Raw genomic sequence first — 53,992 nt, 5'->3', positions numbered from 1 at the left:
GGATGATGTCGCTTGCCGCGCCGATTTCATCGCGCAACGTCTCGTGCGCGCCGGAGATCGAGGCGCGGACGCGTTCGGCATGGGTGACCACCGCTTCGCGTTCGCTGCCCAGTCCGTCGACCAGCGACCTGATCCGGGTTTCGTTTTCCGAATAGGAGCGCTCGATCTGGTTGACCTCGCTGTGGACCAGCGTTTCCAGTTCGACGGCACGGGCAAGGGTGCGTTCGATGCCTTCGCCCATTGCGGCCACCTCGCGGCGGACGGCCTGGCCGATCATCATGACGCGATCCTGAGCCATGTTTTCCGGCTCCGTCAGGCGGAAAGCCACTTCCGTCATCGATTGCGCGGCGATGCGCATGTCCTGGGCGCGGCGAATCATCGCCGCGAAGGCCCAGAACAGAATGACGGGCACGATTGCCGCGACGGCGAGGCCGATCAGTTCGGGGCGGGCAAAGAACTGGTCCAGCGTGCGTATCCGCCAGATGCTCGGTCCAAAAAGCAGGTTGGCCAATCCGCCGGCGCCGGCGATCCAGGCGAGCGAGACAAAGGCGATGACCCAGTAGATGGTATTGGAGGCGCGCCTGTTCAGGCTGTGCAGAAGGGTCTTGTAATCTTTCTGGCGATCATCGTTGGCTGGCGCGAAGCCGGCGGGCTGGCCACCGTTGCGCGTCTCCACCGGGCGAAGCTCGGCCGGCTTGGCCATTGGCGCGGGTTTGGCGGCCTGAGCTTGATTGACGACGGGCGCCGTCGGCGGCTGATTGCGTCCCTCGCGTGCCAGCTCGTCTGCGGCCTGGGATATCTGCGCTTCCAGATCTTCCATCGAAGCCGCGATATCGAGGTCGCCGCTGTCGGCATCGCCGCTCAAGTCGAGATCGAGTGCTTTTTCGAGTTCCCTGGCTACGTCGCTGTCGAGATTTCTGGTCGTCGTTGGTTTCTTCGCCATGCCTTCGCTACCCTGTACTAGCTGCCGCGGGGGCTTATAATTCTGTTTGTCTTACCCCCGCGCAGGAGGCTGAAAATGGACCCTCGTATCGTAATGACACAGGGGGGTAAAGAAAACATGCATTCCGCGGGATACGTAAAACTTTAAATATAAGGTTAACGCAACCGTGATTTGGGCGCCGCTTTCGCAACATTTTTCCCGGCCATTCATTAACCCGTTGTCCACTGGAATCGCCTAGTTTTCTGGCGGCCGAAGAAAATGGAGTTCGAGTTCATGCGTGGCGAAAGCGGCATTGCCTTCTCAATGCCGGGGGGCGACGTATCGGGAACGAGGCAGTCCCGGCCGGTCGATTTGGCACACCTTGCCCGGCAAACGATGGGCGACCGCGCCCTCGAGCAAGAGGTGCTGGCGCTATTTGTACAGCAGGCATTATCGGTGCGCGACAAAATAGTCGATGCCGACATCAAGGACCGGCTTCTGCTGGCTCACGGCTTGAAAGGGTCGGCCCGCGGCGTGGGCGCCTTTGCCATCGCCGACTGCGCCACCGATATCGAGCACCGGCCGGAGGACGTCCAGACCCTCAAGCGGCTCGGCGGGCTGATCGATGAAGTGCGCGACTTCATAGCCGCCATCAGTCGCTGATTCCGGTTTGTGACAAAAACGTCACGGAGCGCCGCTTTCGCGCGGCAGTTGACTTGTTTGCCGGAGTGATTATCTCGGGCGAAATTCCCTTTCGTCCCGGGCGAACCTCCCTTCGTCCCGGGCGAAACTCCCTTCAGGTGACAAATGACCAAGCTGACCTTCATCGCCCATGACGGCACACATTTCGACGTGGATGCCGAAAACGGTTCGACGGTCATGGAAAACGCCATCCGCAACGCCGTGCCGGGCATCGAGGCGGAGTGCGGCGGCGCCTGCGCCTGTGCGACCTGCCATGTCTATGTCGACGAGGCATGGACGGCCGAAGTCGGCGAGCCCGAGACGATGGAAGAAGACATGCTGGACTTCGCCTATGAGGTCCAGCCGAACTCGCGCCTGTCGTGCCAGATCAAGGTGCGCGACGCTCTCGACGGCCTGATCGTGCGGGTTCCCGAACGTCAGGGCTGAAATCCAGCATCGGCGATTTTTCCCGCTGACGCTTGGCAGCGGGCCAACGGTCATGCAGTCTCGCCTAGACTTTCGCAGCGAGGCGCATCATGACCGGCATCATCAGCACAGACGTCCTCATTGTCGGGGCCGGGCCGGTCGGCCTGTTCGCCGTGTTCGAGCTCGGCCTGTTGGACCTGAAGTGCCATCTGATCGACATTCTCGACAAGCCCGGCGGCCAATGCGCGGAACTCTATCCGGAAAAGCCGATCTACGACATTCCCGGCTGGCCCTCGATCTCGGCGCAAGGGCTCGTTGACAAGCTGCTCGAGCAGGTTGCGCCGTTCAAGCCTGACTTCACCTACAACCGCATGGTCTCCAGTCTCGAAAAGTTGGACGACGGCGGCTTTCGCGTGACCACGGACGAGAACGAGGTGTTCGAGGCCAAGGTGGTGGTGATTGCCGCCGGCGGCGGCTCATTCCAGCCGAAGCGCCCGCCAATTCCCGGCATCGAAGCCTTTGAAGGCGCGAGCGTCTTCTATTCGGTCCGCCGGATGGAGGATTTTCGTGGCCATGACCTGGTCATCGTGGGCGGCGGCGACTCGGCGCTTGACTGGACGCTGAACCTGCAGCCGGTGGCAAAGAGCGTGACGCTCGTTCATCGGCGGCCAGAGTTTCGCGCGGCGCCCGACAGCGTCAACAAGATGTACGCCATGCAGGAGATGAAGCAGCTGGAATTCAGGGTCGGCCAGGTGGCCGGACTTACCGGGGCCGATGGCCAGCTGGCATCGGCCACGATCAAGGGCGGTCCGGATGGCGACATCGAGGTGTCTTGTACGCGCATGCTGCCGTTCTTCGGGCTGACCATGAAGCTCGGCCCGATCGCGGAATGGGGGCTCAATCTCCACGAGAACCTGATCCCGGTCGACACCGAGAAGTTCCAGACATCGGTGCCCGGCATTTTCGCGGTGGGCGATATCAACTCGTATCCGGGCAAGCTGAAGCTGATCCTGTCGGGTTTCCACGAGGTGGCGCTGATGGCGCAGGCCGCCAAGCGCGTCATCAACCCCGGCGAACGCATCGTGTTCCAGTATACGACTTCGTCGACCAGCCTGCAGAAGAAGCTCGGCGTCTCGGGCTAATTATTCCGCCAGGATCGGCGCCGGATCGTCGACGTGGCCTCGAAGTTCTTTCTCGGGCATCAGGGTCAGCGCGATGAGGCCCAGTCCCAGAGTGCCGGCCGCGACGAGGAAGATCATCGCGAAGGGTTCGGCCGATACGACATGTCCCGCCACCTCAACGCCTTCACCGGCCAGCGGCAATCCGAAGCCCAGAGCGACGGCGCCGAGCATCGCGACCCCCAATGCACTGCCCAGCGAACGCAGAAAGGTAAGCACCCCAGTCGCTACGCCAAGATGCACGCGGTCGACGGCGTTCTGCACGGAGACGGTGGTTACCGGAAATGTCGTCCCGGTTCCCAGCCCGATACAGATGGTCAGGACCTCGACGACAAGCAGCGATGTATGGCCGGCGACAAAGGCCAGCAGGCCCATGCACAGGATTGCGAAGATGACGCCGACCATGGCGATGCGCTTGTAGTGGGTGAAGCGCGGTATCAGGCGGCCGCTGGAAGCGGCGCCGCCCACGGTTCCAAGCAGTAGGCCAAGCATTGCAATGCCCGACTCGCTCGCCGTCAGGCCAAGTATCGATTGCAGATAGACGGGCAGATAGACGGCAAGGCCGACGCTGGAGGCCTGGAGCAGGAACATCGACAGAGTGCCGGCCAGGACGATCGGGTTGCCCAGCACCTCGAGCGAAATGAGCGGTTCGGCCGCCCGCATCAGCCGCAGGGCAAAGGCGCCCCAGAAAAGCGCGGAGCACGCCAGGACGCCGATGACTTCCGGCGATAACCAGGGGTAGGCGCTGCCGCCCCAGTTCAGCGCCAGCAGCAACAGCGCTGTGGCCACGATGAGCAGCAATGCGCCGAGACCATCGATGCTGTGATTCTTGGCCGCGATCGGCAGCTTCTTGAGCGGCTTGTTGATGATCGCCATCGCAACAATGCCCAGCGGAATGTTGATCCAGAAGATGAGGGACCAGTGCAGATGTTCAGCAAAAGTGCCGCCCAGCAGCGGCCCGGCGACGCTGGCAACGGCCCAGGTGCCGGAGAACCACGCCGCATAGCGCGCCCGCTCGCGCGGCGGGACAAGATCTCCGACCACGGTCTGTGTCAGCGCGAAAAGGCCGCCGCCACCGGCCCCCTGGATCGCGCGCCCCAGGATAAGGACGAACATGTTGGGGGCCAGCGCGCTGACCAGCGATCCGGCGAGAAAGATGAGGATTGCCGCATAGACGGTCGGCCGCCGTCCATGGACGTCGGAAATCTTGCCGTAGAGCGGTGCCACGGCGGTTGCGGTCAAGAGATAGCCGGTGACGATCCATGGCAGGTATTCGGCGTGGCCGAGCGAGCGCCCGATGGTCGGCATGGCGGGCGCGACGATGGTCTGGTCGAGGGCTGCCAGCAGCATCGACAGGAGGACGCCGCCGATGATGGCGTTCTTTTCGCTTTCGGTCAGCGGCGCGTTCGCCGCCGCGATGACCTGCTTGTCGACAGCCTGGTCCATACTTCTCGTCCATGCGCTTTGCGCTGCCGCATCGGGTCTGTCTGTTGCATCCGCGGTGCGATCGATCGTGATGCTCGTGCTTCCAGCTTGTGGCTGTAGCAACCCTGGATATGTCGTTCCGTATAGGCCTATTTCGACTAGTGCTCGAAAAAAATCGAAACTGGCACTACGCTTCCGCCCGGTTGGCTTGCATCCAGGCCAACGGAAGCGGTGAGGAAATTCAGGTCGGCGGCGGCAATCGGCCACTTCCGATGCGCTCCATCCTGTAGCGCATCAGCCGCAGGATGCGGCTTTCGAAATTGGCGCCTTCGACAAGGTCAAACCGCACCTGATCCTGATCGTGTCTGGCTAGCTGAACCGCCGTGATCTCGGCGGCCTTGGCCTTTGCCGCATCGCAATCCTTCTGCGGATAGGTTGCCTTCAACGCGTCTTCGAGTGCACGGCCGTGGTTCTTGGCGATCTCGACATGGCGGTCTTCATGGCGCTTGATGTCGGCCGACAATGTATCCCAGAACAGCCGCACGTCGGCATCGGCTTTGCGCGGGCGGCGCCATTCGGGGAGGATCACCTTGACCTTGACGGTCACGACCGCGTCGGCGATCCGGCAGGAGCCGGACTGGCGGGCGTAGCTGATGCGTGTCGTGAAGGCCATCTGGGTGGCGCCAGGGTGGCGCGATCCCGTGCTTTTGACCTGCGGCCCGTGTTTGGCGAGTTGCTGCTCGATATCCTCCAGCGTTCTGCCGCCGATGGCGAAATAGCTGTATGTCTTCACCAGATTGGCCGCATCCGCCGGAACGGCGGCGGTAAGCAGCAGTGCGCAGAGCAGGGATCGTGTCATCATGTTGCCTCTTCGGTCACCTTGCTTTACGGCCTTTGCCGGCGCAACGGAACTGATCCGATGCGGATCACACATCGTTGATGACCTCTTGGTTGATGAGCCCATGGTTGATGCGCAATGACGGCGAGGCGATGGCAGCTGGCGCATGAGCGCCATCTCGAGCTTGGCGGCAAGGCCGTGGTGGTCGGCATCCTCAATGTCACGCCCGACAGCTTCTCCGATGGCGGCCTGTTTGATGCTCCCGAAACCGCGTTGGTCCAGGCGCGCCGCATGATCGGGGAAGGCGCCGCAATCATCGATGTCGGCGGAGAATCCACCCGGCCGGGCGCCGCCGCGATCTCGGCCACCGAGGAGCAGGCCCGTATCCTGCCGGTGATCGAGGCGCTGGCGCGTGCGGGCGACGTGCTGATCTCGGTGGATACCTATCGTGCGGAGACAGCGCGGCTCGCCGTGGCCGCCGGCGCGCACATCGTCAATGATGTCTGGGGTCTGCAGCGCGAGCCCGACATTGCGCGGGTGGCGGCCGAAACCGGCGCCGGGCTCGTCATCATGCATACCGGCCGGGATCGCGAGAAGCTTCCCGACGTGATCGCGGACCAGCTCGCGTTCCTGGGGAAATCGCTGGAGATCGGGCGCGGGCAAGGTGTCGCAGACGACCAGATCGTGCTCGACCCCGGCTTTGGTTTCGCCAAGGAGACAGCGGAGGAAAACCTCGACCTGATGGCACGGTTTTCCGAGCTCGGCGCGCTCGGCTTCCCACTGATGGCCGGGACGTCGCGAAAACGCTTCATCGGCACCGTCACCGGCCGCGACGCGGCCGACCGGGCTGCCGGGACGGCGGCGACCAGCGTCATTCTCCGGCTCAAGGGCGCGCATCTGTTTCGCGTCCATGATGTCGCAATCAACGTGGACGCGCTGGCCGTGGCGGATGCTATGCTGGCGCGGGAAACCGGATCGGAACGCTGAGCCATGTATGTCATCCGCATGAAGAATTGCGCCTTCTTTGCCCGGCACGGCGTGCTGGACGAGGAAGAAGCGCTCGGTCAGCGCTTCTATGTCGATGCCTCGCTCACCGTCGAGCCCGGACGCGCGCTCGTCGATGACGCCATCGGGGAAACGGTCAATTACGGCGTCGCCTTCACCGTCATTGAGGAAATCATCACTGGACACAGGCGTTTCCTGATCGAGGCCTTGGCCCTGGAAGTCGCAAAGGCTCTCACCGGGCGCTTTCCCCAGATCCGCAAAGCCGAGGTTACCGTTCGCAAGCCGAATGCCCCGGTGCCTGGCGTGCTCGATTACGTCGAGGTGACCGTTGTCTGGCCCGAGTAATACCGTCTATCTGAGCCTCGGCGGCAATCTCGGCGATCCGGCCAAGTCGATGGGGGCCGCGTTACGCCTGCTCGACGCCGATTCCGATACTGACGTGGCTGCCGTTTCTTCGCTCTACCGGACGCCGCCCTGGGGCAAGCTCGACCAGCCGGATTTCCTCAACGCGGCCGCCGAATTGTCGACACGGCTGTCGCCGCGGACACTGCTCGACCTCTGCCTCGATGCCGAGCGAAAGCTCAAACGCGTGCGTGAAGAGAGGTGGGGGCCGCGCCTGATCGACATCGACATCCTGGTGTTCGGCGACCGCATCATCCATGAAACGGGCCTCGAAGTGCCGCACCCGCGCATGCTGGAGCGCGCCTTCGTGCTGGCGCCGCTGGCCGAGATCGCGCCGGACCTTACCGTAGACGGAAAACGCGTTGTCGATCGCCTGGACGCGGTCGACGCGGCCGGCATCGAGCGGCTGCCATCCGGCCGCGACTGGTGGCTGCGCTAGACCGCAGAAATCAGCCGGAGAAACCACCGTCATCCAGGAACGCTTTTTCCTCAGCCGTCGTCTCGCGGCCGAGCATTCTGTTGCGGTGCGGGAAACGGCCGAAGCGCTGGATGATGTCACGATGTTCCAGCGCGTATTTCAGATTGAACTCGGCCCTGGCGGTGTGAAGTTCGACGGACAGTTCCTGGTCGGCAAGGTTTTCCGAATGTTCGAACGGCAAATAAAGGAACACTCGGACTTCCGGCTCCAGCACGACGTCATGGCCGGCAGCAACCGCCTTTTGCGCGAAGTGCTTTGCCAACGGGTCGGTCGCGAACATGTGGCCGGTGCCGCGAAAGCAATTGCGCGGAAACTGATCGAGCAGGATCATCAGCGCCAGCGAGCCTTCGGCACATCCTGACCAGTCGTCGTATTCACGGCGCGCGGCGGCGTAATGGAGGTCGAGGAAGCCGTCGCGGAAATCGGCATCGAAAGCGTTGTTCTTCTCGAACCACGCATCCTCGCCGGCGTCGCGCCAGAATTTGGTGACCGACAGGGCTCTGCTGTCCAGTTCCATTGCCTGATTCCCCAATTCAATTCGCCGGTTCGGATTTATGCAGGACGCCGGCCGTTTCCTCGTTGAGCGCCTGGCCGGGACGGCGGGGCGTGGAAAGCGGGGCCGGGATCGGCGTGCCGATATTGCCTTTCAGGAAACGCTGTCCCGAGCGGATGCCTTCGGCGAGCTGGGTCTCGAACCGGGCCGTGTCGCGGCGCCTGACGTCCTCGATCGTTTCGGCGACGTCTTCGGGATCGACGCCCAGCGCCTCGAGGGTCGAGCCACCAAAGACGAGCGCCGATTCGAAGGTTTCGCGCAGCTGATAGTCGACGCCGGCGCGAATGAGCTGCAGTGCCGTGCCGCGGTCGAACGCACGTGCCAGCACCGTAAGCAAGGGGAACTCCGCCTTGACGAGTTCGGCGATCCGGATGGCGGCGTCGGGCTTGTCGACACAGATGAGCACGGCCCGCGCGCGGCCGGCCCCGGCCGCGTGCAGGATGTCCAGCCGCGTGCCGTCGCCATAATAGACTTTGAAGCCGAAATCGGCGGCCGCCTGGATCATCTCGACATCGTTGTCGATGATCGAGACGTCGATGCCGCGCAAGAGCAAGGGTTGGCTCGCGATCTGGCCGAAGCGGCCGAAGCCGATGACCAGCACGCTGCCGGTCAGGCCGTCGGCGACTTCGACGCCGTCCAGCGACTGCTCGTCGCGCGGCGTGAAATAGCGCAAGGCAATGATCGCCAGCGGCGTCAGCACCATGGAGATGATGACGATCGCCGTCAGCGTCGCGTTTGCCTGGCCATCGATGATGCCAACGGCGGCGGCCGCGGAATAGAGCACGAAAGCGAATTCACCGCCTTGCGCCATGAAGACCGCGCGTTCCAGCGCCTCGCGGTGGCCTGATTTCAGGATGCGGGCGACGACGTAGATGCCGAAAGCCTTCATCACCATGTAGGCGACGACATAGATGGCGATCAGCTTCCAGTTCGCGGCCACCACATGCAGATCGAGCGACATGCCGACCGCAAGGAAGAACAGGCCGAGCAGGATGCCACGGAACGGCTCGATGTCGGCTTCGAGTTGATGGCGGAAGGTCGATTCCGAGAGCAGCACGCCGGCCAGGAACGCGCCCATCGCCATCGACAGGCCGCTGAGCTGCATGGCGAGCGCCGACCCGAGTACGACCAGAAGAGCCGCGGCCGTCATCACTTCGCGCGCACGGGCATCCGCCAGGATGCGGAAGAAGGGGTTGAGCAGGTAGCGTCCCGCCACCACCAGTCCGACGATCGCGGCGAGGCCGATGCCGACCTCGGTCAGCCGCTCCGACAGGCTGTTATCGGCACCGCCGGGCGCCAGGAAAGCGATCAGGGCGAGCAGAGGCACGATCGCCAGATCCTCCAGCAGCAGGATGGAAACGATGCGTTGGCCCTTGGGCGAGGCGATTTCGCCGCGTTCCTCAAGAAGCTGCATGACGATGGCCGTCGAGGTCAGCACGAAACCGGCGCCGGCGACGAAGGATTGCGCGATCGGAAACCCTCCGGCCATGCCGACACCGGTCAGCAGCACGGCGCATACCCCGACTTGAAGCGCGCCAAGCCCAAAGATCTCGCGGCGCAGGCCCCAGAGCCGCGACGGCTGCATTTCCAGGCCGATGATGAACAGGAACATGACGACGCCGAGTTCGGCGACGTGGAGGATGGCTCCCGATTCAGAAAAGACACCGATGCCGAATGGGCCGATCACCACGCCGGCGGCCAGGTAACCGAGAATCGAACCGAGACCCATGCGCTTGAAGATCGGGACGGCCACCACACCCGCCGCCAGCAAAGCCACCACCTGAATGAGATCGCTGCCTGATGCTTCCGCTGCCATGCCTCTTGTCCCTGTGTCCGACATCACTCCTTGCATGCAGTTGGAGCGGGAGGCAAGGGCGGGGAGCCTGCCAGGACGGGTAGGGTGCCGTTGGAGCGATTCCCCTGGTGGAACAACGGTCTCCGCTTGCCTGTCGGACGATTGGTGTCTATATCAGCCCGATGCTTGACTATTCGTCCCGGCCGGGTTCTCCGCCTCACATCCCGACGGATGCGCTCAGCGAAGTCCTACAGGACTTTCGCTTGAGTGGAGTCAATTATGGCCGCTGCGAGCTCCGACATCCTTGGAGCATAGAATTTCCGCAACAATCGCTGCTGCGTTTTCACTTTGTTGGTCAGGGTCCATGCTGGATTCATACCGAAGCTCAAGGCTGGCAGGAGTTGCGCGATGGCGATCTGGTGCTGCTGCCGCAAGGTATCGCCCATCGGCTGGCGAGTGCGCCGGACGTCGTGGGCGACTCGCTCGAGGGTTGCCAGGTGACCAAGTTGGGGGGCAACGTCTGCGAAGTGGTGCGGGAAGGCACGGGCGCGGCAAGCACCCTTTTCTGCGGCTCCATGGCCTTGGTTGCCTGTGCGCTAAACCCGCTGATTACGTTGATGCCGCCTATCATCAAGGGTTGCGACGTGGCCGGCAATGACCCGGTCGTTGGTCCTTTGCTGGCGGCTATGACTGCCGAAGCCGCGCAACCGCAGATGGGCAGCGCCACCATCTTGTCTCGGATGGCGGACTTGCTGACAGCCCGGCTCATTCGCTGCTGGGTCAATTGCACGGGGGCTTCGACCACCGGTTGGCTCGCGGCCATCCGCGACCCCCATATTGGCCGCGCTCTGGCAGCCATGCACAGAGACCCCGGCCATAACTGGACGCTCGAAAGCCTCGCCGGCCTGGCAGGCCAATCGCGCTCGATTTTCGCGAAGCGCTTCAGTGCGGTATTGGGAGAAGGCGCGGCACGCTATCTCGCCCGTCTGCGCATGCAGCTTGCCCGCGAGTTGTTGGGGCAAAACGGCTTGTCGGTGGCCGAGGTTGCTACCCGCTTGGGCTATGATTCCGAGGCATCCTTCGCGCGCGCCTTCAAGCGCATCACCAATGTCTCGCCGGGCGTTGTGCGCCGCACAATTCCAGGACGAATAGACATGAATTTCGGATTTTGAGATACATATCATCCGAAAAGACTCGTTTATGAAGATCTCCAAACTTTGGAGATCCTTCCGTGACTGACACAACATTACAGCTTGAAGACGCGGCGATAGACCTTGATGCCGCCGCGCCGGCCACGTGGAGTGCAACCACATGGTTCGCGGTCCTTTCGTTGGCGGCCACCAGCTTTGCGCTGGTGTCCGCCGAATTCCTGCCGGCAGGTCTGTTGACGCCGATGGCGCGCGATCTCGGCATCAGCGAGGGGATGGCCGGGCAGGTGGTCACCGCCACCGCTTCCGTCGGCGCCGTGACGGCCATGTTGAGCAATGTCCTCATCGGCCGATTGAACCGCAAGACGGTGCTTGTCGGCCTCATGGCCTTGGCGGTCGGTTCCAACATTCTTGCGGCGCTGGCGCCCAATTTCTGGCTGTTATTGTTGGGTCGGGCCGGGCTGGGGATCGCTCTCAGCGCTTTCTGGGCACTTTCGGTAGCCGTCGTGGCGAGGCTGGTTGGCGCCAATGCGACGGGGCGGGGCATGGCTATCGTCACCCTCGGCGTCTCGCTCGCAACAATTGCCGCACCGTCGATGGGTGCGTTGATCAGCGACTGGCTGGGTTGGCGCAGCGCCATGGCCATGACGGCGGGGCTGGCCTTGCTTGCCATGCTGCTGCAGTTACTCAGCCTGCCGACCTTGCCTGCAACGGCAAGCAATAGTCTTGCAGACGTCCTTCGGCTGACACGCCGGCGTGGCATTCAACTCGGTATGCTTGCTATCCTTTTGCTGATGACGGGGCATTTTGCCGGCTCGGTCTATGTACGTCCGTTTCTCGAACACGTGACGCTCCTTGCGACCGGGCCGATTGCCCTGGCGTTGCTCGGATTTGGCATCGCGGCTGTGATCGGCAATATTGCCGGTGGCCGCATGGCCGACGCCAATATCCACGTGGCTCTTGTGGTTACGGCCGCATTGATGGCGTTCGCGGCGCTGGCATTGGTGCTTTGGGGCGTGCACATCGGCGTTGCCTTTGGCTTCGCCACGCTATGGGGCTTCGCCTTCGGCATGGCGCCGGTGGTGCTGCCGACAAATCTGTCTCGCGCGGCGCCGGACGCGCTGGAAGCAGCGGGCAGCCTGATGGTCGCGTCCTTTCAGGTCGCCATCACCATCGGCGCGGTTGTCGGCGGTTATGTTGTGGACACTTATGGCCCGACAGCGCCTTTGACTGCGACTGCCATCCTTGCCGCATCGACGGCCGTCTTGGCGCTGCTACAACCGCGCAGCTGAACTTCGCCGCCACCGACACGGTAGCCTGAATCCGGCCGTTGGCAATGTTGCAGGCGCGTTACACAAGTTGACGTCGGTAACGCGTTGCTTGTTGCCACAATCGAAGGCTAAGCACGCTCGGCTTCGGCCATTGGGGGTGAGCGGCGATCATGTCCCACCCTTTTGAGGAGATGACTGACATGAAGAAGTTTTTGCTCGTTGCCGTCGGGCTGGCGGCGCTTGCCGGTTCCGCCTGTTCGAAGGCGCCGGAATGCACGACCGAGATGGCGACCAAGAAGGCGCAGGACATGGCCGCCGCGCTGCAGGAGGCGATCACCAAGGATCCCTCCAAGGCGGCTGACCTGACCGCCAAGGTCCAGGCGGTGACGACCAAATATCAGGGCTCCACGACCCTGGCCGACGCCTGCAAGGCGTATGACGAGGTGACCGCCGCGATCAAGGGCTGACGCCCGACTGTTTCAAAGGAGGCGGTGGCGATGGGCTGCCGCCTCTTTGGTTTTTTGGGGTGTATTCGAGCAATTCCAGGAAAGTCTGAAGCGATTTTCGTCGCTCAGTTCGGCGCGATGGAGCCGACTTCGACGGCATCGACCCGCTTAAGACTCATGCCGATGACCGGCACCAACTGGTCCTGAACGCGCACGGCGATCGTCACCGTCATCGAATTGTCGTCGGGAATGCGTGCCTGCATGACGCCACGCAGTTGGTTGCGGTTGATGGTGAAGACGACCTTGCGGGCGTCGACGACATTGCCGCCGATGATATCGAGCCCGGCACCGGCCGAGCCACCCATGAAGGAACCCTTGTAGTCGCGGCCCTTGCGCTCGATCTTGGCCGACATCGGCTGGGTGAACATGCCGACCCGGCAACCGCCGTCAAGCGTCATGCCCATCTTGCCGTCGGGGGTGGCGCCGGTGAAGCTGCAGTTGAATTTCGTGCCCTTGTACTTGCCGGCGACGATTTCGCCGGGGCCGATCCACTTGCCTTCGGCCGACTGGAAAAACTGCTTGTCCGGCTCTCCGGCGCAGGCCCCGGAGGCAATACCGGCGACCGCTGTGATCGCCGCCGCCAGGGGCAGGATGCTGGACAGAATTACGCTTTTCATCGACGACACCCGGCAACAACGAGACTGTTTGAAACCGGTTTGACCATGAAGAAGATTGGTTAATGCTTCGTCACCGGGAGCCTTCGAAACCGCAATCCGAGCACCGTCCCAAAGAGCTGGACGCTATTTGGCGGAGCCGGCTGTTTCGGCGTCTTTCTTGGTCGCGAACGATGTCAGGGCGGCGAGAAAATCGCCCAGTCCCGGGCGCTTGGCGGCGCTGAAGGGCAGGGGGCGCGCCGTCTCCATCGCCGCGATGCCGATGCGCGCCGTCATCATGCCGTTGACGACGCCCTCGCCGAGCTTTGCCGAGAGGCGCGCCGCCAGGCCGTGGCCGACGATCTGTTGGACAAAGCTGTCGCCGATGGCAATCGAGCCGGTGACCGCCAGATGCGCCAGCACGCTGCGCGCCAGGTGGAAGAAACCCAGCGTTCCGGGCCGTCCGCCATAGAGTTCCGACAGCCGGCGGATGAGGCGCCCGGCCTCGAAGACGACATAGGCGACGTCGACGAGCGCGCGCGGGCTCACCGCCGTCACCAATGAGACCCGCTTGGCGGCCTCGAGAATCATCACCTTGGCCCTGACATCGAGGGGACCGAGGATTTCCGCTTCCGCCAGGCGCACCAGATTGGCGCCGTCGATGATCTCGCCGCGCAATTCGGCCAGCGCGCGCCGGCCGGCCGCGGTCTCGGGTTTGGCCGCGACAAAGGCCGACAGTTCATCGACCACCGCGCGTGCCGCCTTCGGATCGTCACGCGCGATGGCATCGAGCGCGCGCTTCTGCAGCTTTTCGACCTCGGCGAGGCGGGCGACCGCCAGGAATTCCCGAATCAGGATCATCAGAAGCGCCAGCAGCGCAATCGCCGCCATGCCGGCGGCCAGCCAGCCCAGCCATTCGGCGCGGGCAAAGAGATCGTATATCAACTGGTCGGTCCACAGGCCGACAGCCAGCGAAACCAGCACGCCGAAGGCGCCGAAAAAGATGCTGCCGAGAACCGAGCGCTTTCTGGGAGCCACCGCCGGCGGTGGCTCGGCGGCAATAATGTCCGGTTCGTCGAAAACGTCGACCTCCGCCGGGATGACCAGCGCCACATCGGCCTTCATCGGGCGCGGTTTGCGCGGCGGTTCGGCCTGGCGCGCTTGTGGCGCGTCTTGTTTTGGCGCTTCCGGTTCGATGCGGAATGCCGCCGGTTTGCGGGGCGCGGTCATGCCAGATGGTCTCCGATCAGGAACTGCAAGGCGCGGTCGAGCCTGATATGCGGCAGCGACAGCGTGACACCTTCGGCTGTGCGTTCGAGTTTCGGCGGACGGAACCGGACGAAGCGGATTGCCGGGTCCGTGGAGTCCTGCCTGTGGTCCGACCCCGAAAGGTCGAAAACAGCATCAATGTTTTCCGGTAAATCACCAGGAAATATAGCTGTTTCCGTCTTTCCGTCGAATGTTTCGCCATTGATCTTCTCGCCGGCGATCGGCGTGCCGATAATAACAGGCAATGTCTCGCGGCTCTGTTTTACGGTGCCCTCGCGGGTTGCGCGCACCGCCGCCAGGGCGACCACGTCGACATCGGCGCCGGTGAAATTCGCCCGCGCCACGGCGCGGTCGGCCAAGCGCCGCACGATGGCTTGCAACCGCTCATGACTTTCGTGGTGCAGATGATCGGCCTTGGTCGCTGCGACCAGGATGCGGTCGATACGCCGGGAAAAAAGGTCGGTGAAGAAGCTGCCCCGGCCAGGACGGAAACAGCTCAGGATCTCGGTGACGGCGCGCTCCAGGTCGGCCATGGCACCAGGCCCGGCGTTCAGCGCCTGCATGGCGTCGATGAGCACGATCTGGCGGTCCAGACGCGTGATATGCTCGCGGAAGAACGGTTTGACGACATGCGTCTTGTAGGCCTCGTAGCGGCGTTCCATCATGGCGTGCAACGAGCCGTTGCGCGCGCGCCTGTCGCCGAGGCCTGCCAGCGGCGCGAAGGTCAGCGCGGGTGAGCCTTCGAGGTCGCCGGGCATCAGGAAACGGCCGGGCGGCAAGGTCGAAAGCGCTCGCTCGTCGAGCTTGCATGCCTTGAGATAGGCGGCGAAGCTTTCAGCCAGCCGGCGTGCCGTCATTTCGTCGGCGTCGGCATTCGGGTCGATTTCCGCCGAGATCGCTCGCCAGGCCCGCGAAAGGTCCTCGCGCACCGGCAGCGTGGCCATTTCGAGGGCTTCGCGCGAAAAATCGGCGAAGGATTTGCCGAGCAGCGGCAGGTCGAGCAGCCATTCGCCGGGGTAATCGACAATGTCGACCGACAGTTTGCCTGACGAAAACATGCGGTTCCAGCCGGAGGCCGATTCATATTCGATCGTCAGCCGCAGTTCCGAAATGGCGCGGGTCGAGTCCGGCCAGACGCGATCGTTGACCAGAGCGGCGATGTGGTCCTCGTACTGAAAACGCGGCACGGCATCGTCGGGCTGCTGTTCGAGGAAGGCGCGCGCGATCCGCCCCGATTTCTGCGCCTCGAAGAGCGGCAGGCGTCCGCCGTGGATCAGATTGTGGACGAAGGCCGAGATGAAGACGGTCTTGCCGGCGCGGGAGAGACCCGTGACACCCAGACGCAGCGATGGAGAAAAAAGTCCGGTGGCACGTCCCGACAAAGTGTCGAGGGCAATTCTTGCCTCGTCGGTGAAGGTGGTCAGCGATGATGCCAAAATATGCTCTCTCGGACTTGCGTCCGTCCGATATAGGCGCTGGAACCAGGCTTTGAAATGGTGCTGGAAATTGGCATCAGAGATCGGCAGGTGTCAGGAACGCTTCGAGATAACCCGCTCCCTGGGCCGCTTTCGCCAGATTGCCGGGGAAACGGACGACGGCGAGACCCGAGGTCGGAAAGCCATGATTGAGCATTGCCCGCTCCGTCTCGCCACCATCGCCCGAAACCGCCATGGCGAGATCCTCAGTCATCGGGTTGTGGCCTATGACCAGCAATGACCCGGGTCCGCCATGATCCCGGACGAGCCGGAGATAGCCGGCCGCGTCTTCGCTGTAGAGTGTGTCGAAAAACAGCACCTTGCCTGTGTCGGTCTGGCCAGCCAGTCCCTCGAGCGTTTCCCTGGCGCGTTTGGCGTTGGAGCACAGCGTCAGGTCCGGAACATAGGAGCGGGATCGCATCGCGGTCCCCATCTTTTCGGCATCGGCGCGGCCGGATGCGTCGAGTGGACGATCGAAATCACGCATGCCTGGCAAGGCCCAGCCGGCCTTGGCGTGTCGCAACAGATAAAGCCTGCTCACACAACCTCCAATGACGCCCGAAAAGCCGAAGTCCTGCCGCGATTAGCCACGAGAAAAGCTTCGCGCACAATGGTGCGCGTTCTTCAGCGCGGCGAATCACCTGCGGGGCGATCGGCGAGGATCGTCGTACTTTCGCCATCAAAACAGATTTATCCCGCTCCGGCGAAGGCCGGAGACACACTTAAACATTTGCGTGAGTCGGTGGCTGATTGCGCTTGTGCAGGCGTCTGGCGGCGAATATATAGGCGCCAAATTTGGGGCTGTTTGGGTGAGTCGAATGAACGACATCGTTACTGCCGATTACGTACCCTCCGAAGACGAGCCGTTCATGAACGAACGGCAGAAATCCTACTTCCGCCTAAAGCTCGTCACCTGGAAAAATGATATCTTGCGCGAAGCGCGCGAAACACTCGAAATCCTGCAGCAGGAAAACGCCAACCATCCCGACCTCGCCGACCGCGCCTCTTCGGAAACCGACCGCGCCATCGAGCTCAGGGCCCGCGACCGTCAGCGGAAGCTCATCTCAAAGATCGATTCGGCGCTGCAGCGCATCGACGAAGGCACTTATGGCTATTGCGAGGAGACCGGTGAGCCGATCGCGTTGAAGCGGCTCGACGCGCGCCCGATCGCTACCTTGTCGATCGAAGCGCAGGAGCGGCATGAGCGCCGTGAAAAAGTCTATCGCGACGACTGATAGATCGCCTCTGCATTGATTGCCAAAATGGCCGGTTCTCCGGCCATTTTTGTTCGATGTCGGCGCGCACTTCAACGGGCCAAGCGCGCTTGAACGTCGACTGGTTCAATTCACTGGCAGGCGGCCCGGGCGCAAATCATCTCTTCTGGCTCGAGAGTTCGCCCAAAAGCCTGGTCATTTCATCGTCGAGCGACGGCGGTGCCTTGGCTGCCGGTTTGTCGGCCGGCCCGCCGGACTGGGGCTGGTCCAGCGAAACTTCGAGTTCCTTCATCAGCGTGTCGTCGATGCTGTCCTGCCTCGGCGGCGGCGGTGGCGCGTGCCTGACGGCATTGGCGTTGGCGGAGCCATAGGCGGGCAGCGGCGTGACATTGGTCGACTGATAGGGTTGCGCCGCTGGTTTCGGTGCAGGAGCCGGGGCCGGTGGCGGCGCTGCGGGGCGCTGGCGGGCGGGTCCTGCCACAGGCTGCGGAGCAGGGGCTTGTCTGGGAGGCGCGGGAGCGGGCTGCGGCGGCCGCGGCTTCGCGGCCGCCGGGACAGGCTGCAGGCCGCCATCTCCGGTCAACGCAGGACGACGCGGCGCGGCGAGGCGGATGTCGCGTTCGACAACAACGTCGGTCGGGCCGCCGATCAGGAGCAGATGTTCGATGTCGTCGCGTCGCACCAGCACCAGTCGGCGATGGCTGTCGACGGCGGTGGCGTCCATGACAGCGAGCCGCGTCTTGCGGTTTCGGCCCCCAGCGACAAACGTGCCGAAGGTCAGGTTGCGCACGAGCCTGACGATGATGAGAACGATGACCAGCAGGATCAGCGCCGCGAAGGTCCACAGGAGTGCCGCCGCATAACCGGGACCCGCCACGCTATCCAGCCACTGCATTGGTTTCCCCTGATCGGTTTTGGAAAGTGACGCGACACTAGACCGTTGCGACTGGCCACCGCAAGTTGCCTTTCACGCATCGTGAACAGCTTGAAACACAGGGAAGGCCGGCCGACATCATTTTTATCTGACATTTGCCGCCCGGGCCTTTTCCGGACTAGGAGAATGTGATTCAACCGGCTAATGCGCGTCGCGCTGAAGCGGATTCATGCGACGCGCTTTAGGCCCTTGTTTTTCATGCATGTCGTTTTCCCGAAACCGAAGTCACTTTTGGGCGACATGCATTAGGGGCGGGTGTCGGAACATCGGACTTCACGAGCAGGGGGCATATGGCCAAGGAAGCGCGCGGCGATTTCTATCCGGTACCGATCGTCGACCAGAATACGCGACCGGGCGCGGTCACCCGGCTTATCATCTTCATCGTCGTTCTGACGGGAGCGGCAATCGTCTTCGGCCTTTTCCGGGAGCGCCTCGGCGATCCCTTTCTGCTCGGCATGCTCGGCGTGCTGGCGATGATCGGCGTCGGCTTTCTGTTCGCGACCGCGATCGGCTTCGTACAGATCACACCGCGCTCGACGGGCGACGAACTGTCCAAAGCTTTCGTCGACTCGATGTCACAGGGCCTGCTGGTCACGGACACCAAGGGCCGCGTCGTCTACGCCAACCGGGCCTATGCCGATATGACCGGGGCCTCCTCGGCCGCGGACCTGAAGACGGTCGAAGGATTGCTCTCCGATATCCCCGAAGCCTCGGTGACCATCTACCGGCTGGCGTCCGGCCTGCGTGACGGGCAGCCGGGCGACGGCGAGTTCCGGCTCGCGCAATCGATCCGGCCCGGCGCTGAACCGGGCGCCCGCTGGTACCGGGCACGCGCCCGCACGTTCAGCGTTCCGGGCCAGCGGCTGCCGATGCTGGCCTGGCAGCTTGCCGATATTTCGCAGGAGCGGGCCGAGCAGGAGCGTTTCTTCCTCGATCTGCAGAAGGCCATCGATCACCTCGACCACGCACCGGCCGGTTTCTTTTCGGCCGACCAGGACGGCCGCGTCACCTACATCAACGCCACGCTCGCCGGATGGCTGGGCATCGACCTTGCCAGCTTCACGCCCGGCGCCGTCACCTTGCCAGATATCGTTGCCGGCGACGGCATGGCGCTGGTGCGCTCCGTCAAGGCGGATCCCGGCACGACGCGCAATGCGGTCATCGATCTCGACTTGACGACGATGACCGGCGAGGCGCTGCCGGTACGCTTCATGCATCGCGTTTCGGCCAGCCGGGAGGGCGTCGGCGGCCCAACACGCACCATCGTGCTCAACCGCACGCAAGGCGAGGATGCCTCGGCCGATCTGCGCGCTTCGGAAGTGCGCTTCACCCGCTTCTTCAATTCGACACCGATGGCGATCGCCGGTGTCGATGCCAGCGGGCGCATCCTGCGCACCAACGCACCATTCCTGTCGTTGTTTTCCTCGGTCGTCGACCGCGATGCCGTGGATCGCCGCGTGCGGCTCGACACGGTGATCCATGACCGCGACCGGCCGGCCTTCGCTGCCGCGTTCGAGAAAGCCCGGCAGCGACAGGCCGACATCGAACCGATCGACACCGTGCTGCCCGGCAATGAAGAGCGGCACATCCGTTTCTACGTCAACGCCGTCGCCGACGGCACCGGCGGCGAAGGAGCCGAGGAATCGGCCATCGTCTACGCCGTCGAGACGACCGAGCAGAAGGCGCTCGAAGGGCAGATGGCGCAAAGCCAGAAGATGCAGGCCGTCGGCCAGCTCGCCGGTGGCATCGCACACGACTTCAACAATGTGCTGACCGCCATCATCATGGCGTCGGACCTGCTGTTGACCAATCACCGGCCGTCGGATCCGTCCTTCCCGGACATCATGAACATCAAGCAGAACGCCAATCGCGCGGCCTCCCTGGTGAGACAGTTGCTGGCCTTCTCGCGCAAGCAGACGCTGCGGCCGGAAGTGCTGAACCTCACCGACGTACTCGCCGATCTTAGGATGCTGCTTGCCCGGCTGGTCGGCAACGACATCAAGCTCAAGGTCGACCACGGCCGCGACCTGTGGCCGGTCAAGGTCGATATCGGCCAGTTCGAGCAAGTGGTGGTTAACCTGGCGGTCAACGCGCGCGACGCGATGCCGGCCGGCGGCGATCTCACGGTGCGCACCCGCAACGTGACCGCCGAGGAGTGCAAGACCTTTGCCTATCGCGAACTCACCGCGGCCGACTATGTGGTGGTCGAAGTCCAGGATACCGGCAGCGGCATCGCGCCCGACGTGCTGAAGAAGATCTTCGAGCCGTTCTTCACCACCAAGGAGGTCGGCAAGGGCACGGGCCTTGGCCTGTCCATGGTCTACGGCATCATCAAGCAGACCGGCGGCTTCATTTTCTGTGATTCCGAACTCGGCAAGGGGTCGACTTTCCGCATCTTCCTGCCACGTCACATCGCTGAAGCGAAAAACGCAGCCGAACCCGGCGAAGCGCCGGCCACGGCACCGGCCAAACCGGTCGACAATGCCAAGGACCTGTCCGGGTCGGCCACGGTGCTGCTGGTCGAGGACGAGGACGCGGTGCGCATGGGTGGCATGCGGGCACTGACCTCGCGCGGCTACACCGTTCACGAGGCGTCCTCGGGCGTCGAGGCGCTGGAAGTGTTCGAAGCGCTCGGCGGCAAGGTCGACATCGTCGTTTCCGACGTGGTGATGCCGGAAATGGACGGGCCGACGCTGCTCGGTGAATTGCGCAAACGCCAGCCGGACATCAAGTTCGTCTTCGTCTCCGGCTATGCCGAGGACGCATTCGCCAGGAACCTGCCGGCGGAGGCGCATTTCGGCTTCCTGCCAAAGCCGTTCTCGCTCAAGCAACTGGCCACGATCGTGAAGGATATGCTTGAATCCTAGGTATTTCTGATGCCGCGCCCTTGCGCAACGCCGTAACAACGCCATGATTATTGACAATATGGCAGGCGGGCTTGGGGGAGCAGCTGTTGACGCCACACATCGAGGCAGGCAAGGGCGACTACGCCGACACGGTTTTGTTGCCGGGCGACCCGCAGCGCGCGGAGTGGATGGCGCAGACTTTCCTGGACGCGCCGCGCTGCGTCAATCATCGACGCGGCGCGCTTGGTTTTACCGGCCTGTTTCGCGGCAAGCCCGTCAGCATTCAGGCGACGGGTATCGGTGTTTCGTCGTTCCTGATCTATGCGCATGAATTGCTTGACTATTATGGTGCCCGAACACTGATCCGTACCGGTACCTGCGGTACCCTGAGCGCCGAGGCAAAGCTGCGCAGCCTTGTGATCTCGCAATCGGCACGGCCTGAAGACGCCGAGAGCGGTAGGGTCTTTGGTCTTTACGAAGCTGATGTCGGCCCGGACCCAGCGCTGCTCGCCTGCGCATTGGCCAAGGCAACCGAACTCGGCATCGACCACCACGCCGGCCTGACAGCCTGCACCGACATTTTCTACCATCCTGAAGCGCCCGCCCGCTATGCCGATGCAAAGGCGCTCGGAGCGCTTGCCGTAGACATGGAAACCAGCGCTCTCTATCGCATCTCGGCGCATTTCGGCGCGAGGGCATTGTCGCTGCTGACCGTCGTCGACAATCTTGTCACAGGCGAACAGGCCGACTATTCCGAACGCCAGGAGCTTTTCACCGACATGAGCCGCCTGGCGCTCGAAATTGCCACGCAAGGGCGCTAGGCGGCCTCGCGCTTCAGCACCTCCGCCATGGATGGCCGGTGGCCGCGAAGACGTGCAGACCGCTGGGGCCCCAATGGCGGCGAGGGCCTACTGGTTGCCTCCCCGGGTGCAGGTCGAGGCTGTGAAGGCGCCATCGGGCTGCTTCATGATGATGTCGAAGGAGGGCGGGCTCTGGCCGTCGAGCGTTGCCTGGGTCATCGAGAGCGCGTTGCCGCCAGTGGTGTAGCCGCCCAGCGGGCCCAGCCACGTGATCACACCGTTTGCGTCCATCTGGTAATTGTAAGCCTGTTTGGCGGCACCGAAGGTGACAGGACCCGTGTAGACATTTCCCTTGATGGTGATGTCGCCGAGATTGAGGAACAGGCCGAGCAGGTAGACTTCGCAGTGATAGGTGCCATCGGGCATCTTGCCATCGCTGAAGTCGGCCCGCGCCGCTCCGGTTGCCGCCGCCAGAGACAATATGCCGATGAATATGCGTGAGATGCCTGATGTCATGATGCCGTCCGCTTGAACGACAAGCTTGCCCTATTTTTGCGCCGCGCCGCAACATTTGTTGCCCACGACGCGTGTGCTACGGCCAAAATATAGGCATTTGGAGAAAATGGGCTAAAATTAGGCAAACGCGCTCTACACTGCGCAATTTTCCCTCAATCAATTTTTAACCGGTTCTCTTCTATCTGTTCATTCTAATATAACAACCATCTGATAATGTTGTGATATTTTCCTATTTTCGGCATACCGTCAGCGGTTGGCATGGGGGTTGCATTGCATTGTCGCGGTGCAATCAACCAGCTTGGGAGTCTTCCGTAATGTGGGGTAATTTCTCGACAATAATAAAAATGTTCTCGGCGAGCGTGGTTGCCGCCGGTCTGATGGCCGCTCCGGCCAGGGCTGCCGACGACACGATCAAGGTCGGCATTCTCCATTCGCTGTCGGGCACGATGGCAATCTCGGAAACGACGCTGAAGGACGCCATGCTGATGCTCATCGACGAGCAGAACGCCAAGGGCGGCCTGCTCGGCAAGAAGCTCGAAGCTGTCGTGGTCGATCCGGCATCCAACTGGCCCCTCTTCGCCGAAAAGGCGCGCGAGCTCATCTCGAAGGACAAGGTCGCGGCGGTGTTTGGCTGCTGGACCTCGGTGTCGCGCAAATCGGTGCTGCCAGTGTTCTCGGAACTGGACAATATCCTGTTCTATCCCGTCCAGTATGAGGGCGAGGAGAGCGAACGCAACGTGTTCTACACGGGTGCCGCGCCGAACCAGCAGGCGATTCCAGCTGTCGACTACTTGATGAGCGAGGATGGAGGCTCGGTGAAGCGCTGGGTGCTCGAAGGAACCGACTACGTCTATCCACGCACCACCAACAAGATCCTTGAAGCCTACCTGAAGTCGAAGGGCGTCGCTGCCGAAGACATCATGGTCAACTATACGCCGTTCGGCTTCGCCGACTGGCAGACCGAGGTTTCGGCGATCAAGAAGTTCGGCTCGGCCGGCAAGAAGACGGCCGTTGTGTCGACCGTCAATGGCGACGCCAACGTGCCATTCTACAAGGAACTCGGTAACCAGGGCATCAAGGCCGAGGACATCCCGGTCATGGCCTTCTCGGTCGGCGAGGAAGAGCTGGCCGGTCTCGACACCGCACCCCTGGTCGGCCATCTCGCCGCCTGGAACTACTTCGAGAGCATCGATACGCCCGAGAACAAGAAGTTCATCGCCGACTGGCACAAGTTCATCAAGAACGACAAGCGCACCACCAACGACCCGATGGAAGCCCATTATATCGGCTTCAACATGTGGGTGAAGGCGGTCGAGAAGGCCGGCACCACCGATCCGGACAAGGTGATCGATGCCATGGTCGGCGTTTCGGTGCCCAACCTGACCGGCGGCTATGCGACGATGATGCCGAACCACCACATCACCAAGCCGGTGCTGATCGGCGAAATCCAGGCCGACGGCCAGTTCGAAACGGTTTCGCGCACACCGGGCCTGGTGATGGGCGACGAGTGGTCGGACTACCTGCCGGACTCCAAGGACCTGATCTCCGATTGGCGCAAGCCTCTGTCCTGCGGCAACTTCAACGTTGCCACGGGCAAGTGCGGCGGCAAGGGCACAAACTGATCCTCCCAGGTCTACCGGGCTGGGCCTTCAGGTCCATCCCAAGACCGCGCGTCCGGGCAGTTTCCTCCACAGTCCGGACGCCTAATTTCACGCCTCCAAGGGTCCACAGAAGCCGATGACCTTGATCCGCACGATTGGCCTGACGCTGTTGTTCCTGCTGGCGACGCTCTCGTCGTCGGGGGCAGGCGAAGCCGATCTGCGCGCCACCATCGCCAAGTTCGCTACCGCCAAGGGTTTTTCGGACATCGGAGCAGTGGTGCATGAACTAACCGCCACAGGCGATCCAACGGTCGAAAGGCCGCTCTCGGCACTCGCCGACGGCAACCTCTATATCCGCAAGGCCGATTCGCTGGTTTTCGTCGGCAAGGAAGCCGGCGAAAGCGTCCAGCTTTTCGACCCGCTCGGCAGCGAAGCATCAGGCGAGGCTGCCAAGGACGACGTCACCAAGATCAAGGTCAACAACACGCTGCGCCGCGTCATCCGCGACGCGCTGGGCACGTTGACGCTTGGCGCCAAGGATCCGGCCGCACGACTGGCCGCGGCCGACACCATGTTCAAAACACCCGATGCCTCGAACATAGAGCCACTCGACACGGCGATGGCCAAAGAGACCGTGGCCGGCGTCAAGGCCCTGCTCGAACAGGCTCGTGCGGCCTCGGTGCTTGTCTCCGATAGGCCTGAGGCCGACAAACTCGCCGCGGTCGCCTTGATCGGAACGCGTGGTGACCGCGATGCGGTTTCGCTGCTCACCTCGGTCGAAGCCAGTGCGTCGGGCGCGGTCAAGGACGCGGCGACGGCGGCGATCGCCAGCATCAATTCGACGCTGGCCTTGTGGGATGCCGGCCAGAACATCTGGTACGGGATTTCGCTGGGTTCGGTCCTGCTGCTGGCGGCGATCGGGCTTGCCATCACCTTCGGTGTCATGGGTGTCATCAACATGGCGCATGGCGAGATGGTGATGCTTGGCGCCTACACGACCTTCGTCGTCCAGCAGGTGATCCGGACATCCTTTCCCGGATTGTTCGACTGGTCGCTGGTGATCGCGCTGCCGCTTGCCTTCCTGGTCGCGGCGTTCGTCGGTCTCATCATCGAGCGCGGGGTGATCCGCTTCCTCTACGGCCGGCCGCTGGAGACGCTGCTGGCGACCTGGGGCGTCTCGCTTATCCTGCAGCAGGCGGTGCGCTCGATCTTCGGGCCGACCAACCAGGAGGTCGGCAATCCGTCCTGGATGTCCGGCTCCTTCGACATCGGGCAACTGGCCATCACCTGGAACCGTCTGTGGATTCTGGTGTTCGCGCTCACGGTGTTCGGCATGTTGCTCTACGTGATGAAGCGCACGCCCTGGGGCCTGCAGATGCGCGCCGTCACCGCCAACCGGCGCATGGCCGCCTCGATGGGAATCAGGACGCCCTGGGTCGACGCGCTGACTTTCGCGCTAGGATCGGGAATTGCCGGCATTGCCGGCGTCGCGCTCAGCCAGATCGACAACGTCTCGCCCAATCTCGGCCGCGGCTACATCATCGACAGCTTCATGGTCGTCGTCTTCGGCGGTGTCGGCAATCTTTGGGGCACGCTGGTCGGCGCCTTTTCGCTCGGCATCGTCAACAAGGTTCTCGAGCCTTATGCCGGCGCCGTGCTCGGCAAGATTGTCGTGCTGGTGCTGATCATCCTGTTCATCCAGAAGCGCCCGCGCGGCCTGTTCGCGCTCAAGGGCAGGGCGGTGGAAGCATGATGTCAGGACGCTTCTTCGCCGCGGGTGCCGACCGCCGTATCGCCATCACTATTTTCGTCCTGCTGGCGGTGGCCGTTATCGTGCCGCTGCTCAATCTGGCTGTTTCGCCGACCAGCGCCTTCTACGTGCCGCCCTACATCGTAGCACTGACCGGCAAATATCTCTGCTACGCGCTGCTGGCGCTCTCGCTCGACCTGGTCTGGGGCTATTGCGGCATCCTTTCGCTCGGCCACGGCGCCTTCTTCGCGCTCGGCGGCTATGCGATGGGGATGTATCTGATGCGTCAGATCGGCTCGCGCGGCGTCTACGGCAATCCGATCCTGCCCGATTTCATGGTGTTCCTGAACTACAAGGAACTGCCCTGGTTCTGGACCGGCTTCGACCATTTCTGGTTCGCCGGCCTCATGGTCCTGGCAGTGCCCGGTCTGCTTGCCTTCATCTTCGGTTGGTTCGCTTTCCGAAGCCGTGTCACCGGCGTCTACCTCTCGATCATCACTCAGGCGATGACCTATGCGCTGCTGCTCGCCTTCTTCCGCAATGATATGGGTTTCGGCGGCAACAACGGCCTGACCGATTTCAAGGATATTCTCGGCTTCAACGTGCAAGCCGATGCGACCCGTTCGGCACTGTTCGCGGCCAGCGCCATCATGCTCGCACTCGCCGTCTTCATCACCTGGGCGATCGTCGGCTCCAAATACGGCAAGCTCCTGATTGCCGTGCGCGACGCTGAAAGCCGCACGCGCTTCCTCGGCTGGCGGGCGGAGAACGTAAAACTGTTTGCCTTCACCGTCTCGGCCGTCATGGCCGGCATTGCCGGCGCGCTCTATGTGCCGCAGGTAGGCATCATCAATCCCGGCGAGTTCGAGCCGTCCAATTCGATCGAGGTCGTAATCTGGGCAGCCGTCGGCGGGCGCGGCACAATTGTCGGGCCGATCATCGGCGCGCTGCTGGTCAATGCCGGGAAATCCTGGTTCACCGGCGTGCTGCCGGAATTCTGGCTGTTCGCGCTCGGCGGCCTGTTCGTCGCCGTCACCTTGCTCTTGCCCAAGGGCATAATCGGCATGTGGGACAGTTGGCGCGGCAATGCCAGGGCGTTGCGCGCGGCTTCCCTCGCTGAAGAAGCCGGCACCGAGGTTGGGATCGCGTCCGCGACGTCGAAGCCCGCTCGCTCGCCGGCGCGAAATCCGGGCGAATGGTCCTGGTCCGACCCCGAACCGCAGGCGGCGGAGTAAGCGACCATGAGCAAATCCAACACCATCCTCTATCTCGACGGCGTCTCGGTGTCCTTCGACGGCTTTCGCGCCATCAACAATCTGTCACTGGTGCTCGACAAGGGCGAGATGCGCGCCATCATCGGCCCCAACGGCGCCGGAAAGACGACGATGATGGACATCGTCACCGGCAAGACGAGGCCGGATGAAGGCGAAGTGTTCTTCGACGGTCAGGTGGACCTCACCAGGCATGACGAAGCCGAGATCGCCATGATGGGCATCGGCCGCAAATTCCAGAAGCCGACCGTCTTCGAAAGCCACACGATCGAAGAAAACCTGATGCTGGCGCTGAAGGGGCCGCGTTCGATCTTCCCGGCGCTGTTCCACCGCCAATCGGCCGCCGAGGCGCGGCAGATCGATGACATCCTTGGCATCATTCGGTTAGGCGACAAGCGCCGCGAGCTCGCCGCCAATCTCAGCCACGGCCAGAAGCAGTGGCTCGAGATCGGAATGCTACTGGCGCAAGACCCGAAACTGCTTCTGGTCGACGAGCCGGTCGCCGGCATGACCGATGCCGAAACCGAGGAAACCGCACGGCTGCTCAGGGATATCGCCCGTGACCACTCGGTCATTGTCGTCGAGCACGACATGCATTTCGTCCGTGAACTCGGCGTGAAGGTCACCTGCCTGCATGAAGGCTCGGTGCTCTCGGAAGGGACGCTCGATTTCGTCTCGGCCGACGAGCGCGTCGTCGAAGTCTATCTGGGGAGATGAACATGGTCTGGCGGGTGCAATTCCATCACTTCGACATGTCGTTTCTTCGCTTCTGGAGAAGGCGCTGACATGCTCGAGGTTTCCAATGCCACGCTCCATTACGGCGCCGCCCAGGCGCTGCGCGGCGTGTCGCTGAAGGCGGGTGCGGGCAAGATCACCTGCGTGCTCGGCCGCAACGGCGTCGGTAAGACAAGTTTGATGAGATCGATCGTCGGCCATCACCGGCTGACGAGCGGAAGCGTTGCCTTCGAGGGGAAGGCGCTCGACCGGAGCGCGGCGTATGACCGCGCCCGGTCGGGCATCGCATTCGTGCCGCAGGGCAGGGAGATCTTTCCGCTGCTCAGCGTGCGGGAAAATCTCGAATCCGGTTTCGCGCCCTTGAGGCGCGCCGACCGCAACGTGCCGGCGCACGTCTTCGAGCTGTTTCCGGTGCTGAAGCAGATGCTTGGCCGTCGTGGCGGCGATCTTTCCGGCGGTCAACAGCAGCAGTTGGCCATCGGCAGGGCGCTGGTGATGCGGCCGAAGCTGCTAGTGCTCGACGAGCCGACCGAAGGCATCCAGCCCTCTGTTATCAAGGATATCGGCCGCGCCATACGCTACCTGCGCGACCAGGCCGGCATCGCGGTGCTTCTGGTCGAACAGTATCTGGACTTCTGCCGAGAACTCGCCGACGAGGTCAACATCATGGACCGCGGCCAGATCGTCCACACCGGCCCAGCGGAAGATTTGGACCGGGCTGATGTTCGCAAATTCCTTACGGTCTAGAATCGGTGCTGATCTTCATTTGAAGATTTGAAGTCCTTGGCAAGTCCAATATTTCTTCCGTCCATCATCTGCGTCTCTGGCACACGCAATATCGCATGCTAGTCTTTTCTAGGCTTTGTGAGTCGGCCGCTTCCGTATCAGTCTGGTATCGCAGATCGAGGCGCGGCGAAGGTTCTGCAAGTTCCACGCAAGCAAGGCTTCCTAGCTTCCCGATCTGATTGTCGTTCAAACGCGTTTGGGCACACAGGCTAAGGGACAGCCATGGAACGTTACGTCGAGGACTACCAGAAGCGGCGGCTTACCGAACGCGTCGACATCATCGCCGCCATCAACATCCTGAGGTCACAGGGCTGCGATTACGACGATCTGATCGAGGAGATCACCAAGGTCTTCTATGTCGACCTCGATGCCTTCAATGAAATCGTCATGGCGGCCTAAGGGCAGCCTTCGCTATCCAACAATCACAGCCTCGCCATGATACGCGTGATCAGCTCACGCGTCGGAAGGGAGAGGCGGTCACGCGGTTGCGGCCTCCGCGCTTGGCATCGTAGAGCGCCTTGTCGGCGGCGTTGAGCACCTTGTCGAAGCTGAGCCCTTCCTTGCTGCCAAAGGCAAACCCGGCGCTGACCGTGCAGCTGAGCAAACCGCTTTCGGTTTCTATCAGCCGCGTCGCGAATACGGCCCGGATTCGCTCTGCCGATTGCTCGACCGTTTCCGGCAGAGTGCGTTTCAGCACCAGTGCGAATTCTTCGCCGCCCATGCGCGCGGCAACGTCGGTCTGGCGAAGATTGCCTGCGAGTTCCCTGGCGAACACCCTCAGCACCTCATCGCCCGCCGCGTGACCGAATTCGTCGTTGATGGCCTTGAAGTTGTCGAGGTCGAAGACGACCACCGCGGTAAAGGCACCGACCGGGACGTCGCCGTGCATGTCGAACAGAGCGCGCCGGTTGAGCAGGCCGGTCAAGGGATCGGTCAGGGCGTTGCGGTGGTGGTACCTCGCCAGGCGCCCCTGGTTAAGGGCAAGCGAAAGCGCGCCGATACCTGTCATGCTGGCGATAACCACGATGAGGCTGAGCTCCTCGGCCCAGTTGCTTGGTGCGTGCCCCAGAACCAGTTTGCCATCCCAGGCAAGAACCATGGCGCAGAGCGCGAAGGATGTGGCCGTGGCCGAATAGAGCGCGGTGATGCCGATCGTCAGGGCGGGTGCCTCATCGCGGCCTCGCCAATATTCGAATGCCGTGGCGAACAGCAGCAAGGCGGCGAACATGTTCTCGAACATGAAGCCGAGGCCATCATAGCCCAAAGCCATGGGAGGCAACGCAATCGCCAACGAAACGCAACCCCACAGCGCCCGCGGCAACGGCGAGCCGCCGGTTCGGAACTGATAGGCAGCACCCAGCATGGCCGAAAAGCCGATCAGCAGGAACGCTGAAGTGGCAATGCCGAGCAGACGCCCGGGCATGTCGATATAGGCGTCATAGATGAAAATATCCCCGACCACGAACACCAGGCTGATCGCCCATGTCAGCAGGAATTTTTCCGAGCGGGCGGTCAGCCACATGCCGAACAATGTCAGGCTGAGGCAAGCGGCAGAGAACCCGACGGCCAGCAGGAGTGAAGTGTAGTCGAGCGACATGCCCCTCTTTCCCTGCCGGCGGCGGTTCCAGCTCTGCGGCCTGGCGTCGGCGCATTCATGCGGCAAGGAAGTGTCAATAAAGTTACGACGGGCCGAGAATGCCAGGATTTCTCCGTGTCAGAGAATTGCCACCGACAACAGCATGAGGATGCCGACCCCCATCATCAGCAAGCCCGGCCAATCTTGCGAGAGGCCTAGGAAACGAAGGCCACGCCGGGGTGGCTCAAGCGTCGGACCTGTCGAGCCCGCAGGCGCCGAGCCGCCGCTCAACTGGCCGCGCCTGATGGCTGCACCCGCCATGTACACAAGGCCGGCTATGGTCAGCAACGCTCCAATGAGGATGATCGCCATCTCTCCTCGCTTTTGCCCAACGCCCGGGCGCCATGCAAACCGGCTCTCGGCTAGATAGGCAAAACGGTCAAGATGCCCCGCGGGTTCCGAACACGCAGCAACACCCGACGTCGAAGCCTCGACAAAAGACATGGCCGCGGTGCAAGCTTGCTATTTTAGTCGGTCACACGCCTCATCAGCGCCATCGCCCCGAACGGCGCACGCACCTTGCCCTCGGTGATAAAGTAGGCGAACACGTCGCGCGGCTGAACCGGGGCGTCGGTGGCGGGGTCGGCGCGCCGCAGATCGGCCGGCTGCTTGCCTTCCGCCCAAATCTTTGCCCGCGCTGCCCATTCGTCGAGGCCCTCTGGCGTGTAGCAATCGGGATTATCGTCGCTGCCGGTCTGCAGCCGCGCATAGACGAAATCGCCGGTGATATCGGCGATGTCAGGATATTTGGCATGGTCGGCATAGACGATCGCTGCCTTGTATTTGCGCGCGAGCGCGGCGAATTCCGGCACAATGAAGCTATCGTTGCGGACTTCGAGCGCGTGGCGCAGCGTGACGCCGTCCTGCTTTTCCGGCAGCAGCTTCAGAAACGCTTCGAAATCGTCCGGATCGAACTTCTTGGTCGGCGCGAACTGCCACAGGATCGGCCCGAGCTTGTCGCCGAGCGCGGCAACGCCGGAAGCCAGGAAACGCATCATCGATTCACCGGCTTCGCCCAGCACGCGCCTGTTGGTGACGAAGCGGTTGCCTTTCAGCGAATAGACGAAACCGTCCGGCGCCTCGTTGGCCCATTTGACGAAGGTCGGCTCCTTGAAGCTCGAATAATAGGTGCCGTTGACCTCGATGCTCGGCACCTGCCGGGTGGCATATTGCAGTTGCTTCGCCTTCGACAGCTTTTCGGGATAGAAGGACGTGTCCCAGGGTTCGAAGGTCCAGCCGCCCATGCCGGCGCGGATTGTTCCCGATGTGCTCATTGTCGTCCTCCCGGATTTCTAAAAGCGATCAGACCGCGGTGGGCCTGTCGATGGGTTTGGCCATGTCGACCAGTATCCACCCTGGCCGATAGGGATTGGGCCGGCGACCCGTTTCACGGTAGCCATAGGCGGCGTAGAGCGCGATGTTCCGTTCCATCTTGGCGTTGGTGTAGAGCCGCACCTCCGGCAAACCCCACAGACGCGCCTGTTCATCCGCGTGATTGAGCAGTGCTATGCCGAGTTTTTGGCCCTGAAAAGCAGGGGAGACGGCGACGCTGAAGATCATGGCGTGGTCTTCGTGTCGTTCAAGGACAATAAGCCCGGCGGGATCATTGCCGCTCTCAAGTAGCCAGACCTCGCCGCGCTCGATACGCGGCGCATAATCCTCGGTAACGGGGATCGGTGGCGCGTCGAGTATGGCGTTGTAGGGAGCATAGGCAGCTTGCGTCAGCGCCACGATCGCGGCGAGATCTTCTGGGCCAGCGAGCCTCATGATTGATCCATTCCGGCAGCGGCCGCTATCACCTTTTCCATGCCAGCGGCAATTGCAGCGACGGCATCACGGCTGGCGTCACGCAGATCGTGGCGTTCGGCGATCCAATGGGCGTCATTGTAGGAAAGCCAGACCTTGCCGTGCTCGTCCTCCCAGGCCAGCGCCTTCACCGGCAGGTCGATGCCGGCAAGCTGCCGGTCCTGCATCAGCGGTGTGCCGCCCTTCGGGTTGCCGAAAATCAGAAGCTCCGTCGGCCGCAGCGCGGTGCCGACATCGCGCGCGCCGGCCTGGTGATCGATGCGCGCCAACACAAGCAGTCCCGCGCGCTTGACCACCTCAGCCAGGCGGTCGATGGTTTCGGTCACGCCAAAGCGGCTCTGTACCGTGATGAGACCATCCGCTGTCATCACTCCGCCGCTTCGCGCTTGCCTCCAGGGCGCCGCTCCAGAAGCTCCTTGAGGAACTGGCCGGTGTAGCTGCGCTTCTCGCGCACGATGGCTTCCGGAGTGCCGGAGGCGACCAGTTCGCCGCCGCCATCACCGCCTTCGGGCCCGAGGTCGAGCACCCAGTCGGCGGTTTTTATCACTTCGAGATTGTGCTCGATGACGACCACGGTGTTGCCTTGGTCGACCAGTTCGTGCAGCACTTCCAACAATTTGGCGACGTCGTGGAAGTGCAGGCCGGTGGTCGGCTCATCGAGGATGTAGAGCGTCTTGCCGGTTGCCTTGCGCGACAGTTCCTTGGCCAGCTTGATGCGCTGCGCCTCGCCGCCGGACAGCGTCGTCGCCTGCTGGCCGATGTGGATGTAACCCAGCCCAACCTGCTTCAGCGTCTCCAGCTTGTCGCGCACGCCAGGCACCGCGGCGAAGAAGTCGACGCCTTCCTCGACAGTCATGTCGAGCACGTCCGCGATCGACTTGCCCTTGAACAGGACGTCGAGCGTCTCTCTGTTGTAGCGTTTGCCGTGGCAGACGTCGCAGGTGACGTAGACGTCGGGCAAAAAGTGCATCTCGATCTTGATGACACCGTCGCCCTGGCAGGCCTCGCAGCGGCCGCCCTTGACGTTGAAGGAGAAACGTCCCGGCTGATAGCCGCGCGCCTTCGCTTCGGGGAGACCCGCGAACCAGTCGCGGATCGGCGTGAAGGCGCCGGTGTAGGTGGCGGGGTTCGAACGCGGGGTCCGCCCAATCGGCGACTGGTCTATGTCGATGACCTTGTCGAGGAATTCCAGCCCCTCGATGCGGTCATGCTCGGCCGGATGCTCGCGCGAGCCCATGATACGACGCGAGGCCGCCTTGAACAGCGTCTCGATCAGGAAGGTCGACTTGCCGCCGCCCGACACGCCGGTGACGGCGGTGAAGGTGCCGAGCGGGATCTCGGCGGTGACATTCTTCAGATTATTGCCGCGCGCGCCGACGATCTTCAGCCGCCGGTTCTTCTTGGCTTCGCGGCGCACGCCAGGCGTTGCCACTTCAAGTGCGCCCGACAGATATTTGCCGGTGATCGAATTGGGGTTGGCCATCACCTGCTGCGGCGTGCCCTGGGCGATGATCTCGCCGCCATGGATGCCAGCGGCGGGGCCCATATCGACGACATAGTCGGCATGCAGGATGGCGTCCTCGTCATGCTCGACGACGATCACCGTGTTGCCGATGTCGCGCAGATGCTTGAGCGTGTCGAGCAGGCGCGTGTTGTCGCGCTGGTGCAGGCCGATCGACGGCTCGTCCAGCACATAGAGCACGCCGGTCAGCCCAGAGCCGATCTGCGAGGCCAGCCGGATGCGTTGGCTTTCGCCGCCCGACAGCGTGCCGGAATTGCGCGACAAAGTGAGATAATCGAGCCCGACATCGTTGAGGAAGCGCAGGCGTTCGCGGATTTCCTTCAAGACACGGACAGCGATCTCGTTCTGCTTGTCGTTGAGCTGCGCCGGCAGGTCGGTGAACCACTTGTCGGCGTTGCGGATCGACTGTTCCGTCACCTCGCCAATGTGCTTGCCGGCGATCTTCACCGCCAACGCTTCCGGCTTCAGCCGGTAGCCCTTGCAGACCGGGCAGGGCGTCGCCGACATGAAGCGCTCGATTTCTTCGCGCATCCAGGCGGATTCGGTCTCTTTCCAACGCCGCTCGAGATTGGGGATGACGCCTTCGAAGGTCTTGGTGGTCTTGTAGGAGCGCAGGCCGTCATCATACTGGAAGGTGATCTCTCGCTCGCCGGTGCCGCGCAGGATCGCCTCCTGGGCTTGCGCGGAAAGATCCTTGAACTTGTCGCCGAGCTTGAAGTCGTACGCCTTGCCCAATGCCTCGAGCGTCTGCGAGTAGTAGGGCGAGGTCGATTTCGCCCACGGGCTGACGGCGCCGTCGCGCAGCGACACGTTCTCGTCGGGTACCACGAGGTTGGGGTCGATGGCGCGCTGGCTGCCGAGACCGTCACAGGTCGGGCAGGCGCCGAACGGGTTGTTGAAGGAGAACAGCCTGGGCTCGATTTCCGGAATGGTGAAGCCGGACACCGGGCAAGCGAACTTTTCCGAGAACAGGATGCGCTCATGCGTCTCGTTCTTCGACTTGTTGACCGAATCCTCGCCGGTCTGGCTGGCGTCGAGCGGCTTGTCGGCGAACTCGGCCACCGCCAGCCCTTCGGCCAGCTTCAGCGCCGTCTCGATGGAGTCGGCGAGACGCGTGGCAAGGTCGCCGCGCACGACGATGCGGTCGACGACAACGTCGATGTCGTGCTTGTATTTCTTGTCCAGCGCTGGAACGTCGGCGATTTCATAGAAGACGCCGTCGACCTTGACGCGCTGGAACCCTTTCTTCTGCAACTCCAGCAGTTCCTTGCGGTACTCGCCCTTGCGGCCGCGCACGATGGGCGCCAGCAGGAACAGGCGCGTGCCTTCCTCGACCGCCAGTACCCGGTCGATCATCTGGCTGACCGTCTGGCTCTCGATCGGGAGGCCGGTGGCCGGCGAATAGGGCACGCCGACACGGGCAAACAGAAGCCGCATATAGTCGTAGATTTCGGTGACGGTGCCGACCGTCGAGCGCGGGTTCTTCGACGTGGTCTTCTGCTCGATGGAGATGGCCGGCGACAGGCCGTCGATCTGGTCGACGTCGGGCTTTTGCATCATTTCGAGGAATTGCCGTGCATAGGCCGAGAGGCTCTCGACATAGCGGCGCTGGCCTTCGGCATAGATGGTGTCGAAGGCCAGCGACGATTTGCCGGAACCCGACAGGCCGGTCATGACGATCAGGCTGTCACGCGGCAGGTCGAGATCGACGTTCTTCAGATTGTGTTCGCGCGCCCCGCGAATGGAAAGGAATTTATGGTCGGCCATCGCCGGTCGCCGCCTCAGATCTGGAATTCGTGGGATTGGCGGGTTTTCCCAGCCATCCCCTATGTAGGTCTTTTTGCCGCCACGTCGAGAGACGCCACAATTCCCGACAGAAGTCGTTTAACCGTCTTTCGCGCGAAGGGGCAAGCGGAAAGAACAAAGGCCGAACATGCTCCTGACAAAACTGTGCGGAAATTGACCTGGACGTAACCTCCCGGTGATCACATTTTTCCGTAACCGGCTATTGATGGTTGACGCGGCCAACTCACGGGAGCAGTCTTCGCAAGTCAGCGAAGCCGGCCGTCTTTCGATGGCCTCGCCGCCCCAAGGCGGCCTGCGAGACGCCGCAGGCATTTGCGATTTGCGCTTCGCCACGACAATGTCGCAACGGACACAGGAGCGGAGCATGACGCCACCGGATAGTCCCCCAGGGCTTCAGTTATCACTGGAGCCGCGGCAGGCATAAGTGCCAGAGGCAGGCGTTTGCGCCACCCGACAAACCGTGACCTGCCGTATCTCTCAAAATCAGAGACTATTGGTCGGATCGTCGGCTGAATGCCGCGAAGCATCCGAAATCAAACGCCGGCAGTACACTCCCGGCAAGCATGGATTAAAAATCCAAAAAAGGCCCCGTCCGTTTGCCCAAGGCACGGCGGGGCTGTTTTTTTGGGCGAGGGCTTGAGTTCGCAGGCCCCGACCCCTGCCTACCTGGGCGGCTTGATCCCGCCAACTCCGACATCGACCGTGATGCTGCCGGAAATCCTGACATCCGTATTGCCGATCTTGAACTGCCCATTGCCGCTGCTGGGGAACGCGTCGTCGGGTTCGGGCACCGGGGCCGGCTTGGCGATGCGATAGTCGCCGGCTACGCCTGGCAGGACGCTTTTTTGCGCTGACGACGAAGCATCGTCGGCAAGTGCCGAACTGGACGCAAGGCCGACGATGGCGAGCACCGTGGCGGCTTTGACACGGTGCGATGTTCTGGATCGATGAGTGTCAATCATTCCCCTTTTATAGGGACCTACCGCCAGCGGAACCAGACCGGCATCGTCAAATCTTCGACAAGCAGCAGGATCTAATCTGACCCTGGTCCTACGCCGCTTTCTTGCGGGTGTCGAAAACATGGTCGACAATGCCCCATGCCTGGGCCTCGCGGGCCGTCATGAAATGGTCGCGGTCGAGCGTGCGTTCGACCTCTTCATAGCTGCGGCCGCAATGCTGGGCGTAGAGTTCGGTCATATGGCGCTTGGTCTGGCCGATGCGTTCGGCGTGCCGCTGGATGTCGGAAGCCTGGCCCTGGAAGCCGCCCAGCGGCTGATGCAGCAGGATGGTGGCGTTCGGCAGCGCGATGCGGCGCCCGGCCGTGCCTGCCATCAGCAGGAACGATCCCATCGATGCGGCAAAGCCCATGCACACGGTCGAGACCGGGCAGCTGATATATTGCATCGTGTCGTAGATGGCGAAGCCGCTGGTCACCATGCCGCCGGGCGAGTTGATGTAGAGCGAGATCTCCTTCTCGGGATTGTCCGATTCCAGCGACAAAAGCTGCGCGCAGACCAGCGCCGAGACGTCGTCGTTGATCTCGCCGTTGATGAAGACGATGCGCTCGCGCAGCAGCCGCGAAAAAATGTCGAAGGCACGTTCGCCGCGGCTCGATTGCTCAATCACCATCGGCACAAGGCTGGCAACACCACTCATTTCTCTTCTCCGATTTTCCGTGTTCAGGCCACGCGCGGCAGCAGAAGGCGTGGTGTGTTCGCGGCGATAGGCGTTCCGGCCCCGAGCAGCGAAAGCCGGCAGCCGGCCCCCGCCATCGCAACAGCGGGCATCGCCTTGCGGGCAAAGCCGTCATGGACGATGCGCAGATGCGTGCCGCCGGAAATGGTACGGGCGAGTGTGAAGGTGACGGTGCTGTCGAGCGGGTGCGCCGCATCGTCGGACTGCTCCCGCCAGGAATAGCGCAGCAGGCGCTCGGGCTCGGCGTCGAGGATCTCGCATTCGATCGGCGCCTCAGGCCCGGCGAAGGCAAAGCGGCTGCCGGTCCGCGGCCTGATGTCGTTCGGCATCATCCAGGCGGCGAGCAATTCCGGCACGGTCAGCGCCCGCCAAACCTTTTCCGGCGGCTCGGCAAGGTCGTATTCGAATTCGAGCGCAGCTGAAGCGACCTGGAGGTGATTTGCGTCTTTCATTGATCCACCGTCTTTCATTGATCCATGTCCTTCAAAACGGCCTTCAGTTTTTCGATGCGTTCCGGCCAGAACGTCCGATAGCGTTCAATCCAGGAGAGCAGCGGGGCAAGCCCCTGCGGATCGGCGCGATAATAGGCGTTGCGGCCGGCCCGCCGCTCGACCACCAGGCCAGCGCCGCGCAACACCGCCAGATGCTGGGACACGGCCGGCTGCGACACCGTGAGGCCGCTGCGCAGTTCCGACACGCTCATCTCGCTCGCCGCGAGACGCTCGAAGACGGCGCGGCGCGTCGGGTCGGCCAGGGCGCGGAAAATCTCTGCTTCGATCATGACAAAAGCATAAGTCGATACTTATCGATTTGGCAAGCGGTGTTTTGAGACCCATATGTTTCGTTCGGGCATTGCTGCCATTCCTTGACAATCAGCGGCGGTGCATATAGGAACGAAAAGGGAACAAAAACCTTGTGGGAAAAGCCAGCCTTTGCAGGCGGCCGACGTCGGTAGCCTGTAAGGTGCTGCGACAAAAATTTGTTTCGGATGAGCGCGGAGAAATAACATGGCGGGTAGCGTCAATAAGGTCATTCTGGTCGGCAATCTCGGCGCGGACCCTGAAATCCGCCGCCTGAATTCGGGCGAGCCGGTCGTCAACATCCGCATCGCCACATCGGAAAGCTGGCGCGACAAGAATTCCGGCGAGCGCAAGGAAAAGACCGAGTGGCATAACGTCGTCATCTTCAATGAGGGCATCGCCAAGGTGGCCGAGCAATATCTGAAGAAGGGCATGAAGGTCTATGTCGAGGGCCAGTTGCAGACGCGCAAATGGCAGGACCAGACCGGTGCCGACAAATACACGACCGAAGTCGTGCTGCAGAAATTCCGTGGCGAACTGCAGATGCTCGACGCGCGCGGCCAGGGTGAGGGCGGTCAGGTCGGCGGCTACAGCGGTGGCGGCAGCAGCCGTGGCTCGGATTTCGGCCAGTCGAGCCCGAACGAAGGTTTTAGCCGTGGCGGCGGTGGCGGTTCCAAAGGGGGCGGTGGCGGTGGCTCGTCGCGCGAGCTGGACGACGAGATCCCGTTCTAAGCTTCTCGCAATGATCGTTTGAGGACGACGCGATGTCGCTCGGACCGCTTCTGTCGGCGCCTCCTCCCATTCCATGGCATGCATTCGCGGCCTTTGCCGCGCTCGCCGTCGGCGGCGCCCAGCTTGCGCTGCCGAAAGGCACCACGCGTCACCGCGTGCTGGGTTACGCCTGGATGGCGCTGATGCTGGTTATCGCCATATCGAGCTTCTGGATCCAGCAGATACGGATCATCGGTCCGTTCAGCCCGATCCATCTGTTGTCGATCCTGGTGCTGGTCACCGTGCCGCTGGCGGCATGGTATGCGCACACGCATAAGGTGGCCGCGCATCGCGGCGCCATGATCAAGCTTTATCTGTTCGCGCTGATCGGCGCCGGCATTTTCACCCTGCTGCCCGGGCGGATCATGCACGCCGTCGTGTTCGGCCAGTAGGGCGGCAGAAATCTCGCAAGGAAGATCAACGTGAAAGCACGTATCAAATGGGTCGAGGAACGCACCTTTGTCGGCGAATCCGGCAGCGGCCATAAGGTCGTGCTGGGCACGGCGTCCAGCCCGGAAGGCAAGACGCCGGGACCGAGCCCGATGGAGCTGGTTTTGATCGGCACCGGCGGCTGCTCGGCCTATGATGTCGTCCATATCCTCGAAAAAGGCCGCGAGGCGGTCGAGGACTGCGTGGTCGAACTCGACGCCGACCGGGCCGAGACCGACCCGAAGGTGTTCACTCGCATCCATATGCATTTCATCGTCAAGGGCCGGGCGCTGTCGCGCGACAAGGTCAAGCGCGCGATCGATCTTTCCATCGACAAATACTGCTCGGCTTCCGCCATGATGGCCAAGACGGCCACGCTTACGCATGATTTCGAGATCGTCGATACGGCGGCGAAGTAGGATGAGCGTTATACCGCTCAGCCGGCCATCAGCGCCTTGATGCCATCGGCGACGAACTGTACCGCCAGCGCCGCCAGGATGACGCCGAGCAGGCGGGTCAGGATCGAGCGGCCGGTCTGGCCGAGGATGCGGTCGATGCGTTCCGACAGCACGAACACCAGGTAGGTTATGACGAGGCAGATGAAAATGATGCCGACCAGGGCCGCCTGCGCGGCAAAGCCCTGAAACGAGCCGGAGAGCAGCACCGTCGCTGAAATCGCGCCGGGGCCGGCGATCAGTGGGATCGCCAGCGGGAAGGCGGCGATGTTGTGGATCATGTCCTTGGTGATGGCGACGTCGCCGATCTTCTCCTTGCGATCCTGCCGGCGCTCGAAGACCATTTCGAAGGCGATGAAGAACAGCAGGAACCCGCCGGCGACGCGGAACGCCGGCAGGGTGATGCCGAACACCGACAGGATAGAGGCGCCGGCCAGCGCAAACAGCGCCATCACCAGAAAACCGATGATCGAGGCGCGGACGGAAACTTGGCTGCGCTCCTCGCGGTTCATGCCGCGTGTGACGGCCAGGAACAGCGGCGCCAGGCCGGGCGGATCGATGGTCACGAGAATGGTGACGAAGGCATTGAACAGGCTGTCGAAACTCGGCATCGCTGACCCTCACACCGGGCCAGGCCCGTACCCGCATTGGTAGAGCAAAGCCCGGTCGGTGGGAACTGTCGGAGGGCCGGAGACTTCGATGCGGTATGGCGCACGTCGAAACGGATTCAGGCGACGCGCTTTGTCCGGTGGGCTAAATGTTCATAGGTGATTTGCCAAGGGTCGCTCTCGGAAGGTCTTTCCTCGCCGATCCAATGGAAGCTGTTGGCAGTGATCTCGGTGAAACACCATCGAGTTTGCAGACCGCGCGAGTCATCGCCGATCTGGACAATGTCCTTACCCTCGGCCCGCCCGATCTGGCGCGAGTAATCTTGGTTGAGCGGATCATTCCAGATGATGTGCCAGCCACCGATCCCAGGATCGAAGATGCGCAAAGTCGTGCCATACATAGTGGGCCGCGCAGGGCGCCTGGGCCTGATCCAGATGTCCTGAATCGCGCGGCCTTCGAGCACCCAGCCGAAATGGCATTCTCCGGTCCATTTCTGGATCGTGCCGTCGTCAAGGTGGCGGACCGTGTCCATTTCCCAGCTTCCGATCAGCCATCCATAGAGGTCCATGTCTTTCGCTCGCTCGGCTGTGGGAGCTTCGGATACGAGAGCAGTGAGAAACGAAGAAATCGCCATAGTCACGAGGCCCTTTCGCATCTGGCACATTGGGCGTCGCGGACACCGATCGAGACATGATCGAACATGTTTTCCTCCATTCTTACAATGTATTACAGCCTCATCTTGTCGTCGTTCGCCGTGCCAGGAACTCGACTTCCTGCCGCCATGTCGCACCCTTGTCGTGCGAGCGCTCGCCAAGCCATCGGAAGGAATTCTCCGTGATCCGCGAAAAGCTCCAGCGCACGGAGGAGCCGGTGTCATCGGCGCCGACCTGCACGATGGTGTCGCCGTCGGCGCGGCCGAGCTGGCGGCTGAAATACTGGTTGCGCGGGTCGCTCCAGAAAATGTGCCAAGAGTCCTCCGTGGGATCGTAGAGGCGCAATGTCGTGCCGTAGAACGTCCATTTGCCGAGCGACGGCGAGGGGCCGGCGTCACGCGCGGGCAGGATCCAGACATCCTGGATGGCGCGGCCTTCCAGAACCCAGCCGAAATGCACCTCGCCACGTCCGGTCAGCACCGTGCCGTCCTCGAGATGGCGCGAGGCGTCAAACGTCCAGGCACCCACGAAGCGGCCGTAAAGGTTCAGTTTTTCGGCAAGCCCTTCCATCGGTCCGGGACTGTGCAAGGCTTCGGCAAATGAGGATTGGTCGATCATGGCAGCGGCCTCTTCTTGTCAGGAGACTGCCAAGAATAAGTGCTGGCAGGGTTCTGGGCTTGGGAAAAATTGCTATATTTTGGCGATGACGGCGACCGCGGATACCCTTGCATCCGGACCCGGTTGGCACGTGGCGGATGTAATCTGCACGGCCAGCGCCGGCGATCGGCCATTCGAGGAAGCGCATCGGGATTTCTGTGTTGCGGCCGTCACCAGCGGCTCGTTCCGCTACCGCGCGCAGCAAGGCACGGCAGTGCTCGCGCCAGGCAGCCTCCTGCTCGGCAATTCCGGCACATGCTACGAATGCGGGCACGAGCATGGCAATGGCGACCGTTGCCTCTCCTTCCATTTCGGGTCGGGCTATATGGACCGGATCGTGGCCGACGTGCCGGGCGCCAGGACGCTCAGCTTCGGGGCGCCACGCCTGCCGCCATTGCCGGCCTTGGCGCCGCTGCTGGCCGAGGCGGAAGCCGCGCGCGACATGGCCGACACGGACGCATTCGAGGAACTCGCCCTGCGCGTCGCGGGTGCCGCCGTGGCAACGCTCTCGGGCGACACGAATGGCGGGTGCGATCCAAGCCGCCGCGACCAGAAAAGGGTTGCCGAGGCGGTTCGGCGGATCGAACTGGATGCCGACGGGCCGATCTCGCTTCCGGGGTTGGCGGATGAGACCGCGACCAGTCCCTATCATTTCCTTCGCACCTTCCGGCAGGTCGCCGGCATGACTCCCTATCAGTACCTGCTCAGGACCCGGTTGCATCGCGCGGCGGTGCGATTGCGCACGTCCAACGATGCCATCTCGGCAATTGCTTTCGAGGCCGGCTTCAACGATCTGTCGACGTTCAATCGCCGGTTTCGGCGTGTCATGGGCGAGACGCCGGGCCGCTATCGCGCCAGGCGCGCGGGCTGCGGCTGAAAAGTCGCGTCACACCCGCGGCATCAGTCCATGATCGGCCCGCACCAGCCGGGCAGATAGTCGGCGTCCTTGCCCTTGGCCAGCACGAGCGCGTCCTTCATCGCCTTGTCAAAATTTTTCGCCACCGCGCGCTTGTCGATGCGCCGGCGCAGGAAGTCCGCCCACAGGAATTCGCTGAACGGGGTGATGTCCTTGGCGTAACCGCCCAGCCGGCGCAGTTCGCCCGCCATGCTCCGGTAGGGGTCGTCGACGAGTTCGCCGACGGTCTTTGGCAGAGCGGCATAGTCGCGGCGCTGGCCGTTTTCATCGAACGGATGCATCCAGCCGCGGTTGTCGAGCATGAAAAGGAACGCGTCCTTGTCCAGCGCCGACAGGTCGCTGATCACCGTCACGAGCACATCCTCGACACCTTCCTCGATCAGGGCGCGGGCAAGATGATGGTGATCGGTGACGTAGTTGCGCTTTTTGGGGCCTAACACGACCGGGATCATGTGCTTGCCCAGAAAAGCGCCTGTCTTGGCGGCGCTCTGCGAGCGGATCAGCTGGCGTTTGAGGTCCACCTCGCGCATCCCGACGGTAATTTGCGTTGGCCGCAATTCCTTGACCGGAACCGGGGTCACCAGCGGTTCTCTCAGGACGATCATGGCGCACTCTCCTGGTTTTCCGGCTGGGCGGGGTGCAGAGCCCTGATGGCGGCATCGACACTGTGAAAGATCCGCTGCGGGCCGACGAGGTCGATGATGCCGAACCGCGCAAGGGCTGCCTGGCCACGCACCGACTCCATCCGAGCAATGGCGAATATTGCGCCCGCATTGCGGCAATGGGTGATGGTTTCGATCAATGCCTGGGCGGCGGTGTAGTCGATCTCGACAATGTTACTGGCCTCCAGCACGACGAGTTTCACATCGCCCTTGCCAGCGTCGACCAGATCGCAAAAGCCGCGTTTGAAACGGTCGGCGTTGACGAAGGACAATGGCGCCTGGAACGCCGCGACCAGCACGCCGGGGAGTTGTTCGCCAGTGCTCGGCTTGGCCGGCGGCCACCAGACGGAGGTTCCCGGAACTTGTTCCAGTTCGATCGGCAGCGTCCGGGTGGCGCTCCAGATTCCATGCAGCAGCGAGAGGCCGATGCCGACCGCCACGCCAGTTTCGATGGGCAGCACGACGATGGCCGCCATGGTGATGAGGATCAATGCGAATTCGACCGGCGCCTGCCGGTAGACGCTGGCGAACACCTTCCAGCGCAGAATGTGCTGGGCGACGAACATCAGAACCCCGGCCAGGGCAGCCTGCGGAACATCGGCGAGCAGACCGCCGCCAAAGGCGCCAAGGGCCAGGATGATCGCCGCGGCAATGAGGCTCGAGAATTGCGAGCGGCCGCCCGACTGGGAGGCGATTGCCGTGCGTGGTGGGCTGGCGTTGACGGCGAAGGCGCCGAACAGGCTGGACGCGATGCTGCCGGCGCCGACACCGACGAAATCGCGATTGACGTCGGGCGTGCCGCCCTGCGGGGCGAAGGAACGGGAGGTGGCGGCCGTCTGCACCATGACGACGATGGCGATCAGCAATGCCAGCGGAACGAGCGCCTGCACATCGTCAAGACCGGCAAGCGGCAGACCGGCATGCGGCAGTCCATTGGGCAGGGCGCCAAGCACCTCGACGCCACGATCCTTGAGGCCGAAGACGGCGACCGCCAGTGTGGCGAGCACCATGCCAATCAAGGCGCCGGGAATGCGGGGGCTGATGTGGTCGGCGCCAAGGACGATCGCGAACACGCCAAGGCCGAGCCCGAGGCTCCAAGGATTGGTGAGATGGAGACTGCCGGCAATCTCGCCGATACGTCGTAAGGTTTCACCGCTCTCGGAGGGCAGGCCGAGCAGTCCGGGCATCTGTGAAACGATAATATGGACGGCGATGCCGGCCAGAAATCCTGTGGTGACCGGAACCGACAAAAGATCGGCAACCCAGCCAAGGCGAAGGATGCCGCTCAACGTCAGAATCAGCCCGACCATCAGCGCCAGCATTGCGGCCAGCGCCAGATAGTGCGGCGAACCGGATGCGGCCAGCATGGCGAGGCCGCCGGCAAACAGTGGCGTGATCGTCGAATCCGCGCCCGCCGAAAGGTGGCGATTGGCGCCGAACAGGGCAAACGCCACCGAACCGGCGACAAAGGCGAAAAAGCCGAGCTCGGGAGCAAAACCGCCGAGCCTGGCTGTCGCCATCTGTTCGGGAATAGCGATCGCGGCCAGTGTCACGCCAGCGATCAGGTCACCATTGAGATCCCGGGCCTGCCAGCCGCTCAGCGCCCGGAAAGGCAGCCATAGGCTCCAATTCATGGTGATCGCGGCTTTTGCTTGGGGAGTTGGTCCATTGCCGGCTTTTGCCTTGGTGGCGGCGAAAAGCATAATGGCCATATCGTCGCAATTAGCGGTATCCTTTTGAAATTACCACCGAAAATGACACTGGAAAAGTGCCGTGAACGTTGGAGTTTCGGCCGTGCTTCCTATATAAGCGGGCAGTGATTCCTGATTAGATTGTGATACGATTTGACCGACCAAAAGACACCGCGCGGCGCCGACGGCGGGCCCACCGGCATCGAACCCATCTCCATCATCGAGGAGATGCAGAGTTCTTATCTCTCTTACGCCATGAGCGTGATCGTCAGCCGTGCGTTGCCCGATGTGCGCGATGGCCTGAAGCCGGTGCACCGCCGCATTCTCTATGCTGCGCATGAGAGCGGCTACCACTGGAACCGCAAATATGTGAAATCGGCGCGTCCGGTAGCCGACGTGATGGGTAAATACCATCCGCATGGCGATGCCTCGATCTATGACGCCTTGGTGCGCATGGCGCAGGATTGGTCGCTGCGCGTGCCGCTGATCGACGGACAAGGCAATTTCGGCTCGATCGATGGCGATCCGCCGGCGGCGATGCGCTATACCGAATCGCGCCTGACCAAGGTCGCGCACGAGCTTCTGGAGGATATCGACAAGGACACCGTCGATTTCCAGGACACCTATGATGCTTCGGACACCGAGCCGAAGGTTCTGCCGGCGCGCTTTCCCAATCTGCTGGTCAACGGCTCGGGCGGCATTGCCGTCGGCATGGCCACCAACATCCCACCGCACAATCTCGGTGAAGTCTGCAACGCCGCCATTGCCGTCATCGACAATCCGGCGATCGACCTGCCGGCGCTGATGGAGATCATTCCAGGCCCCGACTTCCCGACCGGCGGCATCGTGCTTGGCCGCTCCGGCATCTATAGCGCCTATTCCACCGGCCGCGGCTCCATCGTCATGCGCGGCAAGGTCAACATCGAACAGCGCGGCAACGACCGCGAATCGATCATCATCACCGAGGTTCCCTACCAGGTGAACAAGGCCTCGATGATCGAGAAGATGGCCGAACTGGTGCGCGACAAGCGCGTCGAGGGTATTTCCGACATCCGCGACGAAAGCGACCGTCAGGGTTATCGCGTCGTCATCGAGCTCAAGCGCGACGCCGTTGCCGACGTTGTCCTCAACCAGCTCTACCGGTTCACGCCGCTGCAGACGTCTTTCGGCGCCAATATGGTGGCGCTAAACGGCGGCAAGCCGGAGCTGCTGAACCTGACCGACATGCTGACGGCCTTCGTCACCTTCCGCGAGGAGGTGATCAGCCGGCGGACAAAGTTCCTGCTCCGCAAGGCGCGCGACCGCGCCCATGTGCTGGTTGGTCTGGCCATCGCCGTCGCCAACATCGATGAAGTGATCAAGCTTATCCGCACCGCGCCGGATCCGCAGACGGCACGCGAGCAGTTGATGGAACGGCGCTGGCCTTCGGGTGACGTTGAATCGCTGATCCTTCTGATCGACGATCCGCGCCACCGCATCAACGAGGACGGCACCTACAATCTGTCCGAGGAACAGGCGCGCGCCATCCTCGAACTGCGTCTGCAGCGCCTGACCGCGCTCGGCCGCGACGAAATCGCCGATGAGTTGAACACGATCGGCGACGAGATCAAGGACTACCTCGACATCCTGTCGTCTCGCGCGCGTATCCAGCAGATCGTCAAGGACGAACTCGCCGCAGTGCGCGACGAGTTCGGCACGCCGCGCCGCACCGAGCTCACCGACGGCGGCGCGGACATGGAAGACGAGGACCTGATCCAGCGCGAGGACATGGTCGTGACGGTGAGCCATTCCGGCTACATCAAGCGCGTGCCGCTTTCGCTGTACCGGGCGCAGCGCCGCGGCGGCAAGGGCCGCTCCGGCATGTCGACCAAGGAAGAGGATTTCGTCACCCGGCTGTTCGTCGCCAACACACACACGCCGGTACTGTTTTTCTCCTCGCGCGGCATCGTCTACAAGGAAAAGGTCTGGCGCCTGCCGATCGGCAACCCGCAGTCACGCGGCAAGGCACTGATCAATATGCTGCCGCTGGAGCAGGGCGAGCGCATCACCACGATCATGCCGTTGCCCGAGGACGAGACGAGCTGGGGCGAACTCGACGTGATGTTCGCCACCACGCGCGGCACCGTGCGCCGCAACAAACTGTCCGACTTCGTACAGGTCAACCGCAACGGCAAGATCGCCATGAAGCTGGAGGAGGAGGGCGACGAAATCCTCGGCGTCGAGACCTGCACCGACAATGACGACGTGCTTCTGACGGCGAATTCGGGCCAGTGCATTCGCTTCTCGGTCGGCGACGTGCGCGTCTTCCAGAGCCGGAACTCCGTCGGCGTGCGCGGCATAACCATGGCCGGGACCGACCGCATCATCTCCATGTCGGTGATAGAGCATGTCAATGCTTCACCGGCGGAACGCGCCGCTTACCTCAAGCGGGCGGCGTCGGAGCGGCGGCTTGCCGCCGAGACGGCTGGAGAGGAAGAAGAGATCGCGCTCACCAATGAGGAGATCGGCGAGGAGACCGAGCTGCCAGACGATCGCTACGAATTCCTCAAGGCGCATGAGCAGTACGTGCTGACCGTGACCGAATATGGTTACGGCAAGCGTTCGTCGTCCTACGATTTCCGCCTGACTGGTCGTGGCGGCAAGGGCATCCGCGCCACCGACGTCTCGAAAACAGCCGAAATCGGCCAGTTGGTGGCAACCTTCCCGGTCGGCAACGACGATCAGATCATGCTTGTGTCGGACGGCGGCACCGTCATTCGGGTGCCGGTCAACGGCATCCGTTTCGCCAGCCGCGCCACCAAGGGCGTGACCATCTTCAACACGGCTGAAGGTGAAAAGGTGGTTTCGGTCGAGCGGATTTCGGAGCCGCAATCGGACGAGGAAACGGAAGAGGCCGTCGAGGGTGGCGTGGAGTCGGATTCGGCGACTGACAGCGGTCCGGATAGCGCCGAATAGTCCCTGGAGCCGGCTTGACTTAGGCCGGCCGATGGCCGGCGTGGCAGCAAGTCGGGACTGACTTAGTAGTGACGATACGGCTTGCGCGAGCCAAAGCCTTCGAAGCGCTTGATGGTTGCCTTGACGCGGATGCGCTGTGCCTCCTGGTGCAGCCCGAATACTGTGGCGATCAGCATGGCGACGGTCATCGCGGTGGCGAGCATGTAGATCAGCATGTGCGTGTTCTCCTGCGCCTTACAAACGGATATATGGGACTTTGGTTTCATCTTATTAAGGGCGGAACCTAGTGAACGCTGCGTGAAGGCTGCGTGATCAGCGTATTCATCTGTCGTTCATGTGCCGGAAAAGGTTCACGGGCCGCCCTGCCAATCGGATTTGCCTTTGTGAGAGAGGCTCGCTAGAAGCTCCCGCATGACCGAACGCATCGCCCTTTATGCCGGCTCCTTCGACCCGCTGACCAACGGCCATCTCGATGTGCTGAAGGCGTCGCTGGCGGTTGCCGACATCGTTTATGCCGCGATCGGCATTCATCCGGGCAAGAAGCCGCTGTTTTCCTTCGAAGAGCGGGTGCGGTTGATCGAAGCCGCCACGAGAGCCGAATTCGGCCGTGACGGCGCCCGCATCAAAGTGGTCGCTTTCGATGGGCTGGTGATCGATGCCGCCAGAAGAGAAGGCGCCTCGATCATGATCCGCGGTCTGCGCGACGGCACCGATCTCGACTACGAGATGCAGATGGCCGGCATGAACGAAACCATGGCGCCTGAGTTGCAGACGGTTTTCCTGCCAGCCAGCCCATCGGTGCGCACCATTACCGCCACACTTGTGCGCCAGATAGCCTCGATGGGTGGCGACATCCGCCCCTTCGTGCCGGCGGCCGTGGCCGGTGCGCTCACCGCAAAATTCGCGAAATAAGCCCGGAGAAGATCCTCATGCAGCTCAAAAGGCTCGCCTCATTCCTTGTTGTGCTCGCCGGTCTCTTGACCGCGTCCGTTTCCGCCCATGCCGCCGATCCGGAAAACACCATGATCATCACCCTGAAAGATGGCGACGTGACTGTCGCTCTGCGCCCCGACCTGGCGCCCAAGCATGTCGCGCAGATCAAGAAGCTGGTGCGCGATCATGCCTATGACAATGTTGCTTTTCATCGTGTTATCGACGGCTTCATGGCGCAGACCGGCGACGTCAAGTTCGGCAACATGAATAAGGGTTTCAATGCCCAGGCCGTCGGCACCGGCGGCTCGGACCTGCCCGACCTGCAGGCCGAATTCTCGCAGACCGAGCATTACAAGCGTGGCGTGGTCGGCATGGCCCGTTCGCAGGATCCGAATTCCGCCAATTCGCAGTTCTTCATCATGTTCGCACCGGCACCGCCGCTCGATGGCCAGTACACAATCGTCGGCAATGTCGTCAGCGGCATGGAACTGGTGGACAAGATCAAGAAGGGCGACGAGGCGGACAATGGCACGGTCACCGATCCCGACCGCATGATCAAAGTGCGCATCGCCGCCGACAAATAATTCAATTTTTCAAAAGGATATCTGACATGGCCGAGATCAAGGACCGCGAGAACGCGCTCATCATGGAAACGACCAAGGGCAAGGTCGTCATCGAACTGTTTCCCGATTTGGCCCCCGGCCATGTCGCCCGCATCAAGGAACTGGCCCGCGAAGGCGCCTATGACGGCGTCGTCTTCCATCGCGTCATCGAAGGTTTCATGGCGCAGACCGGCGACGTCAAGTTCGGCAATTCGAGCAAGCCTTCGTTTGCGCCATCGCGCGCCGGCATGGGCGGCTCTGAAAAGCCTGACCTGAAGGCTGAATTCTCCAACGCGAACCACGGCCGCGGCACCTGCTCGATGGCCCGTTCGCAGAACCCGAACTCGGCCAACTCGCAGTTCTTCATCTGCTTCGACGAGGCCGCGTTCCTCAACCGCCAGTACACGGTTTGGGGCCAGGTCATCGAAGGCATGGACAATGTCGACAAGATCAAGCACGGCGAGCCGGTGCAGGATCCCGACAAGATCGTGTCGCTGAAGGTCGCGGCCGACGTCAAGTAAGGCGAAACGACAATGATGGGCGTCGTCTGGTCGCTTCTCGGCATCCTGTCCGGCGCCTTCATTGCCATTCAGGCGCCGATCAACTCGCAGCTTGCGCGCGGCCTGGGTCTCCCGGTCGCGGCCGCCGCGTTTTCGTTCCTGTCGGGTGCGATCGTACTCGGCATCATCTCCGTCACGGTGGTGAAGCTGCAAGAGATTTCGCTCGACTGGAAGGCGCCGGCACCCTGGTTGTTCGTCGCCGGCGGCATGCTCGGCGGCTTCTACGTCACGCTTTCAACTATCCTGACGCCGCGCATTGGTGCGGCCGCCCTGATGGCGTTCCTGGTGGCCGGTCAGTTGATCGCCGGCATGCTCATCGACCGCGTCGGCTTCCTTGGCGTCGCTGTGCGCGAAATCTCGCTCGGCCGGATCGCCGGCGCCGTGCTTCTGCTGGTCGGAGCGCTGCTCGTTCGGCTCTACTGATGCGCGTCGACCTCTTTGATTTCGACCTGCCGGAGGAGCGCATCGCGCTTCGCCCGGCAGAGCCGCGCGACAGCGCCAAAATGCTCGTCATCGAGCCGGGCAAGGGGCTGGAGGACCGGACGGTTGGCGATCTGCCGTCCTTGCTCCGCACCGGCGACGTGCTGGTCTTCAACGACACCAAGGTCATTCCAGCGCAGCTGAAAGGGATCAGGCGGCGCGGCGAGGCGGTGGCGCAGGTCGAGGCCACGCTGCACATGCGCAAGGCTCCAGACCGTTGGCTGGCGTTCATGCGGCCGGGAAAGCGCATCGCCGCCGGCGACCGCATCCATTTTGGCCATGACGGCAATTCCTGTTTCCTCGGCCAGCTCGATGCCACGGTGATCGAGAAGGGCGAGGGCGGCGAAGCGCTGCTCGGCTTTGATCTATCCGGTCCCTTCCTCGACGAGGCGCTGCACGCGGTCGGCCACATTCCGCTGCCGCCCTACATCGCCTCGAAGCGCGATGACGACGAGCGCGACCGTTCCGACTACCAGACCATCTATGCCAGGGAAGAAGGTGCCGTTGCCGCGCCTACCGCTGGCCTGCATTTCACGCCGGAGCTTTTTACGGCGCTGGACGCCAAGGGCATCGAGCGCCGCTTCGTCACCTTACATGTGGGCGCCGGTACGTTCCTGCCGGTGAAGGCTGACGACACCGCCGACCACAAGATGCATGCCGAGATCGGCTCGGTCAGCCCGGCGACCGCCGATGCGCTCAATGCCGCGAAAGCAAGGGGCGGGCGCATCATTGCCGTGGGTACGACTTCGCTGCGCCTGCTCGAGAGTGCGGCGCGTGAAGACGGCACGCTGGCGCCATGGTCAGGTCCGACCGACATCTTCATCACGCCCGGCTACCGCTTTCGCGCCGCCGACATGCTGATGACCAATTTCCATCTGCCGCGTTCGACGCTGTTCATGCTGGTTTCGGCCTTCAGCGGCCTCGACACGATGCGTGCCGCCTATGCGCATGCCATAACGAACCGCTACAGGTTCTACTCCTATGGCGACGCAAGCCTGCTTTACCAAGCGGAGATGAGCGATGGACGATGATCTGCAAACCCTCGATCGCGAAAGCCTGATCGCGGAAGTGAAAAAGCTGCGCGCCGGCATTCGCGCACACCGCGACACCACAGGCCACGATCTGTGCTGGCATCACCCCGATCTGTGGGACCTGCTGCCTGAGAAGACCGAGCGGTCGATCGCTGTGCCCCCCTGGCCCAAATTCATGCGCGGCTGCATCCGATATCGCCAATCGCTCGACAGGCAGGCGCCGGATGCGCCGGTCCACGACAAGGAATTCAATGGCTGAGACGTTCACCTTCAAGGTGCTGGCGACTGATGGCAAGGCGCGGCGCGGCCTGATCGACATGCCGCGCGGCGAAATCCGCACACCGGCCTTCATGCCGGTCGGCACCGGTGGCACGGTCAAGGCCATGTACATGGACCAGGTGCGAGGCGTTGGCGCCGACATCATCCTTGGCAACACCTATCACCTGATGCTGCGGCCCGGGGCCGAGCGCGTGGCGCGGCTCGGCGGTCTGCACGAATTCGCCCGCTGGCCGCACCCGATCCTGACCGACAGCGGCGGATTCCAGGTGATGTCGCTGTCGAAGCTGAGGAAGCTGACCGAGAAAGGCGTCACCTTCCGTTCGCACATCGATGGCGCGGCTTATGAAATGTCACCGGAGCGCTCCATAGAAATTCAAGGATTGCTCGATTCCGACATCCAGATGCAGCTCGACGAATGCACGGCGCTGCCCGCCGAGATGAAAGAGATCGAGCGCGCCATGGAATTGTCGCTGCGCTGGGCGGAGCGCTGCAAGACGGCGTTCGGCGACCAGCCGGGCAAGGCGATGTTCGGCATCGTGCAGGGTGGTGACAACGCGGCGCTCAGGGTGCGCTCGGCACAGGCGCTGAGCGCGATGAACCTGAAGGGCTATGCCGTCGGCGGCCTGGCCGTCGGCGAGCCGCAAGCAGTGATGCTCGACATGCTCGACATCACGTGCCCGGAACTGCCTGATAACAAGCCGCGCTATCTCATGGGCGTGGGAACGCCGGACGATATCCTCAAATCGGTGGCGCGCGGCATCGACATGTTCGACTGCGTGATGCCGACGCGAGCCGGCCGGCATGGTCTTGCCTATACCAGGCGCGGCAAGGTCAATCTGCGCAACGCCCGCCACGCCGACGATCCGCGCCCGCTCGACGAAGAGAGCGATTGCCCCGCGGCGCGCGCCTATTCGCGCGCCTATCTGCACCATCTGGTGCGCTCGCAGGAGGCGCTCGGGGCGATGCTGCTGACCTGGAACAACCTTTCCTACTACCAGAAGCTGATGCAGGACATCCGGGCCGCGATCGAGGCGGGCAGCTTCGAGGCTCGCGGCGCCGAGATCAGCGAAGGCTGGGCGAGAGGCGACATCCCGGCGTTGTAGCGCACCGACGCCGCAGCGTTCAGGTGCTCAGCGAATTCGACGCGCGCAGGCTGCAGCCGGTGATCTGGAACGTGCCGTCGGGCTGTTGCTGCAGCGTGTAGACCGCCTCGTAGTCCTTGCCGTCGGGGCCGACGATCAGCACTTGCTGGATGATCAAACCCGGGCCGGTCTCCTCGACCTTGCCGAAGGAATAGGACTGTGGCTGGCGCACCGGTGGGTAGCCGTTGGTCACCATGTTCATGAAGGCATCGACGGTCGGGAAGACCTGCTTCACGTTCGGGGCGGCGAAGCTATAGGCCTTGGCGCCGTCATTGGCGATGAGGGCCTTCAATTGACCGTCGATGACGGCCTGACCAGCCTTGATCTCGGCGTCGCCGGCAAGCGCCTGGGAAGCCAGCATGAGCGAAACGAACGTGAATGCAAAAATGGCGCGACGCATGGCCTGTCTCCACCGTTCCCGAAACGCCGCCTGCAGAAAAGCTGTTGCGGGAGGCATCCTAACATACGGGTGACGGCGCTTCACGGTTTCAGCGGGCGGCAATATTCGTCCCGCCGCGGCGAATTCCTACGCGTAAGCTTCCTCTAAGGCGGGGCGCTCATGGTGGACCCTGAGGGAGAGAGCATGCTGCGCGAGGCCGCGGCCAAGGCAGGCGCCGGCTAAGTGCGCATTCCAACGCTTGAAAGGCCGCCTCCAGTCTGCCAGAAGGGCCGCTGGACCTGGAAGTTAGCGGGACGAAGCCATGAAGGCGTTTTTCGTGCAGATCAAATGCGAGCTGGGCAAATCCTATGAGGTTGCCAGCGCGCTTGCCGACGCCGAGATCGCCTCGGAAATCTACTCCACCGCCGGCAATTACGATCTGCTCGCCAAATTCTATGTCGATGATGAGGAAGATGTCGGTCATTTCGTCAACGAGAAGGTGCAGATTCTTCCCGGCATCAAGGACACGTTCACCGTCGTCACCTTCCGCGCCTTCTAGCAGCGCGGGGCATTTGCCCGGGCATGAGGCAGAGCCTGATCAAGCTCATATTTCAGCTGCCTCAATTTTAGGCAGCCGCAACATACTGATCGTCCGGATCTCCCAAATCACCGATTGCGCTTGATTTTCTCCAACGACGCCAGTGAAATGGCGTCACAGGGGAGTATGCGATTGGCAGCGTTCGATGAAATGCTTCCGGAGGTTTCCGGACTTAGACGACCGTATTCGGCTTACGATCGCTGGCTGAAGGAGCAGGATCCAGCCAGACTTACCGAAAAGATGCAGGACGCCGAACGCGTCTTCCGCAAGACCGGCATCACGTTTGCTGTTTATGGCGAGCAGGAAGCATCCGAGCGGCTGATCCCGTTCGATATCGTTCCCCGCATCATTTCAGGCAATGAGTGGCGTCGCCTGACGCAAGGCATCGAGCAGCGCGTACAGGCGCTGAACGCCTTCCTCGACGACATCTACCATCGCCAGGAAATCCTTCGCGCCGGCCGCGTTCCCAGGGACCTGATCGCCAGGAACGAGGCATTCCTGCCGGAA

60 protein-coding genes (2 of these 60 running past the window's edge) are annotated in these 53,992 nt (G+C 62.6%); 32 read left to right on the top strand and 28 right to left on the bottom strand.

Annotation, left to right across the window (positions count from 1 at the left end; translation table 11 throughout):
* On the bottom strand, positions 1-943 hold the start of the coding sequence (locus O7A70_RS11280; RefSeq protein WP_337140445.1) for a kinesin. It extends 5,222 nt beyond the left edge of the window; only the first 943 of its 6,165 coding nucleotides appear in the window; it begins with the start codon at positions 941-943; its stop codon lies off the left edge, out of view.
* A 273-nt stretch (positions 944-1,216) separates the two neighbouring features.
* On the opposite strand from O7A70_RS11280, the gene O7A70_RS11275 reads away from it, so the two are divergent.
* From O7A70_RS11275 to O7A70_RS11265, 3 genes are all read left to right on the top strand, one after another.
* On the top strand, positions 1,217-1,585 hold the full coding sequence (locus tag O7A70_RS11275) for an Hpt domain-containing protein (protein ID WP_140503663.1): 369 nt from the start codon (positions 1,217-1,219) through the stop codon (positions 1,583-1,585).
* Between the two features lie 144 nt (positions 1,586-1,729).
* Positions 1,730-2,050, top strand: coding sequence for a 2Fe-2S iron-sulfur cluster-binding protein (locus tag O7A70_RS11270; protein ID WP_337140444.1), 321 nt, complete (start codon positions 1,730-1,732; stop codon positions 2,048-2,050).
* Positions 2,051-2,139: 89 nt separating this feature from the next.
* Positions 2,140-3,171, top strand: coding sequence for an NAD(P)/FAD-dependent oxidoreductase (locus tag O7A70_RS11265; RefSeq protein WP_337140443.1), 1,032 nt, complete (start codon positions 2,140-2,142; stop codon positions 3,169-3,171).
* On the opposite strand, the gene O7A70_RS11260 is transcribed toward O7A70_RS11265, so the two are convergent.
* Both O7A70_RS11260 and O7A70_RS11255 read right to left on the bottom strand, forming a co-directional pair.
* Positions 3,172-4,653: an MDR family MFS transporter gene (locus O7A70_RS11260; RefSeq protein ID WP_337140442.1), complete on the bottom strand. Its 1,482-nt coding sequence runs from the start codon at positions 4,651-4,653 to the stop codon at positions 3,172-3,174. It lies immediately after the preceding gene.
* Between the two features lie 220 nt (positions 4,654-4,873).
* The gene (locus O7A70_RS11255; RefSeq protein ID WP_337140441.1) at positions 4,874-5,494 is read right to left on the bottom strand and encodes a DUF922 domain-containing Zn-dependent protease; all 621 of its coding nucleotides are present in this window, start codon (positions 5,492-5,494) and stop codon (positions 4,874-4,876) included.
* Positions 5,495-5,608: 114 nt separating this feature from the next.
* Between O7A70_RS11255 and folP the strand changes: the two genes are divergently transcribed.
* Genes folP through folK form a run of 3 tightly spaced genes read left to right on the top strand, consistent with a single transcriptional unit; the run spans position 5,609 to position 7,316 of the window.
* On the top strand, positions 5,609-6,457 hold the full coding sequence (gene folP / locus O7A70_RS11250) for a dihydropteroate synthase (protein ID WP_337140440.1): 849 nt from the start codon (positions 5,609-5,611) through the stop codon (positions 6,455-6,457).
* Positions 6,458-6,460: 3 nt separating this feature from the next.
* Positions 6,461-6,820, top strand: a complete 360-nt coding sequence (gene folB / locus O7A70_RS11245) for a dihydroneopterin aldolase (RefSeq protein ID WP_023773903.1) — start codon at positions 6,461-6,463, stop codon at positions 6,818-6,820.
* On the top strand, positions 6,804-7,316 hold the full coding sequence (folK, locus tag O7A70_RS11240; RefSeq protein ID WP_337140439.1) for a 2-amino-4-hydroxy-6-hydroxymethyldihydropteridine diphosphokinase: 513 nt from the start codon (positions 6,804-6,806) through the stop codon (positions 7,314-7,316). The genes folB and folK overlap by 17 nt, the downstream gene beginning before the upstream one ends.
* A gap of 10 nt (positions 7,317-7,326) precedes the next feature.
* On the opposite strand, the gene O7A70_RS11235 is transcribed toward folK, so the two are convergent.
* Both O7A70_RS11235 and O7A70_RS11230 read right to left on the bottom strand, forming a co-directional pair.
* Positions 7,327-7,872 (bottom strand): DUF924 family protein, encoded by a 546-nt coding sequence (locus O7A70_RS11235; protein WP_337140438.1) that lies wholly within the window; start codon positions 7,870-7,872, stop codon positions 7,327-7,329.
* A 16-nt stretch (positions 7,873-7,888) separates the two neighbouring features.
* Entirely contained in the window at positions 7,889-9,724 is a 1,836-nt protein-coding gene (locus O7A70_RS11230; protein WP_337140437.1) for a monovalent cation:proton antiporter-2 (CPA2) family protein, read from the bottom strand.
* 161 nt (positions 9,725-9,885) lie between these two features.
* Between O7A70_RS11230 and O7A70_RS11225 the strand changes: the two genes are divergently transcribed.
* From O7A70_RS11225 to O7A70_RS11215, 3 genes are all read left to right on the top strand, one after another.
* Entirely contained in the window at positions 9,886-10,875 is a 990-nt protein-coding gene (locus tag O7A70_RS11225) for an AraC family transcriptional regulator (protein ID WP_337140436.1), read from the top strand.
* Positions 10,876-10,934: 59 nt separating this feature from the next.
* On the top strand, positions 10,935-12,143 hold the full coding sequence (locus O7A70_RS11220) for an MFS transporter (RefSeq protein ID WP_337140435.1): 1,209 nt from the start codon (positions 10,935-10,937) through the stop codon (positions 12,141-12,143).
* A gap of 179 nt (positions 12,144-12,322) precedes the next feature.
* Positions 12,323-12,589: a hypothetical protein gene (locus O7A70_RS11215; RefSeq protein WP_337140434.1), complete on the top strand. Its 267-nt coding sequence runs from the start codon at positions 12,323-12,325 to the stop codon at positions 12,587-12,589.
* Positions 12,590-12,693: 104 nt separating this feature from the next.
* Here O7A70_RS11215 and O7A70_RS11210 read toward each other — a convergent pair whose 3' ends face one another.
* The 4 genes from O7A70_RS11210 to O7A70_RS11195 all read right to left on the bottom strand — a co-directional run bounded on the left by O7A70_RS11210 (position 12,694) and on the right by O7A70_RS11195 (position 16,506).
* Positions 12,694-13,245, bottom strand: coding sequence for a hypothetical protein (locus tag O7A70_RS11210; RefSeq protein ID WP_337140433.1), 552 nt, complete (start codon positions 13,243-13,245; stop codon positions 12,694-12,696).
* Positions 13,246-13,368: 123 nt separating this feature from the next.
* On the bottom strand, positions 13,369-14,451 hold the full coding sequence (locus O7A70_RS11205) for a YcjF family protein (RefSeq protein WP_337140432.1): 1,083 nt from the start codon (positions 14,449-14,451) through the stop codon (positions 13,369-13,371).
* Positions 14,448-15,926: a YcjX family protein gene (locus O7A70_RS11200; protein WP_337140431.1), complete on the bottom strand. Its 1,479-nt coding sequence runs from the start codon at positions 15,924-15,926 to the stop codon at positions 14,448-14,450. Before O7A70_RS11200 ends, O7A70_RS11205 begins: the two co-directional genes overlap by 4 nt.
* A gap of 76 nt (positions 15,927-16,002) precedes the next feature.
* Positions 16,003-16,506, bottom strand: coding sequence for a SixA phosphatase family protein (locus O7A70_RS11195; protein ID WP_027144925.1), 504 nt, complete (start codon positions 16,504-16,506; stop codon positions 16,003-16,005).
* A gap of 277 nt (positions 16,507-16,783) precedes the next feature.
* Here O7A70_RS11195 and dksA point away from each other — a divergent pair, with 277 nt between their 5' ends.
* The gene (gene dksA, locus O7A70_RS11190) at positions 16,784-17,200 is read left to right on the top strand and encodes an RNA polymerase-binding protein DksA (RefSeq protein WP_006202025.1); all 417 of its coding nucleotides are present in this window, start codon (positions 16,784-16,786) and stop codon (positions 17,198-17,200) included.
* 136 nt (positions 17,201-17,336) lie between these two features.
* On the opposite strand, the gene O7A70_RS11185 is transcribed toward dksA, so the two are convergent.
* Positions 17,337-18,074, bottom strand: a complete 738-nt coding sequence (locus tag O7A70_RS11185; protein WP_337140430.1) for a hypothetical protein — start codon at positions 18,072-18,074, stop codon at positions 17,337-17,339.
* A 329-nt stretch (positions 18,075-18,403) separates the two neighbouring features.
* Between O7A70_RS11185 and cckA the strand changes: the two genes are divergently transcribed.
* Together cckA and O7A70_RS11175 are read left to right on the top strand one after the other, a co-directional pair.
* Positions 18,404-20,980 (top strand): cell cycle histidine kinase CckA, encoded by a 2,577-nt coding sequence (gene cckA / locus O7A70_RS11180; RefSeq protein ID WP_337140429.1) that lies wholly within the window; start codon positions 18,404-18,406, stop codon positions 20,978-20,980.
* Between the two features lie 86 nt (positions 20,981-21,066).
* Positions 21,067-21,780, top strand: coding sequence for a DeoD-type purine-nucleoside phosphorylase (locus O7A70_RS11175; protein WP_337140427.1), 714 nt, complete (start codon positions 21,067-21,069; stop codon positions 21,778-21,780).
* A gap of 87 nt (positions 21,781-21,867) precedes the next feature.
* Here the strand turns inward: O7A70_RS11175 and O7A70_RS11170 are convergent, their stop codons facing one another.
* Positions 21,868-22,275 (bottom strand): hypothetical protein, encoded by a 408-nt coding sequence (locus O7A70_RS11170; protein WP_337140426.1) that lies wholly within the window; start codon positions 22,273-22,275, stop codon positions 21,868-21,870.
* A 344-nt stretch (positions 22,276-22,619) separates the two neighbouring features.
* On the opposite strand from O7A70_RS11170, the gene urtA reads away from it, so the two are divergent.
* The 6 genes from urtA (at position 22,620) to O7A70_RS11140 (ending at position 28,817) form a co-directional block, all read left to right on the top strand.
* Positions 22,620-23,897 carry an urea ABC transporter substrate-binding protein gene (urtA, locus tag O7A70_RS11165; protein WP_245262238.1) on the top strand — a complete coding sequence of 426 codons (1,278 nt, stop codon included), beginning with the start codon at positions 22,620-22,622 and terminating at the stop codon, positions 23,895-23,897.
* A gap of 115 nt (positions 23,898-24,012) precedes the next feature.
* Entirely contained in the window at positions 24,013-25,629 is a 1,617-nt protein-coding gene (urtB, locus tag O7A70_RS11160; protein WP_337140425.1) for an urea ABC transporter permease subunit UrtB, read from the top strand.
* Positions 25,626-26,861 (top strand): urea ABC transporter permease subunit UrtC, encoded by a 1,236-nt coding sequence (gene urtC, locus O7A70_RS11155; protein WP_337140424.1) that lies wholly within the window; start codon positions 25,626-25,628, stop codon positions 26,859-26,861. Before urtB ends, urtC begins: the two co-directional genes overlap by 4 nt.
* 6 nt (positions 26,862-26,867) lie before the next feature.
* Positions 26,868-27,614 (top strand): urea ABC transporter ATP-binding protein UrtD, encoded by a 747-nt coding sequence (gene urtD / locus O7A70_RS11150; RefSeq protein WP_027144934.1) that lies wholly within the window; start codon positions 26,868-26,870, stop codon positions 27,612-27,614.
* 69 nt (positions 27,615-27,683) lie between these two features.
* On the top strand, positions 27,684-28,379 hold the full coding sequence (gene urtE / locus O7A70_RS11145; protein ID WP_140750158.1) for an urea ABC transporter ATP-binding subunit UrtE: 696 nt from the start codon (positions 27,684-27,686) through the stop codon (positions 28,377-28,379).
* 261 nt (positions 28,380-28,640) lie between these two features.
* The gene (locus O7A70_RS11140; RefSeq protein ID WP_084636783.1) at positions 28,641-28,817 is read left to right on the top strand and encodes a hypothetical protein; all 177 of its coding nucleotides are present in this window, start codon (positions 28,641-28,643) and stop codon (positions 28,815-28,817) included.
* A gap of 49 nt (positions 28,818-28,866) precedes the next feature.
* On the opposite strand, the gene O7A70_RS11135 is transcribed toward O7A70_RS11140, so the two are convergent.
* The 10 genes from O7A70_RS11135 to O7A70_RS11090 all read right to left on the bottom strand — a co-directional run bounded on the left by O7A70_RS11135 (position 28,867) and on the right by O7A70_RS11090 (position 37,664).
* Positions 28,867-30,015: a GGDEF domain-containing protein gene (locus tag O7A70_RS11135; RefSeq protein ID WP_337140422.1), complete on the bottom strand. Its 1,149-nt coding sequence runs from the start codon at positions 30,013-30,015 to the stop codon at positions 28,867-28,869.
* A gap of 117 nt (positions 30,016-30,132) precedes the next feature.
* Positions 30,133-30,366 (bottom strand): hypothetical protein, encoded by a 234-nt coding sequence (locus O7A70_RS11130; RefSeq protein WP_337140421.1) that lies wholly within the window; start codon positions 30,364-30,366, stop codon positions 30,133-30,135.
* A 155-nt stretch (positions 30,367-30,521) separates the two neighbouring features.
* The gene (locus O7A70_RS11125) at positions 30,522-31,328 is read right to left on the bottom strand and encodes a DUF72 domain-containing protein (protein ID WP_337140419.1); all 807 of its coding nucleotides are present in this window, start codon (positions 31,326-31,328) and stop codon (positions 30,522-30,524) included.
* 28 nt (positions 31,329-31,356) lie between these two features.
* Positions 31,357-31,821, bottom strand: a complete 465-nt coding sequence (locus tag O7A70_RS11120; RefSeq protein ID WP_337140418.1) for a GNAT family N-acetyltransferase — start codon at positions 31,819-31,821, stop codon at positions 31,357-31,359.
* A complete protein-coding gene (locus O7A70_RS11115; RefSeq protein WP_337140417.1) occupies positions 31,818-32,228 on the bottom strand; it encodes a DUF302 domain-containing protein in 411 nt (136 codons plus the stop codon). The genes O7A70_RS11120 and O7A70_RS11115 overlap by 4 nt, the downstream gene beginning before the upstream one ends.
* The gene (uvrA, locus tag O7A70_RS11110) at positions 32,228-35,149 is read right to left on the bottom strand and encodes an excinuclease ABC subunit UvrA (RefSeq protein ID WP_337140416.1); all 2,922 of its coding nucleotides are present in this window, start codon (positions 35,147-35,149) and stop codon (positions 32,228-32,230) included. The genes O7A70_RS11115 and uvrA overlap by 1 nt, the downstream gene beginning before the upstream one ends.
* Before the next feature lie 701 nt (positions 35,150-35,850).
* On the bottom strand, positions 35,851-36,150 hold the full coding sequence (locus O7A70_RS11105; RefSeq protein WP_337140415.1) for a hypothetical protein: 300 nt from the start codon (positions 36,148-36,150) through the stop codon (positions 35,851-35,853).
* 88 nt (positions 36,151-36,238) lie between these two features.
* Positions 36,239-36,844 (bottom strand): ATP-dependent Clp protease proteolytic subunit, encoded by a 606-nt coding sequence (locus O7A70_RS11100; RefSeq protein WP_027144942.1) that lies wholly within the window; start codon positions 36,842-36,844, stop codon positions 36,239-36,241.
* A 23-nt stretch (positions 36,845-36,867) separates the two neighbouring features.
* Positions 36,868-37,353 (bottom strand): SRPBCC family protein, encoded by a 486-nt coding sequence (locus O7A70_RS11095; protein WP_442921176.1) that lies wholly within the window; start codon positions 37,351-37,353, stop codon positions 36,868-36,870.
* Complete coding sequence (locus O7A70_RS11090) at positions 37,350-37,664, bottom strand: ArsR/SmtB family transcription factor (protein ID WP_140503724.1); 315 nt, start codon at positions 37,662-37,664, stop codon at positions 37,350-37,352. Before O7A70_RS11090 ends, O7A70_RS11095 begins: the two co-directional genes overlap by 4 nt.
* 226 nt (positions 37,665-37,890) lie before the next feature.
* On the opposite strand from O7A70_RS11090, the gene O7A70_RS11085 reads away from it, so the two are divergent.
* The 3 genes from O7A70_RS11085 to O7A70_RS11075 are packed head-to-tail and all read left to right on the top strand — an operon-like array spanning position 37,891 to position 39,302.
* On the top strand, positions 37,891-38,415 hold the full coding sequence (locus O7A70_RS11085; protein ID WP_027144945.1) for a single-stranded DNA-binding protein: 525 nt from the start codon (positions 37,891-37,893) through the stop codon (positions 38,413-38,415).
* Positions 38,416-38,447: 32 nt separating this feature from the next.
* Positions 38,448-38,846 carry a DUF2306 domain-containing protein gene (locus tag O7A70_RS11080; protein ID WP_337140413.1) on the top strand — a complete coding sequence of 133 codons (399 nt, stop codon included), beginning with the start codon at positions 38,448-38,450 and terminating at the stop codon, positions 38,844-38,846.
* Positions 38,847-38,876: 30 nt separating this feature from the next.
* The gene (locus O7A70_RS11075) at positions 38,877-39,302 is read left to right on the top strand and encodes an OsmC family protein (protein ID WP_337140412.1); all 426 of its coding nucleotides are present in this window, start codon (positions 38,877-38,879) and stop codon (positions 39,300-39,302) included.
* Between the two features lie 17 nt (positions 39,303-39,319).
* Here O7A70_RS11075 and O7A70_RS11070 read toward each other — a convergent pair whose 3' ends face one another.
* The 3 genes from O7A70_RS11070 to O7A70_RS11060 all read right to left on the bottom strand — a co-directional run bounded on the left by O7A70_RS11070 (position 39,320) and on the right by O7A70_RS11060 (position 41,218).
* On the bottom strand, positions 39,320-39,949 hold the full coding sequence (locus O7A70_RS11070) for a MarC family protein (RefSeq protein WP_337140411.1): 630 nt from the start codon (positions 39,947-39,949) through the stop codon (positions 39,320-39,322).
* A gap of 116 nt (positions 39,950-40,065) precedes the next feature.
* Positions 40,066-40,515: a hypothetical protein gene (locus O7A70_RS11065; protein ID WP_337140410.1), complete on the bottom strand. Its 450-nt coding sequence runs from the start codon at positions 40,513-40,515 to the stop codon at positions 40,066-40,068.
* 166 nt (positions 40,516-40,681) lie between these two features.
* Complete coding sequence (locus O7A70_RS11060; RefSeq protein WP_337140409.1) at positions 40,682-41,218, bottom strand: hypothetical protein; 537 nt, start codon at positions 41,216-41,218, stop codon at positions 40,682-40,684.
* Between the two features lie 85 nt (positions 41,219-41,303).
* Between O7A70_RS11060 and O7A70_RS11055 the strand changes: the two genes are divergently transcribed.
* Positions 41,304-42,134, top strand: coding sequence for a helix-turn-helix transcriptional regulator (locus tag O7A70_RS11055; protein WP_337140408.1), 831 nt, complete (start codon positions 41,304-41,306; stop codon positions 42,132-42,134).
* A gap of 23 nt (positions 42,135-42,157) precedes the next feature.
* Here the strand turns inward: O7A70_RS11055 and O7A70_RS11050 are convergent, their stop codons facing one another.
* A complete protein-coding gene (locus O7A70_RS11050) occupies positions 42,158-42,778 on the bottom strand; it encodes a ParB-like protein (RefSeq protein ID WP_337140407.1) in 621 nt (206 codons plus the stop codon).
* On the bottom strand, positions 42,775-44,469 hold the full coding sequence (locus O7A70_RS11045) for a SulP family inorganic anion transporter (protein WP_337140564.1): 1,695 nt from the start codon (positions 44,467-44,469) through the stop codon (positions 42,775-42,777). The genes O7A70_RS11050 and O7A70_RS11045 overlap by 4 nt, the downstream gene beginning before the upstream one ends.
* Before the next feature lie 210 nt (positions 44,470-44,679).
* On the opposite strand from O7A70_RS11045, the gene gyrA reads away from it, so the two are divergent.
* Positions 44,680-47,481: a DNA gyrase subunit A gene (gyrA, locus tag O7A70_RS11040; RefSeq protein WP_337140406.1), complete on the top strand. Its 2,802-nt coding sequence runs from the start codon at positions 44,680-44,682 to the stop codon at positions 47,479-47,481.
* A 62-nt stretch (positions 47,482-47,543) separates the two neighbouring features.
* Here gyrA and O7A70_RS11035 read toward each other — a convergent pair whose 3' ends face one another.
* Positions 47,544-47,696, bottom strand: a complete 153-nt coding sequence (locus O7A70_RS11035; protein ID WP_337140405.1) for a hypothetical protein — start codon at positions 47,694-47,696, stop codon at positions 47,544-47,546.
* 196 nt (positions 47,697-47,892) lie between these two features.
* On the opposite strand from O7A70_RS11035, the gene coaD reads away from it, so the two are divergent.
* The 7 genes from coaD to tgt all read left to right on the top strand — a co-directional run bounded on the left by coaD (position 47,893) and on the right by tgt (position 52,469).
* The gene (gene coaD, locus O7A70_RS11030; RefSeq protein WP_337140404.1) at positions 47,893-48,393 is read left to right on the top strand and encodes a pantetheine-phosphate adenylyltransferase; all 501 of its coding nucleotides are present in this window, start codon (positions 47,893-47,895) and stop codon (positions 48,391-48,393) included.
* Positions 48,394-48,503: 110 nt separating this feature from the next.
* The gene (locus tag O7A70_RS11025; protein ID WP_442921180.1) at positions 48,504-48,998 is read left to right on the top strand and encodes a peptidylprolyl isomerase; all 495 of its coding nucleotides are present in this window, start codon (positions 48,504-48,506) and stop codon (positions 48,996-48,998) included.
* Positions 48,999-49,024: 26 nt separating this feature from the next.
* Entirely contained in the window at positions 49,025-49,537 is a 513-nt protein-coding gene (locus tag O7A70_RS11020) for a peptidylprolyl isomerase (protein WP_337140402.1), read from the top strand.
* A gap of 12 nt (positions 49,538-49,549) precedes the next feature.
* Entirely contained in the window at positions 49,550-49,999 is a 450-nt protein-coding gene (locus O7A70_RS11015) for a DMT family transporter (RefSeq protein ID WP_337140401.1), read from the top strand.
* Positions 49,999-51,087, top strand: a complete 1,089-nt coding sequence (gene queA / locus O7A70_RS11010; RefSeq protein WP_337140400.1) for a tRNA preQ1(34) S-adenosylmethionine ribosyltransferase-isomerase QueA — start codon at positions 49,999-50,001, stop codon at positions 51,085-51,087. Before O7A70_RS11015 ends, queA begins: the two co-directional genes overlap by 1 nt.
* Positions 51,077-51,346, top strand: coding sequence for a hypothetical protein (locus O7A70_RS11005; RefSeq protein ID WP_337140399.1), 270 nt, complete (start codon positions 51,077-51,079; stop codon positions 51,344-51,346). The genes queA and O7A70_RS11005 overlap by 11 nt, the downstream gene beginning before the upstream one ends.
* Positions 51,339-52,469: a tRNA guanosine(34) transglycosylase Tgt gene (gene tgt, locus O7A70_RS11000; RefSeq protein ID WP_337140398.1), complete on the top strand. Its 1,131-nt coding sequence runs from the start codon at positions 51,339-51,341 to the stop codon at positions 52,467-52,469. The genes O7A70_RS11005 and tgt overlap by 8 nt, the downstream gene beginning before the upstream one ends.
* Before the next feature lie 19 nt (positions 52,470-52,488).
* On the opposite strand, the gene O7A70_RS10995 is transcribed toward tgt, so the two are convergent.
* Entirely contained in the window at positions 52,489-52,908 is a 420-nt protein-coding gene (locus O7A70_RS10995; RefSeq protein WP_337140397.1) for a DUF4864 domain-containing protein, read from the bottom strand.
* Between the two features lie 301 nt (positions 52,909-53,209).
* Here O7A70_RS10995 and O7A70_RS10990 point away from each other — a divergent pair, with 301 nt between their 5' ends.
* On the top strand, positions 53,210-53,446 hold the full coding sequence (locus O7A70_RS10990) for an Lrp/AsnC family transcriptional regulator (protein ID WP_010909609.1): 237 nt from the start codon (positions 53,210-53,212) through the stop codon (positions 53,444-53,446).
* 171 nt (positions 53,447-53,617) lie between these two features.
* Positions 53,618-53,992, top strand: the 5' end (the start) of a protein-coding gene (locus tag O7A70_RS10985) for a circularly permuted type 2 ATP-grasp protein (protein WP_181166272.1). Its footprint extends 1,038 nt past the window's final position; the window shows 375 of its 1,413 coding nt (coding positions 1-375); the start codon lies at positions 53,618-53,620; the stop codon falls past the right edge of the window.

The sequence above is a fragment of the Mesorhizobium sp. Cs1299R1N1 genome (assembly GCF_037179655.1).
GTDB lineage: Bacteria > Pseudomonadota > Alphaproteobacteria > Rhizobiales > Rhizobiaceae > Mesorhizobium > Mesorhizobium salmacidum.
This window is presented reverse-complemented; position numbering and strand designations above follow the sequence as displayed.

What these genes read in the sequence shown, in the direction of transcription:
- cckA (WP_337140429.1), top strand. Translation starts at nt 18,404, where the DNA reads ATGGCCAAGGAAGCGCGCGGCGATTTCTATCCGGTACCGATCGTCGAC.
- O7A70_RS11270 (WP_337140444.1), top strand. Translation starts at nt 1,730, where the DNA reads ATGACCAAGCTGACCTTCATCGCCCATGACGGCACACATTTCGACGTG.
- O7A70_RS11050 (WP_337140407.1), bottom strand. Translation starts at nt 42,778, where the DNA reads ATGATCGTCCTGAGAGAACCGCTGGTGACCCCGGTTCCGGTCAAGGAA.
- folP (WP_337140440.1), top strand. Translation starts at nt 5,609, where the DNA reads ATGACGGCGAGGCGATGGCAGCTGGCGCATGAGCGCCATCTCGAGCTT.
- O7A70_RS11205 (WP_337140432.1), bottom strand. Translation starts at nt 14,451, where the DNA reads ATGACCGCGCCCCGCAAACCGGCGGCATTCCGCATCGAACCGGAAGCG.
- O7A70_RS11025 (WP_442921180.1), top strand. Translation starts at nt 48,504, where the DNA reads ATGATCATCACCCTGAAAGATGGCGACGTGACTGTCGCTCTGCGCCCC.
- O7A70_RS11130 (WP_337140421.1), bottom strand. Translation starts at nt 30,366, where the DNA reads ATGGCGATCATCCTCATTGGAGCGTTGCTGACCATAGCCGGCCTTGTG.
- O7A70_RS11055 (WP_337140408.1), top strand. Translation starts at nt 41,304, where the DNA reads ATGACGGCGACCGCGGATACCCTTGCATCCGGACCCGGTTGGCACGTG.
- urtE (WP_140750158.1), top strand. Translation starts at nt 27,684, where the DNA reads ATGCTCGAGGTTTCCAATGCCACGCTCCATTACGGCGCCGCCCAGGCG.
- O7A70_RS11100 (WP_027144942.1), bottom strand. Translation starts at nt 36,844, where the DNA reads ATGAGTGGTGTTGCCAGCCTTGTGCCGATGGTGATTGAGCAATCGAGC.
- O7A70_RS11140 (WP_084636783.1), top strand. Translation starts at nt 28,641, where the DNA reads ATGGAACGTTACGTCGAGGACTACCAGAAGCGGCGGCTTACCGAACGC.
- O7A70_RS11135 (WP_337140422.1), bottom strand. Translation starts at nt 30,015, where the DNA reads ATGTCGCTCGACTACACTTCACTCCTGCTGGCCGTCGGGTTCTCTGCC.
- urtC (WP_337140424.1), top strand. Translation starts at nt 25,626, where the DNA reads ATGATGTCAGGACGCTTCTTCGCCGCGGGTGCCGACCGCCGTATCGCC.
- O7A70_RS11090 (WP_140503724.1), bottom strand. Translation starts at nt 37,664, where the DNA reads ATGATCGAAGCAGAGATTTTCCGCGCCCTGGCCGACCCGACGCGCCGC.
- O7A70_RS11015 (WP_337140401.1), top strand. Translation starts at nt 49,550, where the DNA reads ATGATGGGCGTCGTCTGGTCGCTTCTCGGCATCCTGTCCGGCGCCTTC.
- O7A70_RS11085 (WP_027144945.1), top strand. Translation starts at nt 37,891, where the DNA reads ATGGCGGGTAGCGTCAATAAGGTCATTCTGGTCGGCAATCTCGGCGCG.
- O7A70_RS11185 (WP_337140430.1), bottom strand. Translation starts at nt 18,074, where the DNA reads ATGCAGTGGCTGGATAGCGTGGCGGGTCCCGGTTATGCGGCGGCACTC.
- O7A70_RS11005 (WP_337140399.1), top strand. Translation starts at nt 51,077, where the DNA reads ATGGACGATGATCTGCAAACCCTCGATCGCGAAAGCCTGATCGCGGAA.
- queA (WP_337140400.1), top strand. Translation starts at nt 49,999, where the DNA reads ATGCGCGTCGACCTCTTTGATTTCGACCTGCCGGAGGAGCGCATCGCG.
- coaD (WP_337140404.1), top strand. Translation starts at nt 47,893, where the DNA reads ATGACCGAACGCATCGCCCTTTATGCCGGCTCCTTCGACCCGCTGACC.
- O7A70_RS10990 (WP_010909609.1), top strand. Translation starts at nt 53,210, where the DNA reads ATGAAGGCGTTTTTCGTGCAGATCAAATGCGAGCTGGGCAAATCCTAT.
- O7A70_RS11045 (WP_337140564.1), bottom strand. Translation starts at nt 44,469, where the DNA reads ATGAATTGGAGCCTATGGCTGCCTTTCCGGGCGCTGAGCGGCTGGCAG.
- O7A70_RS11255 (WP_337140441.1), bottom strand. Translation starts at nt 5,494, where the DNA reads ATGATGACACGATCCCTGCTCTGCGCACTGCTGCTTACCGCCGCCGTT.
- O7A70_RS11080 (WP_337140413.1), top strand. Translation starts at nt 38,448, where the DNA reads ATGTCGCTCGGACCGCTTCTGTCGGCGCCTCCTCCCATTCCATGGCAT.
- O7A70_RS11120 (WP_337140418.1), bottom strand. Translation starts at nt 31,821, where the DNA reads ATGAGGCTCGCTGGCCCAGAAGATCTCGCCGCGATCGTGGCGCTGACG.
- O7A70_RS11060 (WP_337140409.1), bottom strand. Translation starts at nt 41,218, where the DNA reads ATGATCGACCAATCCTCATTTGCCGAAGCCTTGCACAGTCCCGGACCG.
- O7A70_RS11065 (WP_337140410.1), bottom strand. Translation starts at nt 40,515, where the DNA reads ATGGACCTCTATGGATGGCTGATCGGAAGCTGGGAAATGGACACGGTC.
- tgt (WP_337140398.1), top strand. Translation starts at nt 51,339, where the DNA reads ATGGCTGAGACGTTCACCTTCAAGGTGCTGGCGACTGATGGCAAGGCG.
- O7A70_RS11020 (WP_337140402.1), top strand. Translation starts at nt 49,025, where the DNA reads ATGGCCGAGATCAAGGACCGCGAGAACGCGCTCATCATGGAAACGACC.
- urtB (WP_337140425.1), top strand. Translation starts at nt 24,013, where the DNA reads ATGACCTTGATCCGCACGATTGGCCTGACGCTGTTGTTCCTGCTGGCG.
- urtD (WP_027144934.1), top strand. Translation starts at nt 26,868, where the DNA reads ATGAGCAAATCCAACACCATCCTCTATCTCGACGGCGTCTCGGTGTCC.
- O7A70_RS11125 (WP_337140419.1), bottom strand. Translation starts at nt 31,328, where the DNA reads ATGAGCACATCGGGAACAATCCGCGCCGGCATGGGCGGCTGGACCTTC.
- O7A70_RS11235 (WP_337140438.1), bottom strand. Translation starts at nt 7,872, where the DNA reads ATGGAACTGGACAGCAGAGCCCTGTCGGTCACCAAATTCTGGCGCGAC.
- O7A70_RS11275 (WP_140503663.1), top strand. Translation starts at nt 1,217, where the DNA reads ATGCGTGGCGAAAGCGGCATTGCCTTCTCAATGCCGGGGGGCGACGTA.
- urtA (WP_245262238.1), top strand. Translation starts at nt 22,620, where the DNA reads ATGTTCTCGGCGAGCGTGGTTGCCGCCGGTCTGATGGCCGCTCCGGCC.
- O7A70_RS11210 (WP_337140433.1), bottom strand. Translation starts at nt 13,245, where the DNA reads ATGAAAAGCGTAATTCTGTCCAGCATCCTGCCCCTGGCGGCGGCGATC.
- O7A70_RS11095 (WP_442921176.1), bottom strand. Translation starts at nt 37,353, where the DNA reads ATGAAAGACGGTGGATCAATGAAAGACGCAAATCACCTCCAGGTCGCT.
- O7A70_RS11115 (WP_337140417.1), bottom strand. Translation starts at nt 32,228, where the DNA reads ATGACAGCGGATGGTCTCATCACGGTACAGAGCCGCTTTGGCGTGACC.
- O7A70_RS11230 (WP_337140437.1), bottom strand. Translation starts at nt 9,724, where the DNA reads ATGGCAGCGGAAGCATCAGGCAGCGATCTCATTCAGGTGGTGGCTTTG.
- uvrA (WP_337140416.1), bottom strand. Translation starts at nt 35,149, where the DNA reads ATGGCCGACCATAAATTCCTTTCCATTCGCGGGGCGCGCGAACACAAT.
- O7A70_RS11265 (WP_337140443.1), top strand. Translation starts at nt 2,140, where the DNA reads ATGACCGGCATCATCAGCACAGACGTCCTCATTGTCGGGGCCGGGCCG.
- O7A70_RS11070 (WP_337140411.1), bottom strand. Translation starts at nt 39,949, where the DNA reads ATGCCGAGTTTCGACAGCCTGTTCAATGCCTTCGTCACCATTCTCGTG.
- O7A70_RS10995 (WP_337140397.1), bottom strand. Translation starts at nt 52,908, where the DNA reads ATGCGTCGCGCCATTTTTGCATTCACGTTCGTTTCGCTCATGCTGGCT.
- folB (WP_023773903.1), top strand. Translation starts at nt 6,461, where the DNA reads ATGTATGTCATCCGCATGAAGAATTGCGCCTTCTTTGCCCGGCACGGC.
- O7A70_RS11105 (WP_337140415.1), bottom strand. Translation starts at nt 36,150, where the DNA reads ATGATTGACACTCATCGATCCAGAACATCGCACCGTGTCAAAGCCGCC.
- O7A70_RS11035 (WP_337140405.1), bottom strand. Translation starts at nt 47,696, where the DNA reads ATGCTGATCTACATGCTCGCCACCGCGATGACCGTCGCCATGCTGATC.
- O7A70_RS11260 (WP_337140442.1), bottom strand. Translation starts at nt 4,653, where the DNA reads ATGGACCAGGCTGTCGACAAGCAGGTCATCGCGGCGGCGAACGCGCCG.
- dksA (WP_006202025.1), top strand. Translation starts at nt 16,784, where the DNA reads ATGAACGACATCGTTACTGCCGATTACGTACCCTCCGAAGACGAGCCG.
- O7A70_RS11225 (WP_337140436.1), top strand. Translation starts at nt 9,886, where the DNA reads ATGCTTGACTATTCGTCCCGGCCGGGTTCTCCGCCTCACATCCCGACG.
- O7A70_RS11170 (WP_337140426.1), bottom strand. Translation starts at nt 22,275, where the DNA reads ATGACATCAGGCATCTCACGCATATTCATCGGCATATTGTCTCTGGCG.
- O7A70_RS11215 (WP_337140434.1), top strand. Translation starts at nt 12,323, where the DNA reads ATGAAGAAGTTTTTGCTCGTTGCCGTCGGGCTGGCGGCGCTTGCCGGT.